Source organism: Enterobacter oligotrophicus, from assembly GCF_009176645.1.
Lineage (GTDB): Bacteria > Pseudomonadota > Gammaproteobacteria > Enterobacterales > Enterobacteriaceae > Enterobacter > Enterobacter oligotrophicus.
The window spans coordinates 3,492,507-3,550,177 of record NZ_AP019007.1; the positions used below are offsets into that span (position 1 = coordinate 3,492,507).

Sequence of the window (57,671 nt, forward strand, 5' to 3'; positions counted from 1 at the left end):
TTATGCTTTAGTTGTGAGCGCAATTACTGCGCTGACGAGCGTGAATAGCGCGATTATCCAGCTCATTGTCCATGGTGTACCGTCACTGAACAGAGCGAGAAGAAGTGAAGAGATGATGCCACTGCCGTATTGTAACGCGCCCATTAGCGCCGACGCAGAGCCTGCAACATTAGGAACTGCGTCAAGTGCGCAAGCTGTGGACGTAGCCGCGATGATGCCATTCATAGAGAAGAAAACGAACACAGCGCCGACAATCACGGTAATCCCACCTACACCCAGGCCGGTGGTGACTGCCAGCACTATCGCTGCAATAGCGGCGATGAATACGGCATTCCTGAGCAACGCTTCCAGTGGATAGCGGTGAACCAGGCGTCTGTTGACCATACTCACAGCCATTAATCCCACAATATTTACTGCAAACAGCCAACCATAGTGCTGCGGATCAACGCCGAAGTAGGTGATGTACACAAACGGAGAGCCCGTGATAAAGGCGTAGGCTGCGACATAATAAAACGTCAGGCATAGCGTAAAACGCATGTATCTGGCGTTGGTTAGCAAGGCACAGTAGTTGTGAAAGGCTCTGGTTACGGAGGATTGTGAGCGTTTTTCCGCAGGTAATGTCTCCGGTAACCCGAATAAAGACATCAGCATTAAAGTTCCGATAATCGCCAGCAGCCAGAAAATGGCATGCCACGAGGTGACTTTAATCATCTGCCCACCAATCAGGGGCCCGGCAATCGGCGCGATGGCCATGATGATCATCAGTGTCGAAAGCATTTGTGCTGCACGAGTGCGGCTAAAGAGGTCGCGGATCATTGCCCTTGCCAGCATCGGGCCGGTACAGGCACCTAAGGCCTGAAAAACACGCCAGAAGACAATGTGTACGATATCAGTTGATAACGCGCAGCCCACCGAGCCGATGATGAACAGACCTAAACCGATAAACAGCGGCAGACGACGCCCATAACGATCGCTAATCGGTCCCCAAATCAGTTGTGCAATGCAAAAGCCGATAAGAAAACCTGTGATTGTCAGCTCTGCATCACCCTGCAAATCGTTGGCCATCACGGGCATGGCGGGCAGATAGATATCGGTTGATAAAGAGGTTACAGCCATCAGGGCGCTGAGAATGAGTAGAAACGATAAGCCGGTTTTTTTAGCTGTAACCGTCTGCGTATGTGCCTGTTGATTAAGCATGGTGATCCGTTGGACATGGATTGATAGGGGTATGTTAACGGGTTTGTGCTCTCTGATAATTACAGGCGGGAGGATAGGGACTATGAATGGTATTCATTAATATAAGTCAATTCAAAAGGGGCTCGTAAAGTGAATTAAGCCATCTTCACAGAGCATGCAATGCTTATCACACAACTCTTATGTCCTGATGAAAAAGAGATTTCAGCGCTAAGTTCAAACGCATACCTTTTAACTCTACGTTATTCAACATGCATTGTAACTGCGAGATTTCACCATTAATCCGTGGCCGTACTCAGTGGCCAGGATTGAGTATCTTTTCAGGTGTGCGAGATGCTCTTTATTGTGAGTAATGACACTGGCAACCTGCGTTGAGTCCAGCCAGAGTTACTTACCTCTGACACCACCTTGTCAACCGCGCGAGCAAAATAACCGTTAACCCGCTTCCAGCATTCCAAAACTCACAATCCTTGAACGGCCCAGCTCTTTCGCCCGGTAGAGCGCAACGTCTGCCGCCCGTAACAGGTTGTCGCTCTGTGCGTGTTGCGGATAGCTGGCGATACCAATCGACACATCCACCGGGCCAATTTCAGAAATGCCATAGCGCAGTGAAAGTTCATGCACGCCGTTGTAAATCTCCGTTGCGCAGGCATGCGCCGCCACTTCATCCGCACCGGTCAGCAGTGCCAGAAACTCTTCTCCGCCATAGCGAAAGGCAAGGCCATTATCATGTACGGCGCGTTGAATAATCGCCGCCACACTTTTGATTACCCGATCGCCCGCCTCGTGACCAAAGCGATCGTTAATGCTCTTGAAGTGATCGATGTCGATCATCAGACAGCTCACCGGCTCGTCGTTGCGCATCGCCTGGGCCATTTGCGTGCGCAGCGTGTCTTCCAGATGATGACGATTACGTAAGCCGGTCAGTGGGTCGAACAACGCTTTTTCCAGCAGCGCATCGCGTAGCCGCTGGTTGGCCAGCGCCAGGCCGAGTGCTTCAGCCAGCAGTTCCAGATAGGCGCGGGATGGCGCGGTTTCCGGTGTGATGTTCAGGAACGAGAGCAGGCCGATTGCTTCGCCCTGAGCGATCAAAGGGACGCACAATGACCGATGCGTTTGCGATTCAGGCAGATGATAACAACCGATGTCTGGTTTGCCATTCACTGGCGGATGGCTTTGTCCACGGCGAATGGCCCAGCATTCATCCGGGTGGAAGACCGTTTTTTCACCCTCAGGCGACAGCCATTCGGCCGCACAGCGCATCTCCCACGCATCGCGATCGAGAATATATAAGCGCCCGGAAACACCCGGCGCAATATTGGGGGCAAACAGTTCCGCGACGTTAATCACGTCGGCGACGTTTTCGCATCCCTGCAGACGCTGAGTCATGCGCGCCAGCAGTTCGCGGATAGCCCAGTCGGCATCGCGCTCTTTTTCCAGCCGTTGCCGCGCCAGTCCGTTCTCCCGAAAGATGCGTATGGCCTGCGCCATGTCGCCAATCTCATCAATCTGGTTGAAATTCGGCGGTTCGACGGCGTAATCCTGCGAGGCCAGCCGATGCACAACATCACTCAGCCGGACAACCGGATGCAACACACGGCGTTTGAGAATAAAGCCCATCAGAAACAAGAACAGCAGCGCCGTCAGGCAGACCATCACTTCAGATGCGGATCGCAGTGCTTTCGATGTTTTGGTCGCAGCATGTACGTCGGCTATGATGCGCTTGTCGAGGAGCTGGCGAAAATGGTCGATCTGTTTCTGCGCGCGCTCCAGTTCCTGTTCATAGCCTGGGCCATAAAGCAGGGCAACGGCCTGTTGTTCTTCACCTCTCGCCATGCCAGCGAGCGCCGCCTGCTGCTCGTCCTGCAGTTCATCAATGATCTTTAATCCGTCGTGGAGCAGTGCCAGTTCCTCGCCGGATGCGCCATTGTCTTTAAGCTGCTCCAGCCGGTGTTCAATGTTCTTCAGCGTACCCTCTTTTTGTCGATATTCTGCCAGCACATCGGGCGCTTTGTTGATAACGAACAGGCGCGCTAAATCTGAGAGCATCCAGGCATCAGTCTCAATATCTTCTGTGAGCTGATCAAACTGCTGCCGCTGTTTAACGGCCTGACGCTCCACATTGTCGGCATTGGACGCCATCAGCATAACGATGCCGGAGGCGATAGTCAGGCACACCGTGGCACCGTAGGCCCAGTTTGTTATTGTGGCGATTCGCACCAGTGGGTTCCTTTTACGACAGCGTGGAATGGCGTTCTTTCAGATTATAGAAAACGTTTGATTTATGGCGAAAAAAAAGGCGGCACGGGGCCGCCTGGTGTGAGAATTATCGCTATAACTCCGGCGGGTTTTTCCCCTCTTCGATAAAGTCTGCGTCCAGCTCTTCGGCGTTACCTTCGTGATCGCGACCGGAGAACAAGTTCCAGCAGGCAATAAACAGCGCCGCAATCAACGGACCTATTACAAAGCCATTAATGCCGTATAGCTCCATGCCGCCAAGGGTGGTGATCAGGATCAGGTAGTCCGGCATTTTGGTGTCTTTGCCCACCAGCAGCGGACGCAGAATGTTGTCCACCAGCCCGACGATAATCACGAAGAAGCCCACAATAAACAGACCCTGCCACAGCTGGTGAGTGGCGAACAGGAAGATCGCGGCCGGGACCCAGACAATGGCCGAACCCACGGCAGGCACCAGAGAAAGGAACGCCATCAGCGCGCCCCACAGCACGCTGCCGTCAATGCCCACAATCGCAAAGGCGATGCCGCCGAGTGTCCCCTGAACCACTGCCACTACAGCCGTGCCTTTAACCGTTGCGCGTGACACACCGACAAATTTGGCGAACAGGTGCTGTTTCATGAAATCCGTCAGCGGGAGCGAATCCAGGATCTGGCGCACCAGATAAGGCCCGTCTTTGAGCAGGAAGAACAGCAGATAGAGCATGATGCCGAAGCTAATAGCAAAGCCAAACGTCCCTTTGCCGATCAGGAACGCGCTGCCCGCCAGATATTGTCCACCCTGCAGCGCCACGTCAGACAGTTTCTTCTGGATTTGCGCGGCGTTGGTGAGGTTATGATCGGCCAGGAATCCGCTCGCCCAGTCCGGCAGTCGGTTAAAAATGCTCGCCACAACCTCCGGGAACTGCGTGTTGTTCTGCTGCAGCTTGGTATACACCACGTTCAGTTCAATCGCGAGTGACGAAAGGATGACCATCAACGGGATAAATACGATCAGGCAGATAATGCCGATCGTCAGGATCGACGCCAGCCCGTTGCGATCTCCCAGTGCCGCACGCAGTTTATTTTTTACCGGGTTGAAGATAACGGTCAGGATGGCAGCCCACAGGATCGCAGAGAAGTAGGGTGACAGCACATCAAAGAAAGCCCAGGTAACAAGGGCGAGAATGAAAATGAAGAAACCTTTAGTCAGTCCGTTAAATCGCATTAGTGAGTCCTGGTAACGTAGAAACAGTGTCGACTATAGAACTGTTTACGAAAATTACCAACGGCAGGGGGCAGGATTGCCCATCCGTGACGATTACCACTTTCGACTGACCGAAAGTGTCTGCCGTTCGCGCCATGCTGTAAGTATCTGCTTGTGGAGGTGTATATGGCCTGGCGTCCGATTCTCTATGTGATCCACACATCCCATCCCAGACTCAGCGCCCGCCGCGCCCGGTTGCGCCTGGTTATCGAGTCTCCTTGAAAAGCCGTCGTTTGTGGTATCCGGCTATCCCTCACATGTCATTTTTAACTATCTTTTCCCGTTTTTTATCTAAAAACGATTCGGAATTAACGATTCTTTTTTATTCCTTTATCAAAATCCCTGCGCCGGAAATACTGCCCTCATAACAACAAGGGGAGCAGACACTATGGCCGTTTCATCGCGTTTTACACTACTCGGCGCACTGGCGCTGTGGGCATTTCAGGCACAGGCGGTGGATGTCACCGTCGCGTATCAAACCTCTGCGGAGCCAGCGAAAGTGGCGCAGGCGGATAATACCTTTGCTAAAGAGAGCGGTGCGAACGTCGACTGGCGTAAATTCGACAGCGGGGCCGCCATTGTGCGGGCGTTAGCATCTGGCGACGTGCAGATAGGCAACCTCGGCTCCAGCCCGCTGGCCGTAGCCGCCAGCCAGCAGGTGCCGATTGAAGTCTTCCTGCTGGCTTCTCAGCTTGGTAATTCCGAAGCGCTGGTGGTGAAGAAAAACATCACTAAACCGGAGGATTTGATCGGCAAGCGCATCGCCGTACCGTTCATCTCCACCACCCATTACAGCCTGCTGGCGGCGCTCAAACACTGGGGCATTAAGCCTGGACAGGTGCAGATTATTAACCTGCAGCCTCCGGCGATTATCGCTGCCTGGCAGCGCGGCGACATTGACGGGGCCTACGTCTGGGCACCTGCCGTGAACGAACTGGAAAAAGATGGCACTGTGCTGACCGACTCCGAAAAAGTGGGACAGTGGGGTGCGCCGACCCTTGATGTGTGGGTGGTGCGCAAAGACTTCGCCGGGAAGCATCCTGAGATAGTGAAAGCCTTCGCTAAAAGCGCCATCGACGCCCAGCAGCCGTATATCAGCAACCCGGATGAGTGGCTGAAACAGCCCGCGAATCTGGAAAAATTATCCCGCCTGAGCGGTGTCCCACAAGCGGATGTGCCGGGGCTGGTGAAAGGCAATACCTACCTGACGCCAGCGCAGCAGGTCCAGCAACTGAGCGGGCCGGTAAACAAAGCGATTGTCGATACCGCCACGTTCCTGAAAGAGCAGGGCAAAGTACCGGCGGTGGCGGCAGATTACAGCCAGTACGTGACCGATCGCTTTGTGAAATAAGGAGCCTGCGATGCTGAATATTACAAATCTGTCCGCAGATTACGGCGGCAAACCGGCGCTGGAGGATATCAACCTGACGCTGGACAGCGGCGAGCTGCTGGTCGTGCTGGGGCCTTCCGGCTGCGGAAAAACCACGCTGCTCAATCTGATCGCCGGGTTTGTACCTTATCAGCACGGTACCATCCAACTGGAAGGTAAAAAAGTGGCAGGCCCCGGCGCAGAGCGCGGCGTGGTCTTTCAGAACGAAGGGCTGCTGCCGTGGCGTAATGTGCAGGAAAATGTGGCGTTTGGCCTGCAACTGGCCGGTGTGAGCCGTGAACAGCGTCTGGCTACCGCACGGGAAATGCTCAAAAAGGTAGGGCTGGAGGGTGCTGAAAAACGCTTTATCTGGCAACTGTCCGGCGGCCAGCGCCAGCGCGTCGGCATTGCCCGCGCGCTGGCGGCAAACCCGCAACTGTTGCTGCTGGATGAACCGTTCGGTGCACTTGATGCCTTTACCCGCGAGCAGATGCAAACCCTGCTTCTGCGTCTGTGGCATGAAACCGGCAAGCAGGTGCTCTTGATCACCCACGATATCGAAGAAGCGGTGTTTATGGCGACCGAACTGGTGCTGTTATCACCAGGGCCAGGCCGCGTGCTGGAGCGCTTGCCGCTTGAGTTTGCCCGCCGATATGTCGCGGGTGAGCAGGTGCGCAGCATCAAATCCGATCCGCTGTTTATTGAACAGCGTGAATACGTGTTAAGCCGCGTGTTTGAGCAACGGGAGGCCTTCTCATGAGCATCGTTTTCAGCGAAAAAACGCGCCGCACGCGTTTCGCCTTACGCTGGCCGTTCTCACGGCAGATCACCCTGAGCCTCGGTACGCTGCTGGTGTTACTCGCGGTGTGGTGGGTGGTTGCCGCCCAGCAGTGGATTAGCCCGCTGTTCCTGCCGCCGCCGGGACAGGTACTGGCAAAACTGATCGCCATTGCCGGGCCGCAGGGCTTTATGGATGCCACCCTCTGGCAGCATTTAGGCGCAAGCCTGGCGCGCATTCTGGTGGCGCTGCTGGCGGCGGTGGCTATCGGCATTCCGGTCGGGATCGCCATGGGCTTAAGCCCGACGGTGCGCGGCATCCTCGATCCGCTGATTGAGCTTTACCGCCCGGTGCCGCCACTGGCGTATCTGCCGTTGATGGTTATCTGGTTTGGCATTGGCGAAACGTCCAAAATCTTGCTGATTTATCTGGCGATTTTCGCGCCAGTGGCTATGTCTGCCCTGGCTGGCGTGAAGAGTGCTCAGCAGGTGCGGATACGGGCGGCGCAGTCGCTCGGGGCCAGCCGCACGCAGGTGCTGCTGTTCGTGATTTTACCGGGCGCGCTGCCTGAAATTTTAACCGGACTGCGCATCGGTCTTGGCGTGGGCTGGTCAACGCTGGTGGCGGCGGAGCTTATCGCGGCTACGCGCGGATTAGGGTTTATGGTGCAGTCGGCCGGGGAGTTTCTGGCGACTGACGTAGTGCTGGCAGGGATCGCGGTAATTGCCGTGATCGCCTTTGGATTAGAACTGGGGTTGCGTGCGTTACAGCGCCGTCTGACGCCCTGGCATGGAGAGATACAATGAGTGAACGTCTGACCATTACCCCGCTGGGGCCGTATATTGGCGCGCAGGTGTCCGGCCTGGATGTCACCCGTCCGCTGAGTGATAACCAGTTTGAGCAGTTGTACCATGCGGTACTGCGTCATCAGGTGGTGTTCCTGCGTGAGCAGGCGATCACCCCACAGCAGCAGCGTGCGCTGGCATTGCGTTTTGGTGATTTGCATATCCATCCTGTCTATCCCCATGCGGAAGGGGTGGAGGAGATTATCGTGCTGGATACCCACAACGATAACCCGCCTGACAACGACAACTGGCACACCGATGTGACCTTTATTGAGACGCCACCCGCCGGGGCGATCCTGGCGGCGAAGCTGCTGCCGGAGACCGGCGGCGATACGCTGTGGGCCAGCGGGATTGCGGCATATGAAGCGTTGTCAGCACCGCTCAGGACCCTGCTGAGTGGGTTGCAGGCAGAGCACGATTTTAAAAAATCGTTCCAGGAGTATAAGTACCGTAAAACCGACGAAGAGCACCAGCGCTGGCAGGAGGCGGTCGCGAAGCATCCGCCGCTGCTGCACCCGGTGGTGCGTACCCATCCGGTGACGGGCAAGCAGGCACTGTTCGTGAACGAAGGGTTCACCACACGCATTGTGGACGTGACGGAAAAAGAGAGCGATGCGCTGTTACGTTTCCTGTTCGCGCATATCACCAAACCGGAGTTTCAGGTGCGCTGGCGCTGGCAGGAGAACGATCTGGCGATCTGGGATAACCGCGTGACGCAACACTATGCGAATGCGGACTATCTGCCGCAGCGACGTATTATGCAGCGGGCGACGATTTTAGGGGATAAACCGTTTTATCGTGCGCCTTGATTGCCGCGTGGCGGCGTTGCCTTACCCGGCCTGCGTTTTATTGTAGGCCCGGTAAGCGTAGCGCCACCGGGCAACGGGGTTATAGGTGTGCTTCTATATACCGCTGATACCGGTTCGCCTTCAGGTAACTCAGATCCACCAGCACCAGCCCGTCGACGCAGTTGTTGAACGCCGGGTCGCTGCCAAAATCAATAAACTGCACGCCGCCGGGCTCGCACAGCTCGGAATACTGCTTGTAGAGCGGTGGAATGCCGCAGCCCAGATTGCCGAGCAGGGATTTCAGCTTCGTCAGGTCATCGACGTAATCTGCGCCGCCAAATTGCGCCAGCGCGTCCGGCAGCGACGCCGGATAGGGCTGACGTGAGGCGGCCAGCGGATGAGCCGGCGGGAACCACAGGCGGTAAAACGCCACCAGCAGATCCCGCGCCGCAGGCGGTAAACCGCCGGAAATCGAGACCGGGCCAAACAGATAGCGGTAGTGGGGATAGCGCGCCAGATACGCACCAATGCCTGACCACAGATAGTCCAGACCACGGCGTCCCCAGTATCGCGGCTGAATAAAGCTGCGTCCCAGCTCAATGCCGTGTTCGAGCACGTCCTGCATTTTGTCGTCGTAGTGGAAGAGGCTATAGCTGTACAACCCGTCCAGACCCCGACGCTTCACCTGTCTGGCGGTGGGCATAAAGCGATATGCGCCGACGATCTCCAGATCCTCATCATCCCACAGGATCAGGTGCAGATAGTCATCATCGTAGCGGTCGGTATCCCGGCGTTTACCACTTCCTTCTTCCACGGCGCGAAACGCAATCTCGCGCAGACGCCCCAGTTCGCGCAACACCGGTGCGTCTTCTTGTCCGTTGCGTTGCCACAGGTAGATAGTTTTGCCGTCGCTGGTTTTGCCAAGACACTCAGCCTGCGCCAGCTCGCGTTTCAGTACGGCTCGGTCTTCCGGCCGGGCGATAGCGCACTGGGTTTTGAAGACGCCAGGCAATCCCTTGCCAAGACGCATCACGTGCTGACGGCACTGTTCGGCCATCTCCCGTGACGAAAGGGTGACATTAAACCAGGTATTCCAGGCGATCTGCTGGCCGATTTTGATCGGCAACTGGCTATGGCGGCGGCGGAACATCTGTTGCATCAGCAGCAGCATCGATAACGTCGGTGACACCAGCGTGCTGGCATAGAAGAGCAGGCTATTGTGCGCCTGAATATGTACCGGCAGTAGCGGGGCGCGCAGTTTACTGGCCAGTTTGATAAAGCCCGAATGCCATTTTTTGTCGCGGATACCTTTGCGCGTCGGGCGTGACACTTCTCCCGCCGGGAAGAAAATCAGCACGCCCGCGTTTTGCAGATGCTGCTCCATCTGCATCAGCGAGGTTTTTGCAGTCCTGCCGCCCATATTATCTACCGGAATAAACAGCGAGCTGAGCGGCTCAAGGTGAGTCAGCATCCGGTTGGTCACGACTTTCACATCACGGCGCACGCGGGAGACCGCGTACAGCAGTGCCAGCCCGTCGAGTGTGCCTGTCGGATGGTTAGCAATGATGACCAGGGGGCCATGTTCAGGGATTTGTTCGAGATCGCGGGTGGAAACGGTGCAGAGAATATCAAGGTGTTCCAGAACTTGCTCCACCATATCCAGCCCTTTGAGGTGGCGGTGGGCTGCGGCAAATTGTTGAAATTCTTCTTCGTAGAGCAGTCTTTTTAACAGACTTTTTTGCCAGGGCGCGGGCCTCGCCTGAGGCCAAAGGTCATCGATAACGCTGTCGAGACTAAACATGGTCACTCCTCCTGCCGTCTTGCCCAGACAGTAGAAGGGGGAGATGTCGGTTGTATTGCAGTTTGGTGAAGTTATTGCTCTGACGACCTCTCTCCCGGCGGGAGAGAGGTCAGAAGGATCAACGCAGAATTTTTTTCTCAGCCAGATCCAGCGCGAAGTAGCTGAAGATCAGATCTGCGCCCGCGCGTTTGATTGCGCCCAGGCTTTCCAGAATCACTTTCTCTTCATCGATCGCGCCCGCCTGTGCGGCGAATTTGATCATCGCGTACTCACCACTCACCTGGTATGCGCCCAGCGGCAGCTCGGTGCGTTCACGGATATCACGCAGGATGTCCAGATAAGCGCCCGCCGGTTTGACCATCAGGCAATCCGCGCCCTGGGCTTCATCGAGCAGGGATTCACGGATCGCTTCGCGGCGGTTGAGTGGGTTCATCTGGTAGGTTTTGCGATCGCCCTTCAGCGCCGTACCGGCCGCTTCACGGAACGGACCATAGAAAGAGGAGGCGAATTTGGTGGAGTAGGACATGATGGCGGTGTCGGTGAAACCGGCGGCATCCAGCGCCTGGCGAATAGCCTGAACCTGCCCGTCCATCGCCGCAGATGGGGCGATGAAATCCGCACCGGCAGCAGCGGCGACAACGGCCTGCTTGCCGAGATTCAACAGGGTAGCATCGTTATCCACGCCGTGGTCGCACAGCACACCACAGTGGCCGTGAGAGGTGTACTCGCAGAAACAGGTGTCGGACATGACAATCATTTCCGGCACGGTCTCTTTGCAAATGCGTGACATACGTGCGACGAGACCGTCTTCTTTCCAGGCGTCGCTGCCGGTGGCATCAGTGTGGTGAGAGATCCCGAAGGTCATCACCGAGCGGATGCCTGCACTGGCAATACGTTCGATCTCACGCGCCAGATGTTTTTCCGGGATGCGCATCACGCCCGGCATCGCATCAATGGCTTTGTAGTCATCGATCTCTTCTTCAACAAAAATCGGCAACACCAGATCGTTTAAGGTCAGTGTTGTCTCTTCAAACATAGCGCGCAGTGCTGGTGACTTGCGCAGGCGACGGGGACGAGCAATTAAATCGGTCATGGTATGCCTGACATTTGTGGAACAAAGAGGACTAGTGTACCTGAAAGTGTGGTGAGGTGTTTTACGAAAGTGGGCTTTTTGTTTTTGCCAAATGACGCACGGTTACGTTTCATTTACTCCCTGTATACTGCACACTGGTTTGATGATTAAAGGGGAAATGAACTATTTGTATTATTACTGTATTGGTGTGGATATATAAATAATAATGATCTATTTATTTTTGTTATGTTTATAATATTCGTCGGGCTAATTTTAACTTTCTGTTTTTATAATATTTATATTGGATGCATAATGCCTGTATGATTTTTTCATGTTAATTGTATGGATTCGGACTTAATGGAATCATTCATTGAACCTTTTCCAAATGAAACTGCATAATTCCCTTCGCAATAGATTATTGCCAAATGATTTACGGACAAACTTGCTTACGTCCCTGAGGAGGGATGACCCAATGCAAACATGGAAAAAGAAACTGGTTGTATCTCAACTTGCATTAGCCTGCACCCTGGCTATCGCTTCTCAGGCAAATGCGAAAGATATTTCTGGTACGACATATAATACCTTTGGATATGATAATACTGCATCCAGCCCCTGGTATTATGGATACGCCGACTGGGATTACTCGGATGCGACCCATGACGGTGATATTTATCCGGTGATTAATAAGTCCACGGTGAACGGTGTTATTTCAACGTATTATCTGGATGATGGTGTCAATGGCCGGGCGAATGCGCTGAGCATTTCTAACAGCACCATTAATGGCATGATCACCTCTGAGTGCATGACCACAACCTGTGCAGACGGCATGGATACTGATGGCACTGCGCATACACAGTACGATCGTTTTAGCCTGACGGTAGACAACTCCACCATCAACGACACGTATGAGCACTATGCTTATGACGTGGTGAACGGGGATAATACCGAAGCACATTATCTGGATACGTATGCCCTGGGCAATGCGATTACCCTTGATGTGGAATCCGATATTGTTATCCAGAATAATTCCCACATCGCCGGTATTACTCTGCTGCAGGGTTATCAGGAACTGGATAACACGCCGTACGACAGCGTTGAAGGTATTGCCAACAGCAGCAATGTCTTTACCGACACGCTGGTGGTGAAAGACTCTGTTCTGACCTCCGGCGCGTACAGCGATCTGGGCACCAGCGGATTCTATGGTCAAACGGCGAAACCGAGCGATTACGGCGAAACCAACGCGACCGGAGCAGATGACGCAGCGCTGATCGTTGTAGCCAGTGACGCGGATAACGCGATGCAGACCACTGCGACCTTCGACCACTCCACGGTGACCGGCGACATTCTTTTCTCCAGCACCTTCGATAACAACTTCTACGTGAATGGCGACCCGGCAACCGATACCACCGATGATGGCGTGTATAACCCAACCACCAACGGCTGGGACGACACCGATAAGCTGGATGTTACCTTAACCAACGGCAGCAAGTGGGTGGGGGCAGCGCAGTCCAGCGTTGATGCCATCGGCTCTGCACAGATGTACGGCGAAGGCTACAGCGAAACAGACTGGCACACACTCTCTCCGAACAGTATCTGGCCTGACTCCACCTACGACAGCAACGGCCACGTTGCGGGCGAAGAAGTCTATCAGAGCGGTCTGTTCAACGTAACGCTGGATAACGGTTCTGAATGGGATACCCGCAAGCTGTCCAACATCGACACGCTGGCGGTTAACAACCAGTCGCAGGTGAACGTAGAAAACTCCGGCCTGCTGGCGGACAGCATCACGCTGACCAATGCATCGTCGCTGAATATCGGTGACTCTGGCGCAGTGGCGACAGACAGCCTGTACCTGGACAGCGGTAGCCGTGCGGCACTGACGGAAGAGACGGCAGAACTGTATGCCAACACCATCACCGTGGATAACGGCGCAGAACTGGCGCTGGGCCTGGGTCAGGTCGATACGCACAATATGGTGCTGACCGATGGTGGCGTGTTGAACGTAGCCAGCCGTGATTACGTGCTGAACAGCGATCTGAACAACGCGCGCTATATCACCAACGACAAGAGCAAAGCAGACTACGACTATGGCGTTGTTGCGCTCAACTCTGACGGTCATCTGGCGGTAAATGGTGACGTGGCGGGTAACTACAAAGTGCGCATCGACGATGCGACCGGTGCAGGTTCCGTTGCTGATTACAAAAATAAAGAGATCATTCGCGTTTATGATAATAACGCGGATACCGCAGCCAGCTTCACCGCTGCAAACAAAGCTGATTTAGGGGCCTATACCTATCAGGCGCAGCAGAAAGGCGACACCGTTGTTCTGCAGCAGAAATCCCTGACTGATTACGCCAACATGGCGCTGAGTATTCCTTCTGCAAACACCAATATCTGGGATCTGCAGCAGGATTCCGTCGGTGCGCGTCTGACCAACAGCCGTCATGGCCTGGCAGATAATGGCGGCGCGTGGGTGAGCTACTTCGGTGGTAACTTCGACGCAGATAATGGCGTGGTGAGCTACGATCAGGATGTTAGCGGCATTATGGTTGGCCTGGATACCCAGATTGACGGCAACAATGCCAAATGGATTGTCGGTGGTGCGGCAGGCTTTGCGAAAGGCGATATCAGCGACCGTACGGGTCAGGTCGATCAGGATAGCCAGACTGCGATGATCTACGCATCGGCGAAATTCGCTAATGACGTTTTCCTCGACAGCTCCCTGAGCTACAGCCGCTTCAACAACGATCTCTCCGCCACTATGAGCAACGGCCAGTATGTTGACGGTAACACGACAACTGACGCTGTAGGCTTTGGCATGAAGCTGGGCTATGACTGGAAACCAAACCTGTCTGGCTACGTAACGCCTTACGCGGCGGTGTCTGGTCTGTTCCAGTCTGGCGATGATTATCAACTGAGCAACGACATGCGTATCGATGGCCAGTCATACGACAGCCTGCGTTATGAGCTTGGTGTCGATGCGGGTTACACCTTCAACTACGGTGGCGATCAGGCGCTGACACCTTACTTCAAGCTGGCGTATGTCTATGACGATGCCGACAACAATGCTGATGTGAACGGCGACAGCATTGATAATGGTGTGGAAGGGTCTGCGGTGCGCGTGGGGCTGGGAACGCAGTTTAGCTTCACCAAAAACTTCAGTGCATATACGGATGCCACTTATCTGGGCGGCGGTGACGTTGACCAGAACTGGGGTGCCAATCTGGGTGTGAAATATACCTGGTAATGCATAAAAGCAGGGGATTTATCCCCTGCTTTTTTATATATAGCGTAAGAAAATAATATAGAACCGACAGATACAGATGACTTGAGGTCTGCATGAACGTTGATGCGAAACCGCTTTCTGAATTAAGCCGGCTCGAACAGTGTCTGAAAGCCGCCAGTACTCCATTTAAGACCGCACCGCAGCAATTAATTTCAAACAGCACTTTTGGTGATGGGCCCCACACATTCTTTATACAAACAGGGATTGTTGCAATTCTTCGAAAATCAGATGAGCTCCTTGTTGGTATTGCAAAAGCACCTTATATTTATGGCCTGACGGCGGGAATGAATGAAATTCATCATGAATATGTCATGGTCGCACAAACACCCTGCACAGGATTTTATTTATCGGCCTCTACCGCACGACAACTTATTCAGCAAGAATATCTTTGGCAGGATGCCTTTTGTTGGCTGTCGTGGATTAATCACATCCTGGGGAAACGCGATATGCAGCTGGTGGGAAATAACTCTTACAGCCAGATCCGTGCAATGCTGATAAATATGGCCGAATGGGATGATACGCTTCGCTCAAAAATTGGTGTCATGAATCATATTCAGCGAAGCACGCGTATTTCACGTTCTGTGGTGGCAGAAGTTCTGGCTGCGCTGCGCCAGGGTAATTATATTAATATGAGCCGGGGCAAACTGATCAGTATTAACCGTTTGCCCGCGGAATATTAAGGCTGTACTGACGCCGTAAGCACCTGTGCTTTATTGGCGCTCAGTTCAGCGACCAGGTTATTGATTCCGTCGCTCATATTGACGAAGCGCGTGTTCGGGGAGCGAGTCACGACGACGAAAGCCCCGACGTTGGACTGCGGGATCATTGCCATATACGTGATGAACCCGCCGCCGCCGCCGGTCTTCTGGATAATCCCCGGACGACCCTCTTTCGGTGCCATATACACCCAGCCCATGCCGAGGGCATCGGCTTTACCCGGCACGTCCATTCCCACTACGCGGCGCAACTGGGCACGCTGGTAGATCAGCGTCTGCATACGGTCGGCCTGGTTGCTGCGCGCGTAAAAATCCGAGGAGAGGAATTGCTGCATCCAGCGCATCATGTCGCCTGGCGTGGAGTAAACGCCGCCGCTCCCGATAGCCGCCAGCGTGTTATTACACGGGCTGGCCCCTTTTTCTGCCACCATCAGGCGTTTGCACTGATCGGGAGAGGGGGTAAAGGTGGTGTCTTTCATACCTAGCGGACGGGTAATCTTTTCCTCAAATAGCTGGGTATACGGCTTCCCGGATGCGGTTGAGAGCGCATCAGCCAGCAGATCAAACGCCAGGTTGGAATAGGATGCCTGCGATCCCGGTGCGGCTTTCAGCGTGGCGGTACTCAGGTAGCTCCATCGCTGTTCGCGGGTTGGCCAGACAAAAACCGGGCGATGCGCTGCACCACCGGGTTGCTCACGCGGCAGCGCGCTGGTATGGGTTGCAAGATTGACCAGCGTTATCGGTGTACCCTGATAGGTCGGAACGCGTGCGCCTGGCGGGGCGTATTTGCTGAGCGGATCGTCCAGTTTTACCACACCCTGGTCGAGCAGTTTCACCAGCATTTCGCTGGTCATGAGCTTGGTGATGGAAGCAATACGGATCACCGAATCCAGCTGCGGATGGACGTTATTTCCAGGACGCGTTTCGCCAAAGCTCCGAAATACACGCTGGTTTCCATCGATGACCACCAGCGCCATTCCCGTCGCACCGCTACCGTAGTAGATAAGATTCGCATAGCGATCGGCAATGTCAGAGGCCAGGACGGGGGCCGTCAGCGGCTGGGCAGCCTGGGCGGTGGTCAGGTTCACCGCACACAGCGCGGCAAAAGAGAGCAGACAACGTTTCAACGAAAAGCATCCATCAAGTAAATAAGGAAAGTAAGAGGTATTTATACTACTAAACCGCACGGCGCAATGGCCCGAATAGCATAACGATAGCGGGAAAAACGTAACCATGGGTAAATAAGAACAATTTCCTTGCGGCCTGGCTCCCATTTTTTGACATCGGGCTTATGATACGCACTCGTATTACTCATTCTTGCGGAGAACGGTATGTCTGAAAAGCGTGTGGTTATGGTGGTTGATATGCAGAACGGGGTGTTTGAGACGCCACGTCATCAGCGCGAGAAATGTGTCTCTCTGATCAATCAGCTTACCCAGGCTGCTGAGCAGGTGATTTTCATTCAACATACTGAGGCTGGCGGGCTGGAGGAGGGCAGCAACGGGTTTGCATTACTTCCTGAGCTAAACCAGCCAGCAGGTGCGTTTTACGTCACGAAGACCGCCTGCGATGCCTTTTACAACACGACGCTTGAGGCGTTATTGCGCGAACAGGGTATCCGTGCGTTTGTGATGTGTGGCTGCGCGACGGATTACTGCGTCGATGCCACCTTTAAAAACGGTGTCAGCCGGGGCTATCACATCACGGTTGCGGAAGATGCCCACACGACTGCTAATCGCCCGGCAGCGGAGGCTCAGGTGCTGATTGCGCACTACAACGATGTCTGGCGTAACTTCATTGCCCCGGCTAACCCGCCTTCGGTGAAACGCACCGAAACAATTCTCGAAAAATGGAAAGCGAACTAATAATAAACCCACGGGTCTGACCTTTTTGCCTGCGCCACAGGTGGGTTCAGGTGAGATTTTCGTGTGGTGATGTGTTGAGCACAGCAAGAGCCATAACAACAAGAAGGAAGCATTATGTTTAAGTCTTTTTTCCCAAAGCCGGGGCCCTTTTTCCTGTCGGCGTTTATTTGGGCACTGATTGCTGTCATTTTCTGGCAGGCGGGCGGCGGCGCATGGCTGGCGCATATCACGGGCGCAACGGGCGATGTACCGATCAGCGCGGCGCGTTTCTGGTCGATGAGCTATCTGCTGTTTTATGCCTATTACGTGGTGTGCGTGGGGCTGTTTGCCTTGTTCTGGTTTGTCTATTCTCCGCACCGCTGGCAATACTGGTCGATTCTGGGCACGTCGCTGATTATCTTTGTCACCTGGTTCCTCGTGGAAGTGGGTGTGGCAGTTAACGCCTGGTATGCGCCGTTCTACGATCTGATCCAGACCGCACTGAGTTCACCGCACAAGGTGACCATCAATCAGTTTTATCACGAAGTTGGGATCTTCCTCGGTATCGCTCTTATCGCGGTGATAATCGGCGTGATGAACAATTTCTTCGTCAGCCACTACGTGTTCCGCTGGCGCACCGCGATGAACGAACACTATATGGCGCACTGGCAGCACCTGCGCCATATCGAAGGTGCTGCACAGCGTGTGCAGGAAGATACCATGCGATTTGCCTCCACGCTCGAAGATATGGGGGTGAGCTTTATCAACGCCATTATGACCTTGATCGCCTTCCTGCCGGTGCTGGTGACGCTTTCGGCGCATGTGCCAGACCTGCCGATTGTCGGTCACCTCCCTTATGGGCTGGTGATCGCGGCGATAGTCTGGTCACTGATGGGGACAGGGCTGCTGGCCGTGGTGGGTATCAAGCTGCCGGGCCTGGAGTTCAAAAACCAGCGTGTAGAAGCGGCGTATCGTAAAGAACTGGTTTACGGCGAAGATGATGCCAGCCGTGCATCGCCGCCAACCGTGCGCGAGCTGTTTGGTGCTGTGCGTCGTAACTATTTCCGCCTCTATTTCCATTACATGTATTTCAATATTGCGCGCATTCTGTATCTGCAGGTTGATAACGTTTTCGGCTTGTTCCTGCTGTTCCCGTCGATTGTTGCGGGTACGATTACGCTCGGTCTGATGACGCAAATCACTAACGTCTTTGGTCAGGTGCGTGGCTCGTTCCAGTATTTGATCAGCTCCTGGACCACGCTGGTGGAACTGATGTCCATCTATAAACGTTTGCGCAGTTTTGAGCGCGAACTGGACGATAAAGATCTGCAGGAAGTGACCAATACCTTTAGCTAATACAGGGAGTTGCTATGCCATTTGCCGTGCCGCGCGCGTTACCGCTGTCTTTGTTCGCCGCTTTTGTGCTGGCGGGCTGTGCCGAAAAAGGGGCTGCACCGCTTAAAAAAGGTGAGAAGCCCGTTGATGTGGCGAGCGTCGTGCGGCAAAAAATGCCTGCCAGCGTGAAGGATCGCAATGCGTGGGCCGATGCGCTGGCAAAGACGTTTGAAAGCCAGAAGATTGCCCCTACCGAGCAGAATATCTGCTCGGTGCTGGCCGTCGCGCAGCAGGAATCTATGTACCAGTCAGACCCGGTAGTGCCTGGGCTGAACAAAATCGCCTGGAAAGAGATCGACCGCCGTGCCGAATCGATGCATATTCCGGTTTTCCTGGTGCATACCGCCCTCAAAATTACCTCGCCGAATGGCAAAAGCTACAGCGAACGGCTGGATACGGTAAAGACAGAGAAACAGCTGAGCGCCATTTTTGATGATTTTATTAACATGGTACCGATGGGGCAGACGCTGTTTGGCTCGCTTAACCCTGTACATACCGGTGGCCCGATGCAGGTCAGCATTGCGTTTGCGGAAAAACATACCGACGGGTACCCGTGGAACATCGACGGAACCGTTCGCCAGGAAGTCTTCTCTCTGCGTGGCGGATTATGGTTCGGCACATATCACCTTCTGAACTACCCGGCGAATTACGATGAGCCGCTGTACCGCTTTGCGGACTTTAACGCGGGTTGGTATGCCAGTCGAAATGCGGCATTCCAGAATGCGGTAAGCCGTGCAAGTGGCGTGAAGCTGGCGCTGGATGGCGATCTGATTGCCTACGGTAGCCACGCGGCGGGCAAGACAGAACTGGCGGTGCGGAAACTGTCCGCGACGTTAGGAATGAGCAACGACGATATTCGCCGTCAGCTTGAGAAGGGTGACAGTCTGGCGTTCGAGAAAACGGATTTGTATCAGCAGGTCTTTAAACTTGCGGAGCAGAAAAGCGGGAAAGCGTTACCAAAAGCCATGTTGCCAGGGATTCAGCTTGAGAGCCCGAAGATCACACGTAATCTTACCACTGCCTGGTTTGCGAAACGTGTGGATGATCGCCGGGCTCGCTGTATGGGGCGCTAATCAGTGATGACGACGCCAGCGCAGTACAAGCGCTATCGCACCCAGAATCATGCAGCCCGCAAGGAAAGGAATCAGCCCGAATATCGTGCTTACGCCAAAACCGATCTCAACGCGTGGTCGGCCGGTATCCTGAACCTGCATCAAATGTTCATAAACGCCAGGCGCATGAACCAGCATATTCAGAAACTGTGACCCAGCCCAGAAGCAGAAAAGAACAAACAGGGCATAGGCGAGATTACCTGCCGTGGAGGTTTTGGGTTGTTTGCCACCAAAAATTGGTTTCGACAATGTAAAATCAGCCATAAAGACCTCCCGAAATATCACTCTGTTTAATACGCGTCGTACAGGGTGAGTTTGACAGGTCATAGCATTTGTCAATATCAGAATCGTGGTAATTTATCCCAGGGATTACTCCTGGATTGTTGAATTCTGCATCGCATCACAATTATTTAACTTAAGTGAAACATTATTGCATTTCAGAATTTCCGCATTTGCCACAGACCGGCTGGTTAAACTGTGAGAAGATAGTTTTTTTTCTGCCGGAGTTGTCATGAAGCTCACTTCCAAACTACGCCGTGACTGGCACTACTATGCCTTTGCTATTGGGCTGATTTTTATTTTTAACGGTGTTGTGGGGCTGCTGGGGTTTGAAGCGAAAGGCTGGCAAACCTACGCGGTTGGGCTGGTGACGTGGGTGATCAGTTTCTGGCTCGCCGGGTTTATTATCCGCCGCCGCCCTGAAGAGGCGACAGCGGATGAGACGGAAACGGTGAAGAAAGTCGATTAACCGTTGACGGAACTTTTGAGGGCGCTGTCCGCAGCATGACGCTCCAGCGCCAGTTCGATCAGGCGGGTGATCAGCTCAGGGTAGCTAATTCCGCTGGCCTGCCACAGTTTCGGGTACATGCTGATGTTGGTGAAACCCGGTAGCGTGTTGATTTCGTTAATCACCACGTCGTTTTCCGCCGTCAGGAACACGTCGACACGCGCCATACCGCAGCAGCCTAGTGCCTGATAGGCTTCAATGGCGATCGCGCGGATCTTATCGTTAACGGCCGGGTCCAGATCCGCAGGCACCACCACCTGCGCTCCTTTATCATCAATGTATTTGGTGTCGTAAGAGTAGAAGTCACTGTTCAACACCACTTCCCCGCAGGTGCTCGCCTGTGGGAAATCATTTCCCAGTACGGCGCACTCGATTTCACGGCCTTTAATACCCTGTTCGACCACTACTTTATGGTCAAACTCGAACGCCAGACGAACGGCTTCGGTGAACTGCGTTTCGCTTGTCACTTTGCTGACACCGACTGAAGAGCCCTGGTTCGCGGGTTTGACGAACAGCGGCAGCCCCAGCTGTGCCTGAAGCTGTGAGAAGCTGTACTTGTCGCGGTTGGCGCGGGTGAGCGTGACAAAGGGTGCAATATTCAGCCCGGCATCGCGCAGCAGGCGTTTGGTGACGTCTTTATCCATGCAGGCGGCGGAGCCCAACACATCGGAACCGACAAACGGCAGATTAGCCATGCGCAGCATGCCCTGCAACGAACCGTCTTCGCCCAGCGTGCCGTGGACGATCGGGAACACCACATCGATTTGTGCCAGAGCCTGGGCGTTACCGGTGTCGATAAACTGCCCCTGCGCGACGCCGGGTACGGTAGCAACACTGATTTCCGATGGATTAAGTGCGATATGTGCCGGATCGTCAGCATTTAGCAGATACTGGCTGGCATCGTTGACATGCCACTGGCCTTGTTTATCAATGCCCAGCAGCAGCACCTCAAATCGGGTTTTATCAATTGCATCGACAATATTCTTTGCCGATTGCAATGACACCTCGTGCTCTGCTGATTTTCCCCCAAAGACAATCCCAACCCGCTGCTTTGCCATTTCACTCTCTTCCAGTCTGACGAAAAGCCAATAACATACCACGATGCCCTGCGGGTTTCGCGGCCTTCTGCCATAATGTTTTGGGGGATGCAGAGGGGGGCGCGTGAGAGGAAAAGGTCTGCTGACAATTGTCATCATTGTGGCAGTAGCAACGGTGGGTTACCGCTGGTTGCCGTCTCACTACAACCCTTTCATGCTACTAACGCTTGACGACCCTCCGGGGAAAATTACCCAGTTTAAACTTCGGCGCTTAACGCCTCAGGCGTGCGAAAGCCTGCTCTCGGAGGCCAATCAAAGACAGCTTATTCGCACGCAAGCGGTCGCTGATACGACCGGGGAGTGTCCACTCCGCAACGTGGTGCGAGTGCGCGATTTCGGCCCGGTCAGCCTGAACAGCAGTTTCCTGGCGAGCTGCCCGCTCGCGCTCAGTTCTGCGCTGTTTGTCAGCCAGCAAGCCCGGCCACTCACGAAAACCTACACAGGGAGCGAACTGGTGCGTATTGAACACCTGGGAAGTTTCGCCTGTCGTAACATCTACCACCGCCCGGATGCGCGACGCAGTGAACATGCAACGGCAGAGGCGCTGGATATCAGCGCTTTTCGGCTGGCTAACGGCCAGCGGGTTACCGTATTAAAGGGCTGGACGGCGGTGAAAACACAGCCGTGGCTTAAGGCGATGCTGGCAGCAAGTTGCGGATATTACGGTAACGGCCTGGGGCCGGACTATAACGCGGCACATGCTAACCATTTTCATCTGGGGATGCGTGGTTTCGGGCTATGCCGCTGAAGCATAATATTCCGCCAGGAAATGGATGCTTTGTGACATATTTCACAGATATGATGACTGGGAAGATAAAACACTAAAGTCGTCAAAGCCGCATCTCTGGCGCTACGTGAAAGAACGTAACTTGCTAATCTGTCGGCGAATTCGCCTGAAAATGAAGACTGCCTCTGTTATGGAATCCTGGAAAGTTAACCTCATCTCGGTCTGGTTCGGCTGTTTCTTTACCGGACTCGCCATTAGCCAGATTTTACCGTTCCTGCCGCTGTACGTTGCCCAGCTTGGCGTCTCATCGCATGAAGCGCTCTCTATGTGGTCAGGTCTGACGTTTAGCGTGACGTTTCTGGTGTCCGCCATTGTGTCACCGATGTGGGGCAGCCTGGCGGATCGCAAAGGGCGCAAGCTGATGCTGCTACGCGCATCGTTGGGGATGGCGATAGCGATACTGCTGCAGGCCTTTGCCACCAATGTCTGGCAGCTGTTTATTCTGCGGGCAATCATGGGGCTGACATCCGGTTATATTCCCAACGCGATGGCGCTGGTGGCATCACAGGTGCCGCGTGAGCGCAGTGGCTGGGCACTCAGTACGCTTTCTACGGCGCAGATCAGCGGGGTGATTGGCGGCCCGCTTATGGGGGGCTTCCTGGCAGACCACGTGGGCCTGCGCGCGGTATTTTTCATTACTGCCGTGCTGCTGGTGGTCAGTTTTCTGGTCACGCTCTTTCTGATCAAAGAAGGGGGGCGTCCTGCCGTTAGTAAGTCTGAGCGTCTGAGCGGCAAGGCGGTATTCGCTTCGCTGCCGTATCCCGGCCTGATGATAAGCCTCTTTGTCACCACCATGGTGATCCAGCTGTGTAACGGCTCAGTCGGGCCGATTCTGGCATTGTTTATCAAGTCGATGGCACCAGACAGCAACAACATTGCTTTTCTCAGCGGGATGATTGCCGCCGTGCCTGGGGTATCGGCGCTCATATCCGCGCCGCGACTGGGAAAGCTGGGTGACAGGATCGGCACGGCGCGTATCCTGATGGCGACGCTGATTTTTGCCGTGGTGCTCTTTTTCGCGATGTCGTTTGTCACTTCGCCGCTTCAGCTTGGCGTGCTGCGCTTCCTGCTGGGCTTTGCCGATGGCGCGATGCTGCCAGCGGTACAAACATTGCTGGTGAAGTATTCCAGCGACCAGGTTACTGGCCGTATTTTTGGCTACAACCAGTCCTTTATGTATTTGGGTAACGTTGCCGGTCCGCTGATTGGTGCCTCGGTTTCTGCGATGGCGGGCTTCCGCTGGGTATTTGCCGCTACGGCCGTTGTGGTATTACTGAATATCATACAGCTGGCGATGGCGTTACGTCACCGCAGACAGCTAGCAGAGGCCAAATCAACACGCTAATCGCTAACGATGTATTATATATTCTTATGGTAGCCACATTTTTACATAAAGAAAGGTGGCTATTTTTATAGAAAAACGTTTCGCTGAAAAATCAATTCACCTATTTTCGGCGTAACGTCACTTTTGCATAAGATAATACTTTTCTCCTCTTTGCATAATTCATCTGGAGTGCTAATTTCAGGTGAAATCACATAAGGAAATAGCACGATGAAAAATCTCATTGCGGAATTGCTGGTCAAACTTGCACAAAAGGAAGAAGAGTCAAAAGAACTGGTGGCCCAGGTTGAAGCGCTGGAAATTGTGGTCACCGCGTTATTAAGGCATATGACCCAACAGGATCAACAGGCGTTAATCACCAGTATCGAAGGTGCGCTGGATAGCGCCCGCCCTGACTCCCAGGTGCCCGTCCAGGATGCTGAGATGCTGAATCAATACGTAAAAAAGCTGTTAAGGCACCCTCGCAGCTAAGCGGTCACCGGACATAACAGCATGTCATAGAAATGTCATGCAGGTTGCCTATAGTCGCTCTGTTTTTATTTTTCTGTATTTATACATGGAGAAAATAAATTGAAACAGAGCGCACTTTTCATCGCATTACTTCCCCTGTTATTTGTCCCTGTTATTCATGCTGATACCACGAATACCCATGTTCTGGATAATCGTGCTGCGCAGGGCGATATCACCCAGCCTGGCGGCGCACGTCGACTGTCGGACGATCAAACCGCGGCTATTCGCGCGTCGCTGAATGACAAACCGGCTAAAAATATCATTCTGCTGATTGGCGACGGTATGGGGGATTCCGAAATTACGGCCGCCCGAAATTATGCTGAAGGGGCTGGTGGCTTCTTTAAAGGCATTGATGCGTTACCGCTGACCGGACAATATACCCATTACGCGCTGGATAAAAAAACCGGTAAACCGGATTACGTAACGGATTCCGCCGCGTCTGCAACGGCGTGGTCTACCGGCGTGAAAACCTACAATGGCGCGCTGGGTGTGGATATCCATGAAAAAGAGCACCCAACCCTCCTTGAAATGGCAAAAGCCGCGGGGCTGGCTACCGGCAACGTCTCTACTGCGGAACTTCAGGACGCAACGCCTGCCGCGCTGGTGTCTCATGTGACGTCACGCAAATGTTACGGTCCGTCCGTCACCCGTGAAAAATGCCCGACGAATGCGCTGGAAAAGGGCGGGAAAGGCTCGATCACTGAACAACTGCTGAATACCCGTGCTGACGTGACGCTGGGCGGTGGAGCGAAAACCTTCGCTGAAACCGCAACGGCAGGGGAGTGGCAGGGTAAAACGCTGCGCGAGCAGGCTCAGGCGCGTGGTTACCAGATGGTGAACGATGCCGCCTCTCTGGCTGCCATTACTGAGGCTAACCAGGATAAGCCGCTTCTGGGGCTGTTCTCTGACGGGAATATGCCCGTGCGCTGGGAGGGGCCAAAAGCCTCTTATCACGGCAATATCGATAAGCCTGCCGTGACCTGTACACCGAACCCAAAACGTGACGACACCGTGCCAACGCTGGCCGCAATGACGGATAAAGCCATCTCACTGTTGAGCAAAAATGAAAAAGGCTTCTTCCTGCAGGTGGAAGGCGCGTCAATTGATAAACAGGACCATGCGGCCAACCCGTGCGGGCAGATTGGCGAAACGGTAGACCTGGACGAAGCGGTGCAGAAGGCGCTGGAATTTGCGAAAAAGGACGGTAATACCCTGGTGATCGTCACCGCTGACCATGCGCATGCCAGCCAGATCATCCCGCAAGAGACTAAAGCACCGGGCCTGACGCAGGCGCTGAACACCAAAGACGGTGCCGTAATGGTGATGAGCTATGGCAACTCTGAAGAAGAGTCCATGGAACATACCGGCACGCAGTTGCGCATTGCGGCATACGGCCCACACGCTGCGAATGTCGTTGGCCTGACTGACCAGACGGATCTTTTCTACACCATGAAATCTGCGCTGGGTCTGAAATAAGCTAAACGCCCGGCGGGAATCGCGACCGCCGGGTGGTTTTTTTTCCGTCACGAACCAGACTTAAAGTGGAACTTCACAAAAGGATGGTGCAATGAAAACAACATTACTGGTTACTCTACTCTCAGGTGTGTTCCTGCTGGCCTCAGCGAACGCGGCAGAAAAAACCTTAACGCCTCAACAGCAACGCATGACGACCTGTAACCAACAGGCCACTGCGCAGACGCTGAAAGGCGATGCGCGCAAGACGTACATGAGCGATTGCCTCAAAAATAGTGCATCCAAACCGGGTGAAAAAAGCCTGACACCTCAGCAGCAAAAAATGCGTGAGTGTAACGTTCAGGCCACTGAACAATCACTTAAAGGTGACGATCGTAGTAAGTTCATGAGCGCCTGCCTGAAGAAAAAAGCGTAGTTCTAACGGGTGAGTCTCTGTTGCGACTCACCCGAAATTTCATACTGCCCCTGAAAAGCCCCTCTCTATAATTTGGGAAAATGTTACAGAATATTCCCAAAAATGATGAATGATGACATCTATTACAAAGAGAGCATTCAGGAAGAGTGGCATCAGGATCTTTCTCAGGATGACTCACACCGTTCCGGCATACGCTTTGCCCGGCGAGTTCGGCTGGCGCGTATCGTTGGGCTGGGAGCGATGTTTTTCCCTGTTGCCGGTGTACTGGTTACTCAATTCCATCCAGGCGGCTGGTGGTTATTGCTGGTCGGCTGGGCATTTGTCTGGCCCCATCTTGCCTGGCAGCTTTCGTGCCGATCTCCCGAACCTCACAGCAGCGAAATTTTTAACCTGAAAATCGATGCCATCATTGCTGGTGTCTGGATTGGCCTTATCGGGGTCAATGCCCTGCCAACGGCTGCGCTGATCATGATGATCGGGATGAATATGATGGGATCGGGTGGTTTGCGGTTATTCATCATCGGGTTGTTGATCGTCTTGCTGTCATCACTGGTCACCTTGCAACTGACCGGCAGTGTAATGACCTTTTCCCCTGAGCCGCTGGAGTGGTGGCTGACGCTGCCGGTTTTGGTTCTGTACCCGATGCTGTTTGCCTGGCTTAGCCACCAGACGGCGATCCGGCTTGCTGAGCATAAGCGGCGGCTGGAACTTATGAGCACCCGCGACGGGATGACCGGCGTTTTCAACCGCCGCCACTGGGAGACGCTGCTGCGCAACGAATATGAGAAATGCCGTCGCAGCCATCAGCAGGCGACAATTCTGCTCATCGATATCGATCACTTCAAGAGCATTAACGACACCTGGGGGCATGATGTGGGCGATGAGGCGATTGTCGCCATTACGCGTCAGCTGCAGATGACGCTGCGCTCATGCGATTTTATTGGCCGTTTTGGCGGGGATGAATTCGCGGTGATTATGTCCGGAACGCCAGCAGAAAGCGCGATTGCCGCCATGTCCAGGGTTCATGAGCGCCTGAAAAAAATGTCGTTGCCTGGCGCGCCGGGTGGGCAGCTACGGATCAGCGTGGGCGTCGCGCCCTGGGGAACACAGTTTGGACATTATCGTGAATGGCTGAAAGCGGCTGATATGGCGCTTTATAAGGCGAAAAATGCCGGCCGCGGCCGCACTGAAGTGGCGGCCTGACGTCCGGTTATTATTTTCAGGATTTACTCAGTTTCTCTGATTTTTCCATGCATTTTGCCATCGCCTCGATAACGGCAGCACGGAATCCGCGCTCTTCCAGTACGCGCACGGCTTCAATGGTCGTTCCCCCTGGCGAGCAGACCATATCTTTCAGTTCACCGGGATGTTTACCTGTCTCCAGCACCATTTTGGCGGAGCCCATAACCGCCTGTGCGGCAAATTTATAGGCCTGCGCTCGTGGCATACCGCCAAGCACGGCGGCATCCGCCATTGCTTCGATAAACATGAAGACGTAAGCAGGCGCAGAGCCGCTCACGCCAACGACCGGATGGATCATCGACTCGGCAATCACTTCCGCTTCACCGAAGCAGCGGAAAATATTCAGGACATCCGCCACATCTTCGGAGGTAACCAGCGCGTTCGGGGTCACGGAGGTCATACCGGCGTTTACCAGCGACGGGGTGTTCGGCATCGCACGGACGATTTTACGATCGTGTCCCAGCGCACGGGCCAGTTGATCCAGCGTGACGCCTGCGGCGATCGATACCACCAGCGTCTCTTTATTCAGGCTGGAGGTAATTTCGCTCAGAACTTTGATCATGATGTTTGGTTTGACGGCACCGAAGACGATATCCGCTACCTGGGCGACTTCCTGCGCGCTTTCGGCTGCGTTGATCCCATACTCATCACGTAACGCCGCGACTTTATCCGGTGAGGGGGTATAGACCCAAATCTGCCCAGGCAGGACCTGCCCGCTGGCAATCAGGCCGCCGAGGATCGCTTTACCCATGTTGCCGCAGCCGATAAACCCGATTTTTTTATCCATCACGTCTCTCCGTTATTATGCGTTGTTATCTCTGATTGATAGCTTAACAACGAAATGCAGGCGACAATAGTCGCCAGTGTCATTATGGAGAGACAAGATGGCGATTTGGGTTGATGCGGATGCCTGTCCGAATGTGATTAAAGAGATCTTATTTCGTGCTGCCGAGCGCGTTCAGATGCCGCTTACGCTGGTGGCAAACCAGAATATTCGCGTGCCACCTTCACGGTTTATTCGCGCTCTGCGTGTGCCGGCCGGGTTCGATGTGGCGGATAATGAGATTGTACGCCTGTGCAACGCTGAGGATTTAGTGATTACCGCGGATATCCCGCTGGCAGCCGAAGTGCTGGAGAAAGGCGCAGCGGCGCTGAACCCGCGGGGTGAACGTTACTCCCCGGCGACCATTCGGGAAAAGCTCACCATGCGTGATTTTATGGATACCCTGCGCGCCAGCGGTGTGCAGACCGGCGGGCCGGACAGTTTGTCCCAGCGCGACCGCCAGCAATTTGCTGCTGAGCTGGATAAGTGGCTGCTGGAGGTCAAGCGCCGCAGCGCTTAATGATAATTATTGTCAATTTGTGGTACAGTGTGGCCTCCACAGGGTTGTCATCCCGTACCGCTTTGCAGTAAAGTTAGCGCAACATCTTCTGCAATCATTTCTTTACAGTCTTCAGCCATCCGGCATCGAGGGGAACACCTGGTTATGAACCCACCCATCTTTTTAGTTGGCCCCCGCGGCTGTGGGAAAACCACCGTTGGTCTTGAACTGGCACGCGTGTGCCATAGTCAGTTCGTTGATACCGACCACTGGCTGCAGGAGCACGCCGGGCAAACTATCGCCGGGATCGTTGAAAAGGAAGGCTGGGAGAGCTTTCGTGCGCGCGAAACCGCCACGCTGGAAGCGGTAACGGCACCCGCAACCATTATTGCGACGGGCGGCGGGATTATTCTGGCGGAGTGTAACCGTCAGTTTATGCGTGAAAAAGGGATTGTAATTTACCTTTGCGCGCCGGTTTCAACCCTGGTGGGAAGGCTTGAAGCGTTTCCCGAGGAGGGGCAGCGCCCGGCACTCACGGCGAAACCATTGAGTGAAGAGGTCCGCGAGGTGCTGGCGGAGCGAGATACGTTATACCGCGAAGCGGCACACCATGTTGTTGATGCGTCGGCAGCACCGGAAGACGTGGTGATTCAGATTATTACCTCCCTGCGTTTGGCTTGCGCCAGCTAACCGCCGTCTATACTCATAGCTCAGACATAAAAAAAGGATGAGCTATGCCAACCAGACCTCCCTATCCGCGTGAAGCACGCATTGTGACCATCGAAAAAGGGAATGGTGATCAAACCGTTACCTGGTATCAGCTGCGGGCCGATCACCCTAAGCCGGATTCGCTGATCAGCGAACATGAAACCGAACAGGAAGCGCTGGATGCCAAACGGCGCTACGAAGATCCTGATAAGTCCTGATAGAAATCCTAAACTCGCTACAATCGTGCCGAAATCACATTTTTAACTCATCGTTGTTGTTAAGCAGGAGTTAATATTTAGTTATTACAGGCAGATTCGTAAAGGCCAGCGGATCTTTACACTTCGGTGCAGAGATCTGCTGCTACGCTTTTGTGCTGTTAAATCTAAACAAAAGCCGCGCAGCGTAGTGAGCCTGTGCCTGTGTTAACGCAGTGGTAGTGAATGAAGGCGAAAAAAATGAAGGCGACATTGGCGATCCTCACCATTGGGGTGGTTCCTGTAAGCGAAGTGTTACCGCTCTTAACTGAGCATGTCTCTGAACAACAGATCACGCATCTCAGCCTGTTAGGCCGGCTTGATCGGGAAGAGGTCATGGAAGACTACGCCGTTGAACCAGGAGAGGAGCCCCTGCCGACATTGTTAAGCGACGGTGAAATAGCGCATGTCTCGCGTCAGAAAATTGAGCGCGCTCTGCAGAGTGTTATCGAAGTGCTGGATAATCAAGGCTATGACGTCATCCTGTTGATGAGTACCGCGCCGATCACCGGCCTTATCGCGCGAAATGCCATATTGCTGGAGCCGATGCGGATCATCCCGCCGCTGGTGGCCTCCATCGTCGATGGTCATCAGGTGGGGGTGATTGTTCCCATTGAAGAACTCCTTAATAACCAGGCGAGTAAGTGGAAAGTGCTGGAGAAAACGCCACACTATGCGCTGGCAAATCCTTTCTGGGACAGCGAGACAAAACTGATTGCCGCAGGCCGTGAGTTAATTGAGCAGGGAGCCGATGTCTTGATGCTGGATTGCCTCGGATTCCACCAGCGGCATCGCGATTTACTGCAAAAAGCGCTCGATGTGCCGGTGCTCTTATCCAACGTGCTGGTGGCCCGCCTGGCTTCGGAACTGCTGGCCTGATGATTTTGCGTGACAGGTCATGAGCATGGCCCCTATAGTGGATTTTTATCTATAAATATAAGGGCCAGTTCATGCTTCAAAGTAACGAATACTTTTCCGGTAAAGTGAAATCCATCGGTTTTACCAGCAGCAGCACTGGCCGCGCCAGTGTCGGCGTGATGGCTGAAGGGGAATACACCTTTGGCACCGCAGAAGCTGAAGAGATGACGGTTGTCAGCGGCGCACTGAACGTGTTGCTGCCGGGTGAAACGGAATGGAAAGTCTATAGCGCCGGGCAGGTTTTCAATGTCCCTGGTCACAGCGAGTTCCATCTGCAGGTGGCTGAACCGACCTCTTATCTGTGCCGTTACCTGAAGTAATGGTCTGATCCCTCTCCCCGCAGGGGAGAGGGCGAAGGGATTACCTCTGCGCTTCTCCGCCGAGGCCTTCCACCAGGCTTTGAATCAACGCGGCCAGTTCCCCTGTCATCAGGATAAAGTCCGCATCAAAGCGCTGGGCGTAATCTTCCCTGTCGATATCTTCGTTCTGATCGCGCAGTTCATCGCAGAACTTCAGACGCTTCACCGAGCCGTCGTCGCACATCACAAACTGAATGCGTTGCTGCCAGTCGAGCGCCAGCTTGGTCACCACTTTGCCTGCTTCAATGTGTACCGCGATTTCGTCGCTCACCAGATCCTGTTTTTTCGCGCGGATCACGCCACCGTCTTCAAGCAGCGCTTTCAGCTCCGCTTCATCGAGGATCTGGAAGCCTTGCGCGGCCGTACCGCTGCGCACCCACTCGGTCAGCGTCAACTCAATTGGCGTTTCCAGCGCAAGCGGAACCACCGGCAGCGATCCCAGGCTCTTACGCAACAGAGCCAGCGTATCTTCCGCTTTTTTGGCACTGGCGCAGTCCACCATAATCAACCCGTTCACGGTATCGATCCACATCATGGTCTGGCTAAAGCGGCTAAAGGCGCGCGGCAGCAGAGAGTGCAGCACTTCATCCTTCAGGGAATCTTTTTCGGTCTTTTTCAGCTTGCGACCCTGCTCGGCTTCCAGCTTGAAGATCTTCGCTTCGAGCGCCTGCTTTACCACCGGCGTCGGCAGAATTTTCTCTTCTTTACGGGCGCAGACGATGATTTGACCGGTGCTGCTGGCGTGGGTCAGTGCATCGCTTTGTGAACCCATTGGAGGAACCCATCCGGTTTTTGCCATATCCTGGCTACCGCAAGGGGAAAAGGTGTAAGCGGCTAACTGTTTTTCCATCTCTTCTGCACGCAGCGAAACGTCGCGGCTGAGACGGTAAACCATCAAATTTTTGAACCACAGCATGATAATTTCCACGGCCTTGTCGTTAAATCAGCGGGCATGATAACGAATTGTCGCATCGCTTGCATTGCTAATCGGGTAGCGGGCTTCTACTCTGTTGATAATCAAAATAATGAGGAGTGTCTTGTGCGTATTGGGATCGATTTGGGCGGCACCAAAACAGAAGTCATTGCACTGAGCGAACAAGGGGAGCAGCTGTTTCGCCACCGTCTCCCCACGCCGCGTGATGATTATCAGCAGACTATCGAGACGATTGCCCGTCTGGTCGACATGGCAGAGCAGGCGACGGGGCAAACCGGCACCGTCGGGATGGGCATTCCGGGATCGATTTCGCCCTATACCGGCGTGGTTAAAAATGCCAACTCCACCTGGCTCAACGGCCAGCCTTTTGATAAAGATTTAAGCGCACGTCTGAACCGTGAAGTGCGTCTGGCGAACGATGCTAACTGTCTGGCGGTGTCTGAAGCCATCGACGGTGCTGCGGCCGGTGCGCAGACCGTTTTCGCGGTGATCATCGGCACAGGCTGCGGCGCAGGCGTGGCTTTTAGCGGACGTTCCCATATCGGTGGTAATGGTACTGCGGGTGAGTGGGGCCATAATCCCCTGCCGTGGATGGATGAAGATGAACTTAAATACCGCGCTGAAGTCCCCTGTTATTGCGGTAAACAGGGCTGTATTGAGACGTTTATCTCCGGCACCGGTTTTGCCACCGACTACCATCGCCTGAGCGGTCAGCCGTTGAAGGGCAATGAGATTATGCGTCTGGTCGAGGCGCAAGATCCGGTGGCGGAACTGGCGCTCAGCCGTTACGAAATGCGCCTGGCAAAATCGCTGGCGCACGTGGTGAATATTCTCGATCCCGATGTGATTGTGCTGGGCGGTGGGATGAGTAACGTCGATCGGCTGTACACTACGGTGCCGAACCTGGTGAAGCAGTGGGTGTTCGGCGGCGAGTGTGAAACGCCGATCCGCAAAGCAGTACATGGTGATTCCAGCGGCGTGCGGGGTGCAGCATGGTTGTGGCCAGGTTGACGGAATACATGCGCCCGCATACTCCTCAAGTATGACGTCACTTTCCTCTTTCTGAACTACACTCCAGAGAGCGTTCAGAGGGGGAAAATATGGCTTATCACGCGATAAAATCTGCGGTTTATAACCGCGGGCAACCTACCGATATCTTCCTTGATGAACTAATTTTATGGGGGAAAACGGCAGAGGACGCTATTTTTGAACCTAATGAGAATGTTGATATTTATTCGAAATATCATTCTGTTCTGGGGCCGTGGAATTCACTGCTGCATCGCAAAGCCGTAATGCTGGAGGTATTGCGCGTTTTGGCCGGTTTCGAAAGTAGCTGGAACTGGCTGGAAGGAAGAGATGTGAATAATCCTGAACATTCGCCTCTGACAACGGAAACAGGTATTTTTCAGGTTTCAGCGAATTCAATGAAATTTGGCGATCTGGAAAAGCGGGTTGAGCTGCATTTTGGCAGCGCCGATCCGCAAACGTTTATTAACGGGATGAAACAGGATCGGTATTTTGCGATTGAGTACGCTGCGCGTTTATTGCGGATCACTATCGAGGCAAATGGTCCGATCCTGAATGATGATTTAACCTCCCCGGACGATCGCTATCTGCATAACGGTCTGCGGGCAGAAGCGGTTGAAGAGTTTATCGAGTGGCTGTCGCCACCGTCCTGACAGGGCGGCCGTGTGCCGCCCTGTGTGGGATCACTCCACCGCAAATACCTTGTCCAGCTTGCTGTATCCCAGCCCGTTGATCTTTTTCACCTTGATCTGCACCGGAATTCGCTCCTTCATCGCCTCGACGTGGCTGATGACGCCAATGGTTTTCCCGGTGGCATTCAGCGCGTCGAGCGCATCCAGCGCGGTATCCAGCGTTTCGCTGTCGAGTGTGCCGAAGCCCTCATCAAGGAACAGTGAGTCAATCCGCGTTTTATGGCTCACCAGGTCAGAAAGTGCTAACGCCAGCGCCAGGCTGACCAGGAAACTTTCTCCGCCGGACAGGGTGCGGGTATCTCGTACCGCATCGGCCTGCCAGGTGTCGACCACTTCCAGTTCCAGCGCGTCGCTGGCTTTACGCTGAAGCAGGTAACGCCCGTGAAGACGGTTAAGCTGCTGGTTAGCAAGCCACACCAGATTATCCAGCGTCAGCCCCTGAGCGAACTTGCGGAATTTGTCGCCCGTGCTGGAGCCTATCAGCGAATTCAGGTATCCCCAGTCGTCGGCAAGGCGGGCTGCCTCTTCAATTTGCTGCATCAACGCCAACTGGTGACGTCGGTTGTCGCTGTCCTGCTTAAGCTGCTGGCGGATCTCACCCTGGTGCGTGGTGTTATCCCGGAGCGTTTGCGCCAGCTGTTGCAACTGCACCTGCAGCGTTAGTACATCGCTGTCCAGCCCTTCCGGACGCAGCGCCTGATGTTCCTGTAGCAACTGGTTCGCCTGGGCTGCCAGCGCGGTGGATTGCTGTATCTGATTTTCGAGCGTCTGCTTAAGCTGCCCGAGGTGGCGAACGGTGTTATCGTCCAGCAGGGCGGCCAGAAATGCCTCCTGATCGGTGAAAACACTCGCAGCGAGCGCGGCGCTAAATTGCGTCTGTGACTGCTTCAGCCGTTCACCTTCCAGCATCTCCTGCTGTTGCAGGGTAGTAAGCTGGCTCTGCAGCGACACACATTCGTCGTGGATCTCGCGCCAGTTACCGGGAACGGTGGGTTCCGCTTCTGCCGTATCAGCATCCGGCAGGGTATCGAGTAACGGCGTCAGGGCGTTAATACGTTCCTGAACAACACCCTGCTGAGTTTGCTTCTCCTGCCACTGTGTGGATTCACTTTCACGTGAGGCGAGCCAGATGGATTCGTCCCCTTCATCCGGAAGGGTCAGCGACAGCGGATGCAGGGCTGTTTCCAGTGCCTGATGCGTAGCCGCCAGCTGTTGCTGATACTGACGTTCCTGTTCTTCCTGTTGATTGAGCTGGTTTTGCAGCGTCAGGCGCTGGCTGAGCTGATAAAGCTGACGCTCATACTGTTCCTGCTCGTTCAGCCACGGAGCGATATCTTCCTGAATATTCAGTGCGATATTCAGAGAGACGCAGATTGCCTGCCACTCTTTAGTGAGCGCTTGCTCCTCCTGAGAGAGCGACCGGGCTTCGTCTGTTTCACGCTGTATCTGCTGAGTCAGGGCGTTGACCTGGCCCAGAACCAACAGACCGTCCTCTTTCAGCGCTGCAACCTCTTTTTCTAAGGCATCGCGGCGGCGCTGATTGTCGGTAAGTTCCAGTGACTGATATCGCGCCACTGCCGGATGTTCGCAGGAACCGCAGAGTGGGCAAGGTTTACCGGCCTCTAACTGCGCACGAAAGTGCTCAAGATCTTTAATCGTCGCTTCACGTTCACATAGCGTTTTTAGATCCAAATAATGCTGATTTTTCTCTTTAAACTGCTGTCGGCGCAGCGTCAGCGTTTCGTTAAGTTTGACCTGCTCCGCCTGCGCTTTCTGCATGCTTTCGCTGGTCTGCCGCAGGCGCTTTTGCAGCGGCTGGCAGCGGGCATGAAGCGCAGTCAGTTGCTGGCGAAAAGTTCGCGACCGGGCCTGTTGCTCCATTGCCACAGCGACGTCATCTGCCGTCAGCGACAGTGTGCTTTCCGGCAGAACTGCCAGCTTCTGCCGCAGTTCAGCGATACGTGCTGAAAGCATTGTAAGCTGACTTTTATCACGATTAAGCTGCGAAAAATGCGCGCGCCAGCCAGCAATCTCTTGTCCCCACAGGCGGAACCGCTCATGCTCAGCAAGCCAGCGGGTAACTGCCGTAAGTTCAGTCTGTAACTGTTCGCGACTGCGTTGTGCTGCAGTGCGAATGCGCGCACGTAGTGCGGTTTTTGCCTGTAAGCGAGTATTTACTTCACTGATTCGCTGTTTTGTCTGAGCAAGACGTGCAGTCTGCTCCTGCTGTCGATCCCACAGCGGTTGTAGTTGCGCCGCAGGCTGGGCCAGATGGAGCTTCGCCAGTTCCGGTGCGGCGTCAGTAAGCGCCTGTTGCGCCTGCTGCTGAGAGGCCGTTGTGCGCTGTTGCTCCCGGATGAGTTCATCGTTTCGCGTAAGCCACTGAAAATCTTTCTGGTTGCTTTGCTGCTGAGCCAGCAGGATTTTCTCTTCGTCAGTAAGTACCTGCAAACTTTGCTGCAATTGCTGCTGCTGTTCTTCGCTCAGCAGCACGACGCCTGCGGCCTGCGCTTCGCACATCTCCAGCGCATTACGCGCGGCTTTGTGTTTCTCAAACACCATTGCTGAGATCTGGCCGTAGATCTCGGTTCCGGTCAGCTCCTCCAGTAACTCGGCGCGATCGCTCGGTTTGGCATTAAGGAAGGCGGCAAATTGTCCCTGAGAGAGCAGCATCGAGCGGGTAAAGCGGCCATAGTCCAGCCCGGTGAGCGTCGCCGTTTGCTCCAGTTTATCCGTCACTTTATCCGCCAGGATTTTACCGTCCTCGCAGCGCGCCAGTTCCACGCGCGGTGCCTGCAGGTTCCCGTCTGGCTGATTGCGTGCGCGGTTCTGGCTCCAGAAAGCACGGTAGGCGGTGCCTTTCACTTCAAATTCCACTTCCGCCAGGCACTCAGCGGTATCACGCGTCATGAGATCGTTTTGTGCCTGAGACACTTTTTGCAGGCGCGGTGTTTCGTGGTAGAGCGCCAGGCAGATGGCATCAAGCAGGGTGGTTTTACCTGCGCCCGTGGCACCGGTAATGGCAAAAAGACCGTTGCTGGCAAATGGCTCAGCGGTAAAGTCGATCTTCCACTCGCCCTTGAGTGAGTTGAGGTTTTTCAGCCGCAGGCTCAGGATCTTCATGCGTTTTCTTCCTCGTTATTAAGTGCATGCACCGTGTGGGTGAACAACTCGTTGAGCCTGGCGCGCTTCGCATCGTCAATCTCTTCCTGAGACAGCCGCCGTGCAAATACCTCTTCGACATTGAGTTCACTGAGCGTTTCACGCCGTGCGCTTAACAGAATTTTCTCGCGTTGCTCGCGGCTGCGGCGCACCAGCAGCACTTCAACGGGGAGATCTTCTGTCAGCGCCTGAATTTTACGCTGCATATCGTGCAGGTAGTCGTCGGTGGTGATTTCGATATCCAGCCAGACGGGCGGGTTAAGCTCCGCGCCGCGCCACTGCTCAAGCTGGGCGGTGATGGCGGCGAGATCGCCTTTCAGCACCGCCAGCGGCTGGGTGACAGGCACCTCCAGCGTTTCAACTGCGCTGAGTTTACCGTCAGTAAAACTCACCAGGTGAACGCATTTGGCTTTGCCGGTCTCATCAAAACTGAGCGAAATGGGCGAGCCACAGTAGCGAATGTGCTCGCAGCCGCCGATGATTTGTGCCCGGTGAATGTGTCCGAGGGCGATATAGTCGGCTGGCGGGAAGTTCTGTGCCGGGAAAGCATCCAGCGTGCCAATATAAATGTCACGTACCGCGTCACTTTTACTGGCTCCAACAGTCGTGAGATGCCCGGTGGCAATCACCGGAATCGCCCGATCGCCGCGCAGGGCACAGGCATCGGTATGCTGCTGGTGATAATAGTCGGTAATGGCCTGTAATAGATGCTGCTGTTTTTCACTGCCAGACAGTCCGGCCTGGCTTTGTACAATATCGCGCGGGCGTAAAAACGGTATCGGGCACAGTACCGCACCCGGCGTGCCGTCGCGTTTTTTCAGGATTTGCGGCGCATGCCCGGCGCTGGCGACCACCGTGGTGTTAAGGAACGCCAGGATATCGCGGGATTCATTTAGCGTTGCCACCGAGTCGTGGTTTCCGGCGACAATCACCAGATGACAGCCAGTCTGCTGCAGGTTCACCACGAAACGGTTGTAGAGCTCTCGCGCATAGCTCGGCGGCGATCCGGTGTCAAAGATATCACCCGCCACAATGATCGCATCCACCTCATGCGACCGGGCCGTGTCCAGCAACCAGTTCAGGAATGCTTCGTGTTCGGCAGCACGGCTTTTGCTGTAAAAATTTTGACCCAGATGCCAGTCCGAGGTGTGAAGTATGCGCATAACAGATCCGTGGCGAAAAAAGATGAGGGCGATTATAAACTGTCAGGGAAGGGAAAATAACCGCTGTAATAAAACAACAGTTTGCCATTGATGGTGGTAATGTTTTTCATAAATCTGTCATAAATCTGACGCATAATGACGCCGCATTACAAACTTGTAACTTAAATAAGACAGGGCAAAGTATGGCGAGACGTATTCTGGTCGTAGAAGATGAAGCTCCAATTCGCGAAATGGTGTGCTTCGTGCTCGAACAAAATGGCTTCCAGCCGGTTGAAGCGGAAGATTATGACAGCGCGGTGAACCAGCTGAATGAACCCTGGCCCGATTTGATTCTGCTTGACTGGATGTTGCCTGGTGGCTCTGGCCTGCAGTTCATCAAACACATTAAACGTGAAGCGATGACCCGCGACATTCCGGTTGTGATGCTGACGGCGCGCGGTGAAGAAGAGGATCGCGTGCGCGGTCTTGAAACCGGCGCGGACGATTACATCACCAAGCCATTCTCTCCGAAGGAGCTGGTTGCCCGTATCAAAGCGGTGATGCGCCGCATTTCGCCAATGGCGGTGGAGGAGGTGATTGAGATGCAGGGCCTGAGCCTTGACCCCACCTCACACCGCGTGATGACCGGTGAAAACCCTCTCGACATGGGGCCAACCGAATTCAAACTCCTGCACTTCTTTATGACTCACCCGGAACGCGTCTACAGCCGCGAGCAGTTGCTGAATAACGTCTGGGGAACTAACGTGTATGTCGAAGACCGGACAGTTGACGTACATATCCGCCGCCTGCGTAAAGCGCTTGAACTGAGCGGCCACGATCGCATGGTACAGACGGTCCGCGGCACGGGTTATCGTTTTTCGACCCGTTTCTGAACAATGACAGGAGTGTGACGCGTGCTGGAACGTCTGTCATGGAAAAGGCTCGTCTTTGAACTGATCTTATGTTGTATTCCGGCCTTCATTCTGGGGGCCTTTTTTGGACATTTACCGTGGTTCCTGCTGGCGGCAGTGACCGGATTACTGATCTGGCATTTCTGGAACTTACTGCGCCTCTCCTGGTGGCTGTGGGTGGACAGAAGTATGACGCCACCGCCAGGAAGCGGAAGCTGGGAGCCGCTGCTTTACGGCCTTCACCAGATGCAGATGCGCAACAAAAAGCGTCGCCGCGAGCTGGGAAGTTTGATTAAGCGTTTTCGCAGTGGCGCGGAATCGCTGCCGGATGCCGTTATTCTGACCACCGAAGAGGGGACGATCTTCTGGTGTAATGGTCTGGCGCAGCAGCTGCTGGGCTTGCGCTGGCCGGACGATAACGGCCAGAACATCCTTAACCTTCTGCGTTACCCGGAGTTCACGCTGTATCTGAAAAAGCGTGATTTTACCCGTCCGCACAATCTGAAGCTCAATAACGGTCGGCATCTTGAGATCCGCGTGATGCCGTACAGCGATCAGCAGTGGCTGATGGTTGCGCGCGATGTGACCCAGATGCACCAGCTGGAAGGGGCGCGCCGCAACTTCTTCGCCAACGTCAGCCACGAGCTACGCACGCCGCTGACGGTGCTCCAGGGTTACCTGGAGATGATGCAGGAGCAAACGCTGGAAGGCGCTCCGCGCGAGAAAGCGCTGCACACCATGCGCGAGCAAACGTACCGGATGGAAGGGCTGGTGAAACAACTTCTCACGCTGTCAAAAATAGAAGCGGCCCCTACGCTGGCGCTGAATGACACCATCGACGTGCCGATGATGTTACGGGTGGTTGAACGTGAAGCGCAGACGTTAAGCCATAAAAAGCATGAACTTATTTTCGACGTTGATAACACGCTGAAAGTGCTCGGCAGTGAAGACGAGTTACGTAGTGCCATTTCCAACCTGGTTTACAATGCGGTGAATCATACGCCAGCGGGGACGCGCATTATGGTGCGCTGGCACCATGTGCCAGCAGGTGCGGAGTTTAGCGTTGAGGATAACGGTCCGGGTATTGCACCGGAGCACATTCCACGCCTGACCGAGCGTTTTTACCGTGTAGACAAGGCGCGCTCGCGGCAGACCGGGGGAAGCGGTCTGGGTCTGGCGATTGTGAAACATGCGGTTAATCACCACGAGAGCCGTCTGGATATCCAGAGCACGCCGGGCAAAGGAACGCGTTTCAGTTTCGTTATTCCGGAACGATTAATTGCCAAAAAGATCGCCTGAAAGCAGGTATGTCACCCTTCCTTTCCACGGGCCAGCGATTGCTGGCCCGTTTACTTTGCAGTCAAGCGAAACGCGAGTGAATTTTATACGGTTGATGTTTTTTTGTTCGCATGATTAGCCATGCGTTTTTCTTATAACTGGCGTATTGTGCTGGTTGCTGTTTTCATGCTGGCATATTGTTCTGGTTTTACGATCCCACCTTGCCTTTAAACGTTATAAGCGTTTAAATTGCCCCCCAGATACTGTCATACCGACTGTATTTGCGTGGTAAATCGAAAAACTATTCTTCTCCACGCCAGGACGGGAGAATATCCCGCTGAAATTGAGCAAATTTTCCGCTGTATTGTCCCGTCAGGGATGGCGAAAATCTCAACGTTTTCAACACCACATCCACAGGCAGTAAGGTTCTATGACCCATCACTTAAAATCGCGTGACATCATCGCGCTGGGCTTTATGACATTCGCGCTGTTCGTTGGCGCAGGCAACATCATTTTCCCACCCATGGTTGGCTTACAGGCGGGTGAACACGTCTGGACAGCTGCGTTTGGTTTCCTGATTACTGCTGTAGGTCTGCCGGTACTGACGGTCGTCGCGCTGGCGAAAGTCGGCGGCGGTGTCGATAGCCTGAGCACCCCGATTGGCAAAGTGGCTGGCGTTCTGCTGGCGACGGTCTGCTACCTGGCCGTGGGCCCGCTGTTTGCGACGCCACGTACTGCGACCGTATCCTTCGAAGTGGGGATTGCTCCGCTGACCGGTGACGGCGCGATGCCGCTGTTTATCTACAGCCTGGTCTACTTCGCGATTGTGATCCTCGTGTCCCTCTATCCGGGTAAACTGCTGGATACCGTGGGTAACTTCCTGGCTCCAATGAAAATTGTGGCGCTGATTGTGCTGGCCGTTGCGGCCATCATCTGGCCAGCGGGTCCTATCAGCAATGCGATGGATGCATATCAAAACGCCGCGTTTTCTAACGGTTTTGTGAATGGCTATCTGACGATGGATACGCTGGGCGCGATGGTGTTTGGTATTGTTATCGTGAATGCCGCACGTTCCCGTGGCGTGACCGAAGCGCGTCTGTTGACCCGCTACACTATCTGGGCGGGCCTGATGGCCGGTGTGGGCCTGACGCTGCTGTATCTGGCGCTGTTCCGCCTGGGCTCTGACAGCGCGACGCTGGTTGACCAGAATGTAAACGGTGCGGCGATCCTGCATGCCTACGTTCAGCATACCTTTGGCGGTGCGGGCAGTATGCTGCTGGCGGTGCTGATTTTCCTGGCGTGTCTGGTGACGGCGGTGGGGCTGACCTGCGCCTGTGCCGAGTTCTTTGCCCAGTATCTGCCGCTCTCTTATCGCACGCTGGTGTTTATCCTCGGCATCTTCTCGATGGCGGTGTCAAACCTCGGTCTGAGCCACCTGATTCAGGTCTCTATTCCGGTGCTGACGGCCATCTATCCACCGTGCATCGTGCTGGTGGTGCTGAGCTTCACCCGTCCGTGGTGGAATAATTCCTCCCGAATTATTGCGCCAGCCATGTTTATCAGCCTGATTTTTGGTATCCTTGACGGGATTAAAGCATCGGCATTCAGTGAAGTGCTGCCCGCCTGGACACAGCGTCTGCCGCTGTCCGAGCAAGGTCTGGCCTGGCTGATGCCTACCGTTGTTGCGCTGGTTCTGGCGATTATCTGGGACCGTGCTGCAGGGCGTCAGGTCGCATCCAGCGCCCATTAATCAACGGCAACAAACTGTTTAACCACGGGGCTTAAGGCCCCGTGGTTTTTTGTTTTTTCGTGTTGAATGGCAAGATTTAAATGGAAAGCACTAACAAACTTAAACGTGGACTGAGCACCCGCCACATCCGCTTTATGGCGCTGGGCTCTGCTATCGGCACCGGTCTTTTTTATGGCTCGGCAGATGCCATCAAAATGGCCGGTCCAAGCGTTCTGCTAGCCTATATCATTGGCGGCGTGGCGGCCTATATCATCATGCGTGCGTTGGGTGAGATGTCGGTTCACAACCCTTCCGCCAGCTCTTTCTCTCGCTACGCGCAGGAAAACTTAGGCCCGCTGGCCGGGTTTATCACCGGCTGGACCTACTGCTTCGAAATTCTGATTGTCGCCATTGCCGATGTGACCGCGTTTGGTATCTATATGGGCGTCTGGTTCCCGGCGGTGCCGCACTGGATTTGGGTGCTCAGCGTGGTGTTAATCATCTGCGCCGTTAACCTGATGAGCGTGAAGGTGTTTGGTGAACTGGAGTTCTGGTTCTCCTTCTTCAAAGTCGCCACCATTATCATCATGATTGTCGCCGGTTTCGGCATCATCATCTGGGGTATTGGTAACGGCGGTCAGCCGACGGGTATCCATAACCTGTGGAGTAACGGCGGCTTCTTCAGCAACGGCTGGCTCGGGATGGTGATGTCGCTTCAGATGGTCATGTTTGCCTACGGCGGTATCGAGATTATCGGGATCACCGCCGGTGAGGCGAAAGACCCGGAGAAATCTATTCCGCGCGCCATCAACTCCGTGCCGTTGCGTATTCTGGTGTTCTATGTGGGCACTTTGTTCGTGATTATGTCCATCTACCCGTGGAACCAGGTGGGCACCAACGGTAGCCCGTTTGTGCTGACCTTCCAGCATATGGGCATTGCGTTTGCTGCCAGCATCCTGAACTTTGTGGTGCTGACCGCGTCGCTGTCTGCAATCAACAGTGACGTTTTCGGTGTAGGCCGTATGCTGCACGGCATGGCAGAGCAGGGCAGTGCGCCGAAGGTATTTGCCAAAACCTCTCGCCGCGGCACGCCGTGGGTGACAGTGCTGGTCATGACTATTGCGCTGCTGTTCTCGGTCTATCTGAACTACATTATGCCGGAGAACGTTTTCCTGGTGATTGCATCGCTGGCGACCTTCGCGACCGTGTGGGTATGGATTATGATCCTGCTGTCGCAGATTGCCTTCCGCCGTCGTCTGTCACCGGATGAAGCAAAAGCGCTGAAGTTTAAAGTGCCGGGCGGTGTGGCAACGACCGTGGTCGGGCTGATCTTCCTGGTGTTTATCATTGGCCTGATTGGTTATCACCCGGATACCCGCGTTTCCCTCTACGTGGGCTGTGCGTGGATCGTCCTGCTGCTGGTTGGCTGGATGTTTAAATGCCGCCGTGACCGTCAACTGGCGGAAGCGCAGTAATCTCCTTTCTCCCTCTCCCTGTGGGAGAGGGTTGGGATGAGACATCAGGCTGCACTGATGCCTCATCCCCCATCCTCCTCCCCCAATAAATCTCACCATGGTGAGCTATCCTTAACCACCCTGTGGCAAGGTGACGTCAATTTCATCAAAGGGGATTCGTGATGTTAAACGCCTGGCACCTTCCGGTTGCCCCATTTGTTAAGCAAAACAAAGACAACCTTGTGATTACGCTCTGGCTGGCGGGGGAGAATCAGCCTGAACGCGTGACGCTACGCGCCGAAGTGGATAACGAAGAAACGTCGCTGAAAATGCACAAACAGCGCAGCCAGCCGCAGCCGGGGATCACGGCGTGGCGGGCAAATATCGACTTACGCAGCGGGCAGCCGCGCCGCCGCTACAGCTTTAAACTGCTGTGGAATAATCGTCAGCTGTGGTTTACCCCGCAGGGATTCAGCCGCTTTCCTCCCGCAAGGCTGGAGCAGTTTGCCGTCGATTTCCCGGATAATGGCCCGCAATGGGTTAACGATCAGGTTTTTTACCAGATTTTCCCGGACCGCTTTGCACGCAGCGAAAAACGCACCGCGCAGCAGGATAAGGTCTACTATCACCATGCTGCAGGCCACGACATTATTCTCAAACAATGGGATGAACCCCTGACGGCGCAGGCGGGTGGCTCAACGTTTTATGGCGGCGATCTCGACGGTATCAGCGAAAAACTGCCGTATCTGAAAAAACTCGGCGTGACGGCCCTGTACCTGAACCCGGTATTTAAAGCCCCAAGCGTACATAAATACGATACGCAAGATTATCGCCACGTCGACGAACAGTTTGGTGGTGACGAGGCGCTGTTGCGCCTGCGGGAGAATACCCAAAACGAAGGTATGCGCCTGATTCTGGACGGCGTATTCAATCACAGTGGGGATTCTCATGCCTGGTTTGACCGCCATAATCAGTCGATGGGCGGTGCATGCCATAACCCGGATTCACCGCAACGTGACTGGTACAGCTTTAACGACGAAGGCCGCGCGCTGGACTGGCTGGGCTACCCGAGCCTGCCGAAGCTGGATTTCCAGTCGCCCTCGCTGGTGAATGAGATCTACGGCGGGGAAGAGAGTATCGTCCGGCACTGGCTGAAGGCACCGTGGAACATGGACGGCTGGCGTCTGGACGTGGTGCACATGCTCGGCGAGGCGGGTGGGGCGCATAACAATCTTCAGCACGTCGCCGGGATCACTCGCTCCGCAAAAGCCGCGCAACCTGAAGCGTTTGTTTTTGGTGAACATTTTGGCGACGCGCGTCAGTGGCTGCAGGCCGATGCGGAAGATGCGGCGATGAACTATCGCGGCTTTACCTTCCCGCTGTGGGGATTTCTCGCCAACACGGATATCTCCTACGATCCGCAGCAGATCGATGCGGAAACCTGCATGATGTGGATGGATAACTACCGCGCCAGCCTGTCGCATCAGCAGCAGTTAAGAATGTTTAACCAGCTTGATAGCCACGATACCGCACGCTTTATATCTCTGCTTGGCAAGGATGTGGCGCGCCTGCCGCTGGCGGTGATCTGGCTCTTCACCTGGCCGGGTGTGCCGTGTATTTACTACGGGGATGAAGTGGGGCTGGATGGTAACAACGATCCGTTCTGCCGCAAAACCTTCCCGTGGGAGCCAGCAAAGCAGGACAAGGCGCTGTTCGGTCTGTATCAGCGCATGGCGAAGCTGCGTAAACAAAGCCAGGCGCTGCGCTGCGGCGGCTGCCAGGTGGTTTATGCCCACGATAACGTGGTGGTGTTTGTGCGTGTCTGTAACCAGCAGCGCGTGCTGGTGGCGATTAACCGGGGCGAAGCCTGTGAAGTGGTGCTGGATGAGTCCCCGCTGATTAACGTGAAATCATGGAAATTGAAAGAGGGTAAGGGCGTTATTCAGGACGGTATTCTCTCTCTGCCTGCGATTTCCGCGTCTGTCTGGTTCGGTAATTAATCCCGCTCACCTTGTTGGTGCCTGCGGGGCTTACGGCATGGGCGTCGATTATGCCTACTCTCGCGTTCTAAATAAGAAGGCCCGCATAAGCGGGCCTTCTTCGTAAACCGTGCCGATTACAGGCTGGATACGTTCTCGGTCAGGTATTTAGCAACGCCTTCCGGAGATGCAGCCATACCTTCTTTACCTTTTTCCCACTGAGCCGGGCACACTTCGCCGTGCTGCTCGTGGAATTGCAGCGCGTCAACCATGCGCAGCATTTCGTCGATGTTACGACCCAGCGGCAGATCGTTCACAACCTGGTGACGAACGATGCCGTTTGCGTCGATCAGGAAAGAACCACGCAGCGCAACGCCAGCGTCCGGATGTTCGATACCGTAAGCCTGCTGGATTTCGCGTTTGATGTCCGCAACCATCGCGTATTTCACCGCACCGATGCCGCCGTTGTCGACAGGGGTGTTACGCCATGCGTTGTGTACAAATTCAGAGTCGAAGGAGACGCCAACCACTTCCACGCCACGCTTCTGGAATTCTTCGTAACGTTTGTCGAACGCGATCAGCTCAGACGGGCAAACGAAAGTGAAGTCCATTGGCCAGAAGAACAGAACGGTCGCTTTACCGTTGGTGTGCTGTTTGAAGTTGAAGTTTTCAACGATTTCACCGTTGCCCAGAACGGCAGCAGCTGTGAAATCCGGAGCAGGACGAGTTACCAGAACCATATGATTCTCCTGTAGATACTAAGGTTATTTGGAACGCAACGCGGGCCAGTATAGAGAGCGTTTGGTAATAAGACAAAGAGGCGGTGACAATCGTTCAGCCAGCTTTTACCTATCAATGCGAATTCTGTCAGAGCTGTTTGTTTTTCGCCTGCGCCATCATGCGCGGGTAAAACTGCCAGAAACGCGTTTCCAGCGCGTCGTAATGTGCATCCAGGTCGTACCAGGAGTCACGCAGCGCATCCAGACGCGGGCGGCGGCTCGCCATGCCGTTGAGCACGTTCTGGATAAAGTCCATCTCGCGATAGCGCTCCAGCCAGCGTTCCGACCACAGATAGTTATTCAGGTTCACAAAGCGCGGCGGTGAGTCGGGCAGAATGGTCGCTATCTGCGCATGGGCGTAGCGCACAAATTCCGGCAGCGGCATTTCGGGTGAGAGTTGTGACCAGTGGCGCGACAGAAAATGATCCCACATCACATCGAGCGTGATCGGCGCAACGCGGCGGGTTTCAGGGCGAAACCACGCTTTAGCTTCCGTCACTTCCGGCAGGTTATCGGTCAGCACATCGATGCGGCGATGCATAAAAATCCCGTCGACAACCTCGGCAGAGTACGAATCGGCAGGGTTGCCGCGCACAAAATCGGCCAGCAAATTGCCGGAAAGGGAGCTGTCAGCGAGGTGAGCGAGGTGCAGGTGAGCGAGAAAATTCATGCGTTTTTGTGTCCGGAGTCGGCTAGTTGTTGCAGCAAAAGGGTGTGAGCACTAGACTATGCCGCCTGTTTTTAAGTCACGAGTATACGTCATGCGCGTCGCCGATTTCTCCTTTGAACTACCTGAATCCCTGATTGCTCACTATCCAATGCCTGAGCGCAGTAGCTGTCGCTTGCTGTCACTGGACGGGCCGACGGGTGCGCTGACGCACGGTACTTTCACCGATTTGCTCGACAAGCTCAACCCTGGCGATCTGCTGGTCTTTAACAATACCCGCGTGATCCCGGCGCGTCTGTTTGGCCGTAAAGCCAGCGGCGGCAAGATTGAAGTGCTGGTCGAACGTATGCTCGATGATAAACGTATTCTGGCACATATTCGCGCATCTAAAGCACCTAAGCCGGGCGCTGAACTGTTGCTCGGCGATGACGAGAGCATTAAAGCGACCATGACCGCGCGCCACGATGCGCTGTTTGAAGTGGAATTCGATGACGAGCGCACGGTGCTTGATATTCTGAACACTATCGGCCACATGCCACTGCCGCCATACATTGAGCGCCCGGATGAAGAAGCCGATCGCGAGCTTTATCAGACCGTCTACAGCCAGAAGCCTGGCGCGGTGGCTGCGCCTACTGCGGGTCTGCACTTTGATGAACCTTTGCTTGAAAAACTGCGCGCAAAAGGCGTTGAGATGGCATTCGTAACGCTACACGTCGGCGCGGGAACCTTCCAGCCGGTGCGCGTGGACAGCATTGAAGATCACATTATGCACTCCGAATACGCCGAAGTGCCGCAGGAGGTGGTGGATGCGGTGCTGGCGGCGAAAGCGCGCGGGAGCCGCGTCGTCGCAGTTGGCACGACCTCTGTACGCTCGCTTGAGAGTGCCGCCCAGGCTGCGAAGAGCGATCTCATCGAGCCGTTTTTTGGTGATACGCAAATCTTTATCTACCCAGGCTACCAGTACAAAGTGATTGATGCGCTGGTGACCAACTTCCATCTGCCTGAATCGACGCTGATTATGCTGGTTTCCGCTTTTGCGGGTTATCAGCACACGATGGCTGCCTACAAGTCTGCGGTAGAACAAAAATATCGCTTTTTTAGCTACGGGGACGCGATGTTTATCACGTACAATCCGCAGGCTTTGAATGAGCGTGTCGGGGAATAAGTCCGCGGCACCGGAATAATGTGTTGGACTGTTTTTCTGACACAGGAGAAAAAATGAAATTTGAACTCGATACCACCGATGGCCGCGCGCGTCGCGGTCGACTGGTGTTTGATCGCGGCGTGGTCGAAACCCCCGCGTTTATGCCTGTGGGCACCTACGGCACCGTAAAAGGGATGACGCCGGAAGAAGTGGAAGCCACTGGCGCACAGATTATCCTCGGCAATACCTTCCACCTGTGGCTGCGTCCGGGTCAGGAGATCATGAAGCTGCATGGCGACCTGCATGACTTCATGCAGTGGAAAGGCCCCATTCTGACCGACTCCGGCGGCTTCCAGGTCTTCAGCCTGGGTGATATCCGCAAGATCACCGAAAAAGGCGTGCACTTCCGTAACCCGATCAACGGCGATCCGATTTTCCTCGATCCAGAAAAATCGATGGAGATTCAGTACGATCTCGGCTCCGACATCGTGATGATCTTCGACGAATGTACGCCGTACCCGGCGGACTGGGACTATGCGAAACGCTCTATGGAAATGTCCCTGCGTTGGGCGAAGCGTAGCCGCGACCGTTTTGATTCTCTGCAGAACAAAAATGCGCTGTTCGGCATTATCCAGGGCAGCGTTTACGAAGATTTACGCGATATCTCCGTTAAAGGTCTGGTAGAGATAGGTTTTGATGGCTACGCTGTCGGCGGTTTGGCTGTCGGTGAGCCGAAGGAAGATATGCACCGCATTCTGGAGCATGTCTGCCCGCAAATCCCGGCGGATAAACCACGATACCTGATGGGTGTGGGTAAACCAGAAGATCTGGTGGAAGGCGTTCGTCGCGGCATTGATATGTTCGACTGCGTCATGCCAACCCGTAACGCGCGTAACGGTCATCTGTTCGTTACCGATGGCGTGGTGAAAATCCGTAACGCGAAGCATAAGAGTGACACCAGCCCGCTCGATTCCGAGTGTGATTGCTATACCTGTCGCAATTATTCTCGCGCGTACCTGCATCATCTCGATCGTTGCAACGAGATTTTGGGCGCGCGTCTCAATACCATTCATAATCTTCGTTATTATCAGCGCTTAATGGCTGGTTTACGTAAGGCTATCGAAGAGGGTAAATTAGAGAGCTTCGTGACCGATTTCTACCAACGTCAGGGCCGGGATGTTCCACCTTTGAACGTTGATTAATATTAATAATGAGGGAATTTGAATGAGCTTTTTTATTTCTGATGCGGTAGCAGCAACGGGTGCGCCGGCGCAGGGCAGCCCGATGTCTCTGATTCTGATGCTGGTTGTGTTCGGTCTGATCTTCTACTTCATGATCCTGCGTCCACAGCAGAAGCGTACCAAAGAGCACAAGAACCTGATGAACTCCATCGCAAAAGGCGATGAAGTGCTGACCAACGGTGGCCTGGTGGGTCGTGTAACCAAAGTAGCTGAAAACGGCTACATTGCTATCGCCCTGAACGACACCACTGAAGTGGTTATCAAACGTGACTTCGTAGCTGCCGTTCTGCCAAAAGGCACTATGAAGGCGCTGTAATCCCAACTTTTCCCAAAGGGAACTGCCGTGTTAAACCGTTATCCTTTGTGGAAGTACATCATGCTGGTCGTCGTGATTTTCGTCGGCCTGCTGTACGCGCTTCCCAACCTGTATGGTGAGGATCCGGCCGTTCAAATCACTGGCGCGCGCGGTGTCGCCGCCAGTGAGCAAACGCTGATCCAGGTCCAGAAAACGTTACAAGAAGAAAAAATTACCGCTAAGTCTGTGGCACTGGAAGAGGGCGCAATTCTTGCTCGCTTCGACACCACCGACACGCAGCTCCGCGCCCGTGAAGCGCTGATGGGCGTGCTGGGTGATAAATATGTCGTGGCGCTGAACCTTGCTCCTGCAACCCCGCGTTGGCTGGCTGCGCTGAGCGCAGAGCCAATGAAACTCGGCCTTGACCTGCGTGGCGGCGTTCACTTCCTGATGGAAGTGGATATGGATACCGCGCTTGGCAAACTGCAGGAACAGAATATCGACAGCCTGCGCAGCGATCTGCGCGAAAAAGGCATCGCGTACACGACCGTGCGTAAAGAAGATAACTACGGCATGAGCATCACGTTCCGCGACAGCGCGGCGCGCGATCAGGCTGTAGATTACCTGACCCAACGTCACCGTGACCTGGTGATCACCTCTCAGGGCAGCAACCAGCTGCGCGCGGTGATGACCGATGCGCGTCTGAAAGAAGCGCGTGAATATGCCGTTCAGCAGAACATCAACATTCTGCGTAACCGTGTAAACCAACTGGGTGTGGCTGAACCGCTGGTACAGCGTCAGGGTGCTGACCGTATCGTGGTTGAACTGCCGGGTATCCAGGACACTGCGCGTGCGAAAGAGATTCTGGGTGCGACCGCGACGCTGGAATTCCGTCTGGTGAACTCTAACGTCGACCAGTCTGCCGCCGCTGCTGGCCGTATTCCGGGTGATTCGGAAGTGAAACAGACCCGCGAAGGTCAGCCGGTAGTGCTGTACAAACGCGTGATCCTGACCGGTGACCACATCACCGACTCCACGTCCAGCCAGGATGAGTACAATCAGCCGCAGGTTAACATCTCGCTGGATAGCGCGGGTGGTAACATCATGTCTAACTTCACCAAGGACAACATCGGCAAACCGATGGCGACCCTGTTCGTGGAGTACAAAGACAGCGGTAAGAAAGATGCTAACGGCCGTGCGGTGCTGGTGAAAGAGGAAGAGGTGATTAACATCGCCAACATCCAGTCTCGTCTGGGTAACAGCTTCCGTATCACCGGTATCAACAACCCGAACGAAGCGCGTCAGCTCTCTCTGCTGCTGCGTGCCGGTGCGCTGATTGCGCCGATTCAGATTGTTGAAGAACGTACCATTGGTCCAACTCTGGGTATGCAGAACATCCAGCAGGGTCTGGAAGCGTGTCTGGCCGGTCTCGTGGTCTCTATCCTCTTCATGATCTTCTTCTATAAGAAGTTTGGTCTGATTGCGACCAGTGCGCTGATTGCAAACCTGGTGCTGATCATCGGCATTATGTCCCTGCTGCCAGGGGCGACGCTGACCATGCCGGGGATTGCGGGTATCGTTCTTACCCTTGCGGTGGCGGTCGACGCCAACGTACTGATAAACGAACGTATCAAAGAAGAGTTGAGCAACGGTCGGTCTGTCCAGCAGGCGATTGACGAAGGCTACAGAGGGGCGTTCAGCTCCATCTTCGATGCGAACGTAACAACACTGATTAAGGTTCTTATCCTGTATGCAGTGGGTACTGGCGCGATCAAAGGCTTTGCGATTACCACCGGTATCGGTGTCGCAACGTCGATGTTTACCGCTATTGTCGGCACCCGTGCCATCGTGAACCTGCTGTACGGCGGCAAGCGCGTCAAAAAGCTGTCTATCTGAGGAGTGCGTTGTGGCACAGGAATATACTGTTGAACAATTGAACCACGGCCGTAAAGTCTGGGACTTTATGCGCTGGGACTACTGGGCCTTCGGCATTTCAGGTTTTCTGCTGATTCTGTCCATCGTCATTATGGGCGTGAAAGGCTTTAACTGGGGACTTGATTTTACCGGTGGTACGGTAATTGAAATCTCCCTGGAAAAACCGGTCGATATGGACCAGATGCGCGAATCCCTGCAGAAAGCGGGCTTCGAAGAGCCGCTGCTGCAGAACTTTGGCAGCAGCCGCGACATCATGGTACGTATGCCGCCGGTACACGATGTTAACGGCAGCCAGGAGCTGGGCAGCAAGGTTGTTAACGTCATTAACGAGACCACCAGCCAGAATGCGGCGGTGAAGCGTATTGAGTTCGTTGGCCCAAGCGTAGGGGCAGACCTTGCGCAGACTGGTGCTATGGCGCTGCTGGTGGCGCTGATCTCGATTCTGGTGTATGTCGGTTTCCGCTTCGAGTGGCGACTGGCAGCCGGTGTGGTTATCGCGCTGGCGCACGACGTGGTGATCACCATGGGGATACTGTCTCTGTTCCACATTGAGATTGACCTGACGATTGTGGCATCCCTGATGTCCGTTATCGGTTACTCACTGAACGACAGTATCGTGGTTTCTGACCGTATTCGTGAAAACTTCCGTAAGATCCGTCGCGGTACGCCGTACGAAATCTTTAACGTGTCGTTGACTCAGACGCTGCACCGTACGTTGATCACATCCGGTACAACCTTGATGGTGATCCTGATGCTGTTCCTCTTTGGTGGCCCGGTGCTGGAAGGCTTCTCGCTGACCATGCTGATCGGTGTGTCTATCGGTACGGCGTCGTCTATCTACGTCGCGTCCGCACTGGCACTGAAACTCGGCATGAAGCGCGAGCACCTGCTCCAGCAGAAAGTCGAGAAAGAAGGGGCGGATCAGCCGTCCATTCTGCCGTAAGGCGACGTTTAGCGCGTTATCGAAATCCCGGTCACTGACCGGGATTTTTTTTGCCTGCGCCTGACAAACACTCCTGACAGTATGCTGTCAGGAGCCCTGTCGTAGACTCCTTCTGAACCCAAACAACAGGCAGGAGGAAGTATGAAAAGTGTGATTAACTGGTTTGAAATTCCGGTCGCCGATATGGATCGCGCCATCAAATTTTATGAGCCAGTAATGCAGATTACGCTGAAGCGCGAGCAAATGGACGTTGCGGAGCTGGCTATTTTCCCGCATGAGGACCCGGCGACCGGCGGCGCGCTGGCAAAATTTGACGGCATTACACCCTCTCAACAGGGCGCTATTATTTACCTGCATACTGACAACCTGGCGGCCACGCTCGATCGCATCGCCTCCGCAGGCGGTGAGTGCGTATTTGGCCCGCTGGAACTGCCAAAGGATATCGGCACTATTGCCCTGTTCACCGACAGCGAAGGGAACCGCGTCGGCCTCCATCAACCAGCCTGAGAGCGGATGACTCTATGACCCGACGCGCTGACCGTTTGTTTCAGATTGTGCAGATCCTGCGGGGCAGGCGGCTGACAACGGCAGCGCATCTTGCGGACAGACTGGAGGTATCTGAACGCACGATTTACCGCGATATTCGCGACCTGTCGCTGTCTGGCGTGCCGGTCGAAGGCGAGGCGGGAAGCGGATACCGGCTGATGTCGGGCTTTGACCTGCCGCCGCTGATGCTGACCAATAAGGAATCTGAGGCGCTGATGGTGGCGATTCGCCTGCTCAAAACCTGGGGCGGCGAGTCACTGTCACGTGAGCTGGAGTCGGCTCAGGAGAAAGTGCTGGCAATCCTGCCGGAGGAGAGCAGGCGCAAGGCAGAACAGACGCGGATTTATGCGCCGGATATTGCCCTTCAGCCACACTCCCGTAGTGGTTTCGACGTGATCCACCAGGCAATTTCTGCCCAGCGTGTGCTGGCGCTGCATTATCGTGATGAAGCAGGCCAGTTATCATGGCGTGAAGTGCAACCGCTGGGGCTGTTCTTCTGGGGTGAGCACTGGCTGCTGGCCGCGTGGTGCGAACGACGCGATGACTATCGCTGTTTCCGGCTCGACCGGTGTCTCAATATTGTGATGACAGAGAGGCGGTTCAGCGAGGGGGCGGACAGGTCACTGGCGGATTTTTTGCGCAAGGTGAGGCAGTAAAAAAGCCGGGTGGTGGCTACGCCTTACCCGGCCTACATTCGGATCGTAGGCCCGGTAAGCGCAGCGCCACCGGGCGAAATCCGCACTGATTAGAAGTTGTAACCTACGACCAGGTAACCACCCCAACCGGTAGAACGCACGCTGAAGTCGCCGTTGCCGAAGTTCAGGCTGGCGTCGTCGTTCCACTGACCGCCGTTGTGCCAGTAACGCGCAACAACAGAGTAGTGCCAGTGATCGTAGTTCAGCGCCAGGATGTGGCTGGAGGCGATAGAGTCGTTGGTACGTGCTTTACGGCCGTTCAGGTCGCGGAAGTCGTTATCGCCCAGGTCTGAACCCCAGTCAAAGTTGGTGAAGCCGATATAGCTCAGGTTACCGCCCCACAGCTGGGTGATTGGCACAAAGTATTTCACTTTGAAACGGTAGCCATCCCACTCGTTTTCGTTCGCGGCACCGTAGTTCTGCCACTGGTATTTCGCGTAGACGTTCAGAGACAGGCTCATTGGCAGGCCGGTGTCGATGTCCGTGCCCAGACCCATGTACCAGGTGCTCTGACGGCCAGACTTGTTGCGGCCCATGTCGTAGATGTAGTTGTTTGCGAAGTACCACTCTTTAAACGGACCAAACGCCAGGCTGGTGCCGGTCAGCTTATCGATAGAGAAGCGTGGTTCGATTTCCATGAACAGCGGAGAACCGTGGTTCCAGATACCTTTCGCATCGGTGTTACCACCGAAGAAGACTGGCGCATCCATATAGCCGTAGAAATCAAACCAGTCTTTTTTGGCGAACGCTTCGTATTCCAGGTAGGTATCGTTACGGATCTGAGGTCCGAAACGGGTGTGGTAGCTGCCAACCACGTTAACGCTCTGATGCCACCAGTCGGAAACATATTCTGGTTTGCTGTTTTCCGCTGCGTTAACAGTGAAAGAGGTGGAAAGTGCCAGCGCTGCGCCAGCTGCGAGTAATGTTTTTTTCATAATCATGCCACTGATTGAAATTCCCTTCCGGGAGTGAAAAATGCGCGAATTGCGTTTCTAAATATTTCGTGTTTCTGCGGAGCCTATTATAGGAATCCTTGCTCACAAAAATATGTGTTGTTTCACATATCTCTCATACGCGTAATCGATTGCGTTCACGTTTGCGTACTTTAAACGGCGGGGATTGTAGCGGCAATCATTTATGTTGCCAATCTTTGCGGGATGTAAATGTTAGCGGAGTGACATAACACTCCGCTAAAAAGGCGGGTTATTGCGCGGCGGGCTGGATATCGTGAATACGGATAAAGCCTAATTGTTCCGGCGTGAGTCCGCTCAGCTGCAGCGGGATATCAACATCGCTTGGGGCCAGCGTACTGGCTGGTGCGGTGAAAAGCTGGTTCTTCACGTTGACTTCCTGGTAGCTCTCTGTGGTGCCCTGAATTTGGCCCCACTCCACCGTGCCGCTGAAGGCAGGCAGCGGATCGTTAGATTCACCCTGGATGCGTAATGTTGCACGCGTACCATCCGCATTCGCTGCGACATTCACCAGCGACATCTTCAGTGTGCCAATCTGGCTGTTCAGCCGGGCGGGGGTGTTGGCACCCGGTAGCAGGTAAACGCCGCTGCTGGATTTGGCGTTCAGCGCATTTTGCTGCGTGATCTTCACGGTTTCCTTGTTCAGTTTGTCCATTGCCGCGTTCAGCGTATTCACGCTTTGTTTCATCTCGCGAACGTCAGTTTGCTGTGCACAGGCGCTAAGGGTGAAGAGGCTCCCCACCAGCAGAATTCTCAGGTAACGTCTTGTCATTGCGTTTATTTCCTTGAAATAACGGATCTTCGTAATGGTAGACAGCATAGTATCGTCAGGTATAGATCCTTTGTCTCAAAAAGCTCTTCCTTTGTTGTCAGGCCAGTTCAGGGTAAAATAGAAATCAGTTAACCAGATAACAGGGACATCATATGCATTGCCCATTTTGCTCCGCTGTGGATACCAAAGTCATCGACTCTCGTCTTGTGGGCGAGGGATCATCCGTACGCCGCCGTCGGCAATGTCTGGTATGTAACGAGCGTTTCACAACCTTTGAGGTTGCAGAGCTGGTGATGCCGCGTGTCGTGAAAAGTAACGATGTGCGCGAGCCGTTCAATGAAGAAAAGCTGCGTAGCGGGATGCTGAAGGCGCTGGAAAAACGTCCGGTCAGTGCCGACGACGTTGAAATGGCGTTAAACCATATCAAATCTCATCTTCGTGGTTTAGGTGAGCGTGAAGTGCCGAGCAAAATGATCGGCAACCTGGTGATGGAGCAGTTGAAAAAGCTCGATAAGGTCGCCTATATCCGCTTCGCCTCTGTGTATCGCAGTTTCGAAGATATCAAAGAGTTCGGCGAAGAGATCGCCCGCTTACAGGATTAAGCCGATGCAGGATGAGATTTACATGGCACGCGCCATGAAGCTGGCGCAGCGCGGTCGTTTCACCACCCATCCGAATCCCAACGTGGGATGCGTCATCGTAAAAGATGGCGAGATTGTGGGCGAAGGTTTTCACTATCGCGCGGGCGAGCCGCATGCCGAAGTTCATGCCCTACGCATGGCGGGCGAGAAGGCGCGTGGTGCCACGGCATATGTGACGCTGGAACCCTGCAGCCATCACGGGCGCACGCCACCATGTTGTGAAGCACTGATTGCGGCGGGTGTCGCACGCGTGGTTGCCGCGATGCAGGACCCTAATCCGCAGGTCGCCGGACGCGGCCTGTATCGTCTGCAGCAGGAAGGGATCGACGTTAGCCACGGCCTGATGATGCAAGACGCTGAAGCTATCAATAAGGGCTTCCTGAAGCGCATGCGCACAGGGTTTCCGTATATTCAGCTTAAGCTCGGAGCCTCGCTGGATGGTCGCACGGCGATGGCGAACGGTGAGAGCCAGTGGATCACCTCGCCTCAGTCAAGGCGCGATGTGCAACGTCTGCGCGCGCAAAGCCATGCTATTCTCACCAGCAGTGAAACCGTTCTGGCAGACGATCCGGCGATGACCGTGCGTTGGGATGAGCTGAATGCTGAAACGCAGGCACTGTATCCGCAGGACAATTTGCGCCAGCCGCTGCGTATTGTCATTGATAGCCAGAACCGCGTGACGCCGAAGCACCGCATCGTGCAGCAACCGGGTGAAACCTGGTTTGCCCGCACGAAAGAAGACACGCGTGAATGGCCAGAAGGCGTGCGCAGTATCATGGTGCCGGAGCACAACGGGCATCTCGATTTGGTGGTGCTGATGATGCTGCTCGGCAAGCAGCAGGTAAACAGTATTTGGGTGGAAGCAGGGCCGACGCTGGCTGGTGCGCTGTTGCAGGCAGGGCTGGTGGATGAGCTACTTGTTTACGTTGCGCCTAAACTACTAGGCAACGATGCGCGTGGCCTGTTTGTGCTACCGGGCCTTGAGACGCTTACTGATGCACCACAACTGAAATTTAGCGAGATACGTCCGGTCGGCCCGGATGTCTGCCTCCATTTAACGACAGCGTAATTGCTCCTGAAATAGGGAAGCAGTGCGCAAAGTATTATGATAAAATCCGCCCCCCTGCGGGGCCAAATGAACCCGTAAAGGAAGAGTATGAACATTATTGAAGCTGCTGTAGCTACCCCGGACGCTCGCGTCGCCATCACCATTGCGCGTTTCAACAACTTCATCAACGACAGCCTGCTGGAAGGTGCGATTGACGCCCTGAAACGTATCGGCCAGGTTAAAGATGACAACATTACCGTTGTTTGGGTTCCAGGTGCTTACGAACTGCCTCTGGCAGCAGGTGCGCTGGCGAAAACCGGTAAATACGACGCGGTGATTGCGCTGGGTACGGTTATTCGTGGCGGCACTGCGCACTTCGAATACGTTGCGGGCGGTGCAAGCAACGGTCTGGCGCACGTTGCACAGGATGCTGAAATTCCTGTCGCGTTTGGCGTACTGACCACCGAAAGTATTGAACAAGCCATCGAACGTGCTGGCACCAAAGCCGGTAACAAAGGTGCAGAAGCTGCACTGACCGCGCTTGAAATGATCAATGTATTGAAAGCCATTAAGGCCTGATTTTTTTGTAAGGGGAATTCCGTGAAACCTGCTGCTCGTCGCCGCGCCCGTGAATGTGCCGTCCAGGCACTTTACTCCTGGCAGTTGTCCCAGAACGACATCGCTGATGTTGAATACCAGTTCCTGTCAGAACAGGACGTGAAAGATGTTGACGTTCTGTACTTCCGTGAACTGCTGTCGGGAGTGGCGACTAATAGCGCGTATCTCGATGGT

55 protein-coding genes (1 of these 55 only partly in view) are annotated in these 57,671 nt (G+C 54.5%); 39 read left to right on the plus strand and 16 right to left on the minus strand.

From position 1 onward, the window contains the following. From EoCCA6_RS16725 to EoCCA6_RS16735, 3 genes are all read right to left on the minus strand, one after another. Positions 1-1,197, minus strand: a complete 1,197-nt coding sequence (locus EoCCA6_RS16725) for a multidrug effflux MFS transporter (protein ID WP_152083592.1) — start codon at positions 1,195-1,197, stop codon at positions 1-3. Between the two features lie 432 nt (positions 1,198-1,629). Further along, a complete protein-coding gene (locus tag EoCCA6_RS16730) occupies positions 1,630-3,414 on the minus strand; it encodes a sensor domain-containing diguanylate cyclase (RefSeq protein ID WP_152083593.1) in 1,785 nt (594 codons plus the stop codon). Between the two features lie 112 nt (positions 3,415-3,526). Continuing rightward, positions 3,527-4,636 carry an AI-2E family transporter gene (locus tag EoCCA6_RS16735; protein ID WP_152083594.1) on the minus strand — a complete coding sequence of 370 codons (1,110 nt, stop codon included), beginning with the start codon at positions 4,634-4,636 and terminating at the stop codon, positions 3,527-3,529. 427 nt (positions 4,637-5,063) lie between these two features. Between EoCCA6_RS16735 and tauA the strand changes: the two genes are divergently transcribed. From tauA to tauD, 4 genes are read left to right on the plus strand one after another with little or no spacing between them, the layout of a single operon-like run. Beyond that, positions 5,064-6,026 (plus strand): taurine ABC transporter substrate-binding protein, encoded by a 963-nt coding sequence (gene tauA, locus EoCCA6_RS16740; RefSeq protein WP_152083595.1) that lies wholly within the window; start codon positions 5,064-5,066, stop codon positions 6,024-6,026. A 10-nt stretch (positions 6,027-6,036) separates the two neighbouring features. Next, the gene (tauB, locus tag EoCCA6_RS16745; RefSeq protein ID WP_152083596.1) at positions 6,037-6,804 is read left to right on the plus strand and encodes a taurine ABC transporter ATP-binding subunit; all 768 of its coding nucleotides are present in this window, start codon (positions 6,037-6,039) and stop codon (positions 6,802-6,804) included. Continuing rightward, positions 6,801-7,628, plus strand: a complete 828-nt coding sequence (gene tauC, locus EoCCA6_RS16750; protein ID WP_152083597.1) for a taurine ABC transporter permease TauC — start codon at positions 6,801-6,803, stop codon at positions 7,626-7,628. Before tauB ends, tauC begins: the two co-directional genes overlap by 4 nt. Continuing rightward, positions 7,625-8,476, plus strand: coding sequence for a taurine dioxygenase (gene tauD, locus EoCCA6_RS16755; protein ID WP_152083598.1), 852 nt, complete (start codon positions 7,625-7,627; stop codon positions 8,474-8,476). The genes tauC and tauD overlap by 4 nt, the downstream gene beginning before the upstream one ends. A gap of 79 nt (positions 8,477-8,555) precedes the next feature. Here tauD and olsF read toward each other — a convergent pair whose 3' ends face one another. After that, positions 8,556-10,256 (minus strand): bifunctional ornithine lipid synthase OlsF, encoded by a 1,701-nt coding sequence (gene olsF / locus EoCCA6_RS16760; protein WP_152083599.1) that lies wholly within the window; start codon positions 10,254-10,256, stop codon positions 8,556-8,558. A gap of 118 nt (positions 10,257-10,374) precedes the next feature. Beyond that, complete coding sequence (gene hemB / locus EoCCA6_RS16765) at positions 10,375-11,349, minus strand: porphobilinogen synthase (RefSeq protein WP_152083600.1); 975 nt, start codon at positions 11,347-11,349, stop codon at positions 10,375-10,377. A 451-nt stretch (positions 11,350-11,800) separates the two neighbouring features. Between hemB and EoCCA6_RS16770 the strand changes: the two genes are divergently transcribed. After that, entirely contained in the window at positions 11,801-14,575 is a 2,775-nt protein-coding gene (locus EoCCA6_RS16770; protein ID WP_152083601.1) for an autotransporter outer membrane beta-barrel domain-containing protein, read from the plus strand. Positions 14,576-14,667: 92 nt separating this feature from the next. Further along, positions 14,668-15,294: a helix-turn-helix domain-containing protein gene (locus EoCCA6_RS16775; RefSeq protein WP_152083602.1), complete on the plus strand. Its 627-nt coding sequence runs from the start codon at positions 14,668-14,670 to the stop codon at positions 15,292-15,294. Here EoCCA6_RS16775 and ampH read toward each other — a convergent pair. After that, the gene (gene ampH / locus EoCCA6_RS16780) at positions 15,291-16,457 is read right to left on the minus strand and encodes a D-alanyl-D-alanine-carboxypeptidase/endopeptidase AmpH (RefSeq protein WP_152083603.1); all 1,167 of its coding nucleotides are present in this window, start codon (positions 16,455-16,457) and stop codon (positions 15,291-15,293) included. The genes EoCCA6_RS16775 and ampH overlap by 4 nt on opposite strands. Before the next feature lie 204 nt (positions 16,458-16,661). On the opposite strand from ampH, the gene EoCCA6_RS16785 reads away from it, so the two are divergent. The 3 genes from EoCCA6_RS16785 (at position 16,662) to EoCCA6_RS16795 (ending at position 19,642) form a co-directional block, all read left to right on the plus strand. Next, positions 16,662-17,195: an isochorismatase family protein gene (locus tag EoCCA6_RS16785; protein ID WP_152083604.1), complete on the plus strand. Its 534-nt coding sequence runs from the start codon at positions 16,662-16,664 to the stop codon at positions 17,193-17,195. A gap of 114 nt (positions 17,196-17,309) precedes the next feature. Further along, positions 17,310-18,530, plus strand: coding sequence for a peptide antibiotic transporter SbmA (gene sbmA, locus EoCCA6_RS16790; RefSeq protein ID WP_152083605.1), 1,221 nt, complete (start codon positions 17,310-17,312; stop codon positions 18,528-18,530). 14 nt (positions 18,531-18,544) lie between these two features. After that, positions 18,545-19,642, plus strand: a complete 1,098-nt coding sequence (locus tag EoCCA6_RS16795; RefSeq protein ID WP_152083606.1) for a DUF1615 domain-containing protein — start codon at positions 18,545-18,547, stop codon at positions 19,640-19,642. Here the strand turns inward: EoCCA6_RS16795 and EoCCA6_RS16800 are convergent, their stop codons facing one another. Next, positions 19,643-19,945: a DUF2755 family protein gene (locus EoCCA6_RS16800; RefSeq protein ID WP_152083607.1), complete on the minus strand. Its 303-nt coding sequence runs from the start codon at positions 19,943-19,945 to the stop codon at positions 19,643-19,645. Between the two features lie 247 nt (positions 19,946-20,192). Here EoCCA6_RS16800 and EoCCA6_RS16805 point away from each other — a divergent pair, with 247 nt between their 5' ends. After that, entirely contained in the window at positions 20,193-20,429 is a 237-nt protein-coding gene (locus EoCCA6_RS16805) for a DUF2754 domain-containing protein (RefSeq protein ID WP_152083608.1), read from the plus strand. On the opposite strand, the gene ddlA is transcribed toward EoCCA6_RS16805, so the two are convergent. Next, complete coding sequence (gene ddlA / locus EoCCA6_RS16810; RefSeq protein ID WP_152083609.1) at positions 20,426-21,526, minus strand: D-alanine--D-alanine ligase; 1,101 nt, start codon at positions 21,524-21,526, stop codon at positions 20,426-20,428. The two genes, EoCCA6_RS16805 and ddlA, sit on opposite strands and share 4 nt — an antisense overlap. A gap of 103 nt (positions 21,527-21,629) precedes the next feature. On the opposite strand from ddlA, the gene EoCCA6_RS16815 reads away from it, so the two are divergent. The 6 genes from EoCCA6_RS16815 to adrA all read left to right on the plus strand — a co-directional run bounded on the left by EoCCA6_RS16815 (position 21,630) and on the right by adrA (position 27,295). Then, on the plus strand, positions 21,630-22,313 hold the full coding sequence (locus EoCCA6_RS16815; RefSeq protein ID WP_152083610.1) for an extensin-like domain-containing protein: 684 nt from the start codon (positions 21,630-21,632) through the stop codon (positions 22,311-22,313). 169 nt (positions 22,314-22,482) lie between these two features. Then, entirely contained in the window at positions 22,483-23,697 is a 1,215-nt protein-coding gene (locus EoCCA6_RS16820; RefSeq protein ID WP_152083611.1) for a multidrug efflux MFS transporter, read from the plus strand. 207 nt (positions 23,698-23,904) lie between these two features. After that, positions 23,905-24,165: an anti-adapter protein IraP gene (iraP, locus tag EoCCA6_RS16825; RefSeq protein WP_152083612.1), complete on the plus strand. Its 261-nt coding sequence runs from the start codon at positions 23,905-23,907 to the stop codon at positions 24,163-24,165. Positions 24,166-24,264: 99 nt separating this feature from the next. Next, positions 24,265-25,680, plus strand: a complete 1,416-nt coding sequence (gene phoA, locus EoCCA6_RS16830; protein WP_152083613.1) for an alkaline phosphatase — start codon at positions 24,265-24,267, stop codon at positions 25,678-25,680. A gap of 91 nt (positions 25,681-25,771) precedes the next feature. Next, positions 25,772-26,092, plus strand: a complete 321-nt coding sequence (gene psiF / locus EoCCA6_RS16835) for a phosphate starvation-inducible protein PsiF (protein ID WP_152083614.1) — start codon at positions 25,772-25,774, stop codon at positions 26,090-26,092. Positions 26,093-26,194: 102 nt separating this feature from the next. Next, positions 26,195-27,295, plus strand: a complete 1,101-nt coding sequence (gene adrA, locus EoCCA6_RS16840; RefSeq protein WP_152083615.1) for a diguanylate cyclase AdrA — start codon at positions 26,195-26,197, stop codon at positions 27,293-27,295. A gap of 16 nt (positions 27,296-27,311) precedes the next feature. Here the strand turns inward: adrA and proC are convergent, their stop codons facing one another. Beyond that, entirely contained in the window at positions 27,312-28,121 is an 810-nt protein-coding gene (gene proC, locus EoCCA6_RS16845; RefSeq protein ID WP_152083616.1) for a pyrroline-5-carboxylate reductase, read from the minus strand. Positions 28,122-28,218: 97 nt separating this feature from the next. On the opposite strand from proC, the gene EoCCA6_RS16850 reads away from it, so the two are divergent. The 5 genes from EoCCA6_RS16850 (at position 28,219) to ppnP (ending at position 30,856) form a co-directional block, all read left to right on the plus strand. Continuing rightward, complete coding sequence (locus EoCCA6_RS16850; RefSeq protein WP_152083617.1) at positions 28,219-28,677, plus strand: YaiI/YqxD family protein; 459 nt, start codon at positions 28,219-28,221, stop codon at positions 28,675-28,677. Between the two features lie 144 nt (positions 28,678-28,821). Continuing rightward, a complete protein-coding gene (gene aroL / locus EoCCA6_RS16855) occupies positions 28,822-29,346 on the plus strand; it encodes a shikimate kinase AroL (protein WP_152083618.1) in 525 nt (174 codons plus the stop codon). A gap of 44 nt (positions 29,347-29,390) precedes the next feature. Further along, the gene (gene yaiA / locus EoCCA6_RS16860; protein WP_152083619.1) at positions 29,391-29,582 is read left to right on the plus strand and encodes a protein YaiA; all 192 of its coding nucleotides are present in this window, start codon (positions 29,391-29,393) and stop codon (positions 29,580-29,582) included. A gap of 237 nt (positions 29,583-29,819) precedes the next feature. Further along, positions 29,820-30,497, plus strand: a complete 678-nt coding sequence (locus EoCCA6_RS16865; protein WP_152083620.1) for an AroM family protein — start codon at positions 29,820-29,822, stop codon at positions 30,495-30,497. Between the two features lie 71 nt (positions 30,498-30,568). Then, entirely contained in the window at positions 30,569-30,856 is a 288-nt protein-coding gene (ppnP, locus tag EoCCA6_RS16870; protein WP_003859131.1) for a pyrimidine/purine nucleoside phosphorylase, read from the plus strand. Positions 30,857-30,896: 40 nt separating this feature from the next. Here ppnP and rdgC read toward each other — a convergent pair whose 3' ends face one another. Beyond that, positions 30,897-31,811, minus strand: coding sequence for a recombination-associated protein RdgC (gene rdgC / locus EoCCA6_RS16875; RefSeq protein WP_112011219.1), 915 nt, complete (start codon positions 31,809-31,811; stop codon positions 30,897-30,899). 123 nt (positions 31,812-31,934) lie between these two features. Between rdgC and mak the strand changes: the two genes are divergently transcribed. Further along, positions 31,935-32,840 (plus strand): fructokinase, encoded by a 906-nt coding sequence (gene mak, locus EoCCA6_RS16880; RefSeq protein ID WP_152083621.1) that lies wholly within the window; start codon positions 31,935-31,937, stop codon positions 32,838-32,840. A gap of 89 nt (positions 32,841-32,929) precedes the next feature. Continuing rightward, positions 32,930-33,508, plus strand: a complete 579-nt coding sequence (locus EoCCA6_RS16885; protein WP_152083622.1) for a hypothetical protein — start codon at positions 32,930-32,932, stop codon at positions 33,506-33,508. Between the two features lie 30 nt (positions 33,509-33,538). Here EoCCA6_RS16885 and sbcC read toward each other — a convergent pair whose 3' ends face one another. Together sbcC and sbcD are read right to left on the minus strand one after the other, a co-directional pair. Continuing rightward, on the minus strand, positions 33,539-36,670 hold the full coding sequence (gene sbcC / locus EoCCA6_RS16890) for an exonuclease subunit SbcC (protein ID WP_152083623.1): 3,132 nt from the start codon (positions 36,668-36,670) through the stop codon (positions 33,539-33,541). After that, positions 36,667-37,872, minus strand: a complete 1,206-nt coding sequence (gene sbcD, locus EoCCA6_RS16895) for an exonuclease subunit SbcD (protein WP_152083624.1) — start codon at positions 37,870-37,872, stop codon at positions 36,667-36,669. The genes sbcC and sbcD overlap by 4 nt, the downstream gene beginning before the upstream one ends. A gap of 182 nt (positions 37,873-38,054) precedes the next feature. Between sbcD and phoB the strand changes: the two genes are divergently transcribed. From phoB to malZ, 5 genes are all read left to right on the plus strand, one after another. Continuing rightward, positions 38,055-38,744 carry a phosphate response regulator transcription factor PhoB gene (gene phoB, locus EoCCA6_RS16900; protein WP_003859122.1) on the plus strand — a complete coding sequence of 230 codons (690 nt, stop codon included), beginning with the start codon at positions 38,055-38,057 and terminating at the stop codon, positions 38,742-38,744. 21 nt (positions 38,745-38,765) lie between these two features. Further along, positions 38,766-40,061 (plus strand): phosphate regulon sensor histidine kinase PhoR, encoded by a 1,296-nt coding sequence (gene phoR, locus EoCCA6_RS16905; protein WP_152083625.1) that lies wholly within the window; start codon positions 38,766-38,768, stop codon positions 40,059-40,061. Between the two features lie 409 nt (positions 40,062-40,470). Continuing rightward, the gene (brnQ, locus tag EoCCA6_RS16910; protein ID WP_152083626.1) at positions 40,471-41,790 is read left to right on the plus strand and encodes a branched-chain amino acid transporter carrier protein BrnQ; all 1,320 of its coding nucleotides are present in this window, start codon (positions 40,471-40,473) and stop codon (positions 41,788-41,790) included. An 80-nt stretch (positions 41,791-41,870) separates the two neighbouring features. Then, a complete protein-coding gene (gene proY / locus EoCCA6_RS16915) occupies positions 41,871-43,244 on the plus strand; it encodes a proline-specific permease ProY (RefSeq protein WP_152083627.1) in 1,374 nt (457 codons plus the stop codon). A gap of 161 nt (positions 43,245-43,405) precedes the next feature. Next, positions 43,406-45,223: a maltodextrin glucosidase gene (gene malZ, locus EoCCA6_RS16920; protein WP_152083628.1), complete on the plus strand. Its 1,818-nt coding sequence runs from the start codon at positions 43,406-43,408 to the stop codon at positions 45,221-45,223. 116 nt (positions 45,224-45,339) lie between these two features. Here malZ and EoCCA6_RS16925 read toward each other — a convergent pair whose 3' ends face one another. Next, positions 45,340-45,942 carry a peroxiredoxin C gene (locus EoCCA6_RS16925; RefSeq protein ID WP_152083629.1) on the minus strand — a complete coding sequence of 201 codons (603 nt, stop codon included), beginning with the start codon at positions 45,940-45,942 and terminating at the stop codon, positions 45,340-45,342. Between the two features lie 127 nt (positions 45,943-46,069). Beyond that, entirely contained in the window at positions 46,070-46,651 is a 582-nt protein-coding gene (gene acpH, locus EoCCA6_RS16930) for an ACP phosphodiesterase (RefSeq protein WP_152083630.1), read from the minus strand. Between the two features lie 91 nt (positions 46,652-46,742). On the opposite strand from acpH, the gene queA reads away from it, so the two are divergent. The 7 genes from queA (at position 46,743) to EoCCA6_RS16965 (ending at position 53,408) form a co-directional block, all read left to right on the plus strand. Continuing rightward, positions 46,743-47,813 (plus strand): tRNA preQ1(34) S-adenosylmethionine ribosyltransferase-isomerase QueA, encoded by a 1,071-nt coding sequence (queA, locus tag EoCCA6_RS16935; RefSeq protein ID WP_152083631.1) that lies wholly within the window; start codon positions 46,743-46,745, stop codon positions 47,811-47,813. A gap of 53 nt (positions 47,814-47,866) precedes the next feature. Then, positions 47,867-48,994, plus strand: a complete 1,128-nt coding sequence (gene tgt / locus EoCCA6_RS16940; RefSeq protein ID WP_152083632.1) for a tRNA guanosine(34) transglycosylase Tgt — start codon at positions 47,867-47,869, stop codon at positions 48,992-48,994. Positions 48,995-49,016: 22 nt separating this feature from the next. After that, positions 49,017-49,349, plus strand: coding sequence for a preprotein translocase subunit YajC (gene yajC, locus EoCCA6_RS16945; RefSeq protein WP_003859109.1), 333 nt, complete (start codon positions 49,017-49,019; stop codon positions 49,347-49,349). A 27-nt stretch (positions 49,350-49,376) separates the two neighbouring features. Then, complete coding sequence (gene secD, locus EoCCA6_RS16950; RefSeq protein WP_152083633.1) at positions 49,377-51,224, plus strand: protein translocase subunit SecD; 1,848 nt, start codon at positions 49,377-49,379, stop codon at positions 51,222-51,224. Between the two features lie 10 nt (positions 51,225-51,234). After that, positions 51,235-52,206 carry a protein translocase subunit SecF gene (gene secF, locus EoCCA6_RS16955; RefSeq protein ID WP_152083634.1) on the plus strand — a complete coding sequence of 324 codons (972 nt, stop codon included), beginning with the start codon at positions 51,235-51,237 and terminating at the stop codon, positions 52,204-52,206. A 141-nt stretch (positions 52,207-52,347) separates the two neighbouring features. Then, positions 52,348-52,713, plus strand: coding sequence for a VOC family protein (locus EoCCA6_RS16960; protein ID WP_152083635.1), 366 nt, complete (start codon positions 52,348-52,350; stop codon positions 52,711-52,713). Positions 52,714-52,727: 14 nt separating this feature from the next. Then, positions 52,728-53,408 carry a helix-turn-helix transcriptional regulator gene (locus tag EoCCA6_RS16965; protein WP_152083636.1) on the plus strand — a complete coding sequence of 227 codons (681 nt, stop codon included), beginning with the start codon at positions 52,728-52,730 and terminating at the stop codon, positions 53,406-53,408. A gap of 89 nt (positions 53,409-53,497) precedes the next feature. Here the strand turns inward: EoCCA6_RS16965 and EoCCA6_RS16970 are convergent, their stop codons facing one another. Then, positions 53,498-54,382, minus strand: a complete 885-nt coding sequence (locus tag EoCCA6_RS16970; RefSeq protein ID WP_152083637.1) for a nucleoside-specific channel-forming protein Tsx — start codon at positions 54,380-54,382, stop codon at positions 53,498-53,500. Positions 54,383-54,650: 268 nt separating this feature from the next. Then, positions 54,651-55,190 (minus strand): SadB/YajI family lipoprotein, encoded by a 540-nt coding sequence (locus EoCCA6_RS16975; RefSeq protein WP_152083638.1) that lies wholly within the window; start codon positions 55,188-55,190, stop codon positions 54,651-54,653. A gap of 152 nt (positions 55,191-55,342) precedes the next feature. On the opposite strand from EoCCA6_RS16975, the gene nrdR reads away from it, so the two are divergent. The 4 genes from nrdR to nusB all read left to right on the plus strand — a co-directional run. Beyond that, the gene (gene nrdR, locus EoCCA6_RS16980; protein ID WP_006176872.1) at positions 55,343-55,792 is read left to right on the plus strand and encodes a transcriptional regulator NrdR; all 450 of its coding nucleotides are present in this window, start codon (positions 55,343-55,345) and stop codon (positions 55,790-55,792) included. A gap of 4 nt (positions 55,793-55,796) precedes the next feature. After that, positions 55,797-56,900, plus strand: a complete 1,104-nt coding sequence (gene ribD, locus EoCCA6_RS16985; protein WP_152083639.1) for a bifunctional diaminohydroxyphosphoribosylaminopyrimidine deaminase/5-amino-6-(5-phosphoribosylamino)uracil reductase RibD — start codon at positions 55,797-55,799, stop codon at positions 56,898-56,900. Between the two features lie 87 nt (positions 56,901-56,987). After that, a complete protein-coding gene (gene ribH / locus EoCCA6_RS16990) occupies positions 56,988-57,458 on the plus strand; it encodes a 6,7-dimethyl-8-ribityllumazine synthase (RefSeq protein ID WP_006176874.1) in 471 nt (156 codons plus the stop codon). Between the two features lie 21 nt (positions 57,459-57,479). Further along, a protein-coding gene (gene nusB, locus EoCCA6_RS16995; protein ID WP_006809908.1) for a transcription antitermination factor NusB crosses the window boundary here: on the plus strand, positions 57,480-57,671 show its beginning. The gene runs 228 nt beyond the window's last position; 192 of the gene's 420 nt are visible here — the first part of the coding sequence; its start codon is at positions 57,480-57,482; the stop codon falls past the right edge of the window.

Coding starts and splice junctions, on each gene's coding strand:
- EoCCA6_RS16725 (WP_152083592.1), bottom strand. CDS start 1,197: ATGCTTAATCAACAGGCACATACGCAGACGGTTACAGCTAAAAAAACC.
- EoCCA6_RS16735 (WP_152083594.1), bottom strand. CDS start 4,636: ATGCGATTTAACGGACTGACTAAAGGTTTCTTCATTTTCATTCTCGCC.
- tauA (WP_152083595.1), top strand. CDS start 5,064: ATGGCCGTTTCATCGCGTTTTACACTACTCGGCGCACTGGCGCTGTGG.
- tauB (WP_152083596.1), top strand. CDS start 6,037: ATGCTGAATATTACAAATCTGTCCGCAGATTACGGCGGCAAACCGGCG.
- tauC (WP_152083597.1), top strand. CDS start 6,801: ATGAGCATCGTTTTCAGCGAAAAAACGCGCCGCACGCGTTTCGCCTTA.
- tauD (WP_152083598.1), top strand. CDS start 7,625: ATGAGTGAACGTCTGACCATTACCCCGCTGGGGCCGTATATTGGCGCG.
- olsF (WP_152083599.1), bottom strand. CDS start 10,256: ATGTTTAGTCTCGACAGCGTTATCGATGACCTTTGGCCTCAGGCGAGG.
- hemB (WP_152083600.1), bottom strand. CDS start 11,349: ATGACCGATTTAATTGCTCGTCCCCGTCGCCTGCGCAAGTCACCAGCA.
- EoCCA6_RS16770 (WP_152083601.1), top strand. CDS start 11,801: ATGCAAACATGGAAAAAGAAACTGGTTGTATCTCAACTTGCATTAGCC.
- EoCCA6_RS16775 (WP_152083602.1), top strand. CDS start 14,668: ATGAACGTTGATGCGAAACCGCTTTCTGAATTAAGCCGGCTCGAACAG.
- EoCCA6_RS16785 (WP_152083604.1), top strand. CDS start 16,662: ATGTCTGAAAAGCGTGTGGTTATGGTGGTTGATATGCAGAACGGGGTG.
- sbmA (WP_152083605.1), top strand. CDS start 17,310: ATGTTTAAGTCTTTTTTCCCAAAGCCGGGGCCCTTTTTCCTGTCGGCG.
- EoCCA6_RS16795 (WP_152083606.1), top strand. CDS start 18,545: ATGCCATTTGCCGTGCCGCGCGCGTTACCGCTGTCTTTGTTCGCCGCT.
- EoCCA6_RS16800 (WP_152083607.1), bottom strand. CDS start 19,945: ATGGCTGATTTTACATTGTCGAAACCAATTTTTGGTGGCAAACAACCC.
- EoCCA6_RS16805 (WP_152083608.1), top strand. CDS start 20,193: ATGAAGCTCACTTCCAAACTACGCCGTGACTGGCACTACTATGCCTTT.
- ddlA (WP_152083609.1), bottom strand. CDS start 21,526: ATGGCAAAGCAGCGGGTTGGGATTGTCTTTGGGGGAAAATCAGCAGAG.
- EoCCA6_RS16820 (WP_152083611.1), top strand. CDS start 22,483: ATGGAATCCTGGAAAGTTAACCTCATCTCGGTCTGGTTCGGCTGTTTC.
- iraP (WP_152083612.1), top strand. CDS start 23,905: ATGAAAAATCTCATTGCGGAATTGCTGGTCAAACTTGCACAAAAGGAA.
- psiF (WP_152083614.1), top strand. CDS start 25,772: ATGAAAACAACATTACTGGTTACTCTACTCTCAGGTGTGTTCCTGCTG.
- adrA (WP_152083615.1), top strand. CDS start 26,195: ATGATGAATGATGACATCTATTACAAAGAGAGCATTCAGGAAGAGTGG.
- proC (WP_152083616.1), bottom strand. CDS start 28,121: ATGGATAAAAAAATCGGGTTTATCGGCTGCGGCAACATGGGTAAAGCG.
- EoCCA6_RS16850 (WP_152083617.1), top strand. CDS start 28,219: ATGGCGATTTGGGTTGATGCGGATGCCTGTCCGAATGTGATTAAAGAG.
- aroL (WP_152083618.1), top strand. CDS start 28,822: ATGAACCCACCCATCTTTTTAGTTGGCCCCCGCGGCTGTGGGAAAACC.
- yaiA (WP_152083619.1), top strand. CDS start 29,391: ATGCCAACCAGACCTCCCTATCCGCGTGAAGCACGCATTGTGACCATC.
- EoCCA6_RS16865 (WP_152083620.1), top strand. CDS start 29,820: ATGAAGGCGACATTGGCGATCCTCACCATTGGGGTGGTTCCTGTAAGC.
- ppnP (WP_003859131.1), top strand. CDS start 30,569: ATGCTTCAAAGTAACGAATACTTTTCCGGTAAAGTGAAATCCATCGGT.
- rdgC (WP_112011219.1), bottom strand. CDS start 31,811: ATGCTGTGGTTCAAAAATTTGATGGTTTACCGTCTCAGCCGCGACGTT.
- EoCCA6_RS16885 (WP_152083622.1), top strand. CDS start 32,930: ATGGCTTATCACGCGATAAAATCTGCGGTTTATAACCGCGGGCAACCT.
- sbcC (WP_152083623.1), bottom strand. CDS start 36,670: ATGAAGATCCTGAGCCTGCGGCTGAAAAACCTCAACTCACTCAAGGGC.
- sbcD (WP_152083624.1), bottom strand. CDS start 37,872: ATGCGCATACTTCACACCTCGGACTGGCATCTGGGTCAAAATTTTTAC.
- phoB (WP_003859122.1), top strand. CDS start 38,055: ATGGCGAGACGTATTCTGGTCGTAGAAGATGAAGCTCCAATTCGCGAA.
- brnQ (WP_152083626.1), top strand. CDS start 40,471: ATGACCCATCACTTAAAATCGCGTGACATCATCGCGCTGGGCTTTATG.
- proY (WP_152083627.1), top strand. CDS start 41,871: ATGGAAAGCACTAACAAACTTAAACGTGGACTGAGCACCCGCCACATC.
- malZ (WP_152083628.1), top strand. CDS start 43,406: ATGTTAAACGCCTGGCACCTTCCGGTTGCCCCATTTGTTAAGCAAAAC.
- EoCCA6_RS16925 (WP_152083629.1), bottom strand. CDS start 45,942: ATGGTTCTGGTAACTCGTCCTGCTCCGGATTTCACAGCTGCTGCCGTT.
- acpH (WP_152083630.1), bottom strand. CDS start 46,651: ATGAATTTTCTCGCTCACCTGCACCTCGCTCACCTCGCTGACAGCTCC.
- queA (WP_152083631.1), top strand. CDS start 46,743: ATGCGCGTCGCCGATTTCTCCTTTGAACTACCTGAATCCCTGATTGCT.
- tgt (WP_152083632.1), top strand. CDS start 47,867: ATGAAATTTGAACTCGATACCACCGATGGCCGCGCGCGTCGCGGTCGA.
- yajC (WP_003859109.1), top strand. CDS start 49,017: ATGAGCTTTTTTATTTCTGATGCGGTAGCAGCAACGGGTGCGCCGGCG.
- EoCCA6_RS16960 (WP_152083635.1), top strand. CDS start 52,348: ATGAAAAGTGTGATTAACTGGTTTGAAATTCCGGTCGCCGATATGGAT.
- EoCCA6_RS16965 (WP_152083636.1), top strand. CDS start 52,728: ATGACCCGACGCGCTGACCGTTTGTTTCAGATTGTGCAGATCCTGCGG.
- EoCCA6_RS16970 (WP_152083637.1), bottom strand. CDS start 54,382: ATGAAAAAAACATTACTCGCAGCTGGCGCAGCGCTGGCACTTTCCACC.
- EoCCA6_RS16975 (WP_152083638.1), bottom strand. CDS start 55,190: ATGACAAGACGTTACCTGAGAATTCTGCTGGTGGGGAGCCTCTTCACC.
- nrdR (WP_006176872.1), top strand. CDS start 55,343: ATGCATTGCCCATTTTGCTCCGCTGTGGATACCAAAGTCATCGACTCT.
- ribD (WP_152083639.1), top strand. CDS start 55,797: ATGCAGGATGAGATTTACATGGCACGCGCCATGAAGCTGGCGCAGCGC.
- ribH (WP_006176874.1), top strand. CDS start 56,988: ATGAACATTATTGAAGCTGCTGTAGCTACCCCGGACGCTCGCGTCGCC.